This is a genomic window from Micromonospora coerulea, from assembly GCF_016598485.1.
Lineage (GTDB): Bacteria > Actinomycetota > Actinomycetes > Mycobacteriales > Micromonosporaceae > Micromonospora > Micromonospora coerulea.
On sequence record NZ_JAEMUW010000007.1, the window covers coordinates 165,786 to 223,093 of the forward strand.

The 57,308-nt window shown below is 73.9% G+C and carries 52 protein-coding genes and 1 riboswitch (1 of these 53 only partly in view); of the genes, 45 read left to right on the forward strand and 7 right to left on the reverse strand.

The genetic code is table 11. From position 1 onward, the window contains the following. The first annotated feature begins 142 nt into the window (after window positions 1-142). Window positions 143-1,201, forward strand: a complete 1,059-nt coding sequence (locus I8N68_RS12140) for a S1 family peptidase (RefSeq protein ID WP_200210023.1) — start codon at window positions 143-145, stop codon at window positions 1,199-1,201. Window positions 1,202-1,450: 249 nt separating this feature from the next. Here the strand turns inward: I8N68_RS12140 and I8N68_RS12150 are convergent, their stop codons facing one another. Then, window positions 1,451-2,185, reverse strand: coding sequence for a DUF998 domain-containing protein (locus I8N68_RS12150; protein ID WP_200210024.1), 735 nt, complete (start codon window positions 2,183-2,185; stop codon window positions 1,451-1,453). A gap of 154 nt (window positions 2,186-2,339) precedes the next feature. On the opposite strand from I8N68_RS12150, the gene aspS reads away from it, so the two are divergent. From aspS to I8N68_RS12170, 4 genes are all read left to right on the forward strand, one after another. Continuing rightward, window positions 2,340-4,145 (forward strand): aspartate--tRNA ligase, encoded by a 1,806-nt coding sequence (aspS, locus tag I8N68_RS12155; RefSeq protein WP_200210025.1) that lies wholly within the window; start codon window positions 2,340-2,342, stop codon window positions 4,143-4,145. Between the two features lie 90 nt (window positions 4,146-4,235). After that, on the forward strand, window positions 4,236-5,048 hold the full coding sequence (locus tag I8N68_RS12160) for a sugar nucleotide-binding protein (protein ID WP_200210026.1): 813 nt from the start codon (window positions 4,236-4,238) through the stop codon (window positions 5,046-5,048). A gap of 97 nt (window positions 5,049-5,145) precedes the next feature. Next, a complete protein-coding gene (locus tag I8N68_RS12165; RefSeq protein WP_200210027.1) occupies window positions 5,146-5,748 on the forward strand; it encodes an ArsR/SmtB family transcription factor in 603 nt (200 codons plus the stop codon). Next, window positions 5,745-7,139: an MFS transporter gene (locus I8N68_RS12170; protein WP_200210028.1), complete on the forward strand. Its 1,395-nt coding sequence runs from the start codon at window positions 5,745-5,747 to the stop codon at window positions 7,137-7,139. Before I8N68_RS12165 ends, I8N68_RS12170 begins: the two co-directional genes overlap by 4 nt. A gap of 65 nt (window positions 7,140-7,204) precedes the next feature. Here I8N68_RS12170 and I8N68_RS12175 read toward each other — a convergent pair whose 3' ends face one another. Further along, complete coding sequence (locus I8N68_RS12175) at window positions 7,205-7,945, reverse strand: GNAT family N-acetyltransferase (protein WP_200210029.1); 741 nt, start codon at window positions 7,943-7,945, stop codon at window positions 7,205-7,207. Between the two features lie 132 nt (window positions 7,946-8,077). On the opposite strand from I8N68_RS12175, the gene I8N68_RS12180 reads away from it, so the two are divergent. The 11 genes from I8N68_RS12180 (at window position 8,078) to I8N68_RS12230 (ending at window position 21,207) form a co-directional block, all read left to right on the forward strand. Next, complete coding sequence (locus I8N68_RS12180; protein WP_200210109.1) at window positions 8,078-8,290, forward strand: hypothetical protein; 213 nt, start codon at window positions 8,078-8,080, stop codon at window positions 8,288-8,290. A 75-nt stretch (window positions 8,291-8,365) separates the two neighbouring features. After that, window positions 8,366-9,871 (forward strand): replication-associated recombination protein A, encoded by a 1,506-nt coding sequence (locus I8N68_RS12185; RefSeq protein WP_200210030.1) that lies wholly within the window; start codon window positions 8,366-8,368, stop codon window positions 9,869-9,871. 2,708 nt (window positions 9,872-12,579) lie between these two features. Further along, entirely contained in the window at window positions 12,580-13,191 is a 612-nt protein-coding gene (locus tag I8N68_RS12190) for a hypothetical protein (RefSeq protein WP_200210110.1), read from the forward strand. A 153-nt stretch (window positions 13,192-13,344) separates the two neighbouring features. Beyond that, complete coding sequence (locus I8N68_RS12195; RefSeq protein ID WP_109802369.1) at window positions 13,345-13,806, forward strand: DUF948 domain-containing protein; 462 nt, start codon at window positions 13,345-13,347, stop codon at window positions 13,804-13,806. Window positions 13,807-13,836: 30 nt separating this feature from the next. After that, window positions 13,837-14,142, forward strand: a complete 306-nt coding sequence (locus I8N68_RS12200; protein WP_200210031.1) for a hypothetical protein — start codon at window positions 13,837-13,839, stop codon at window positions 14,140-14,142. Next, a complete protein-coding gene (alaS, locus tag I8N68_RS12205) occupies window positions 14,139-16,817 on the forward strand; it encodes an alanine--tRNA ligase (RefSeq protein WP_200210032.1) in 2,679 nt (892 codons plus the stop codon). The genes I8N68_RS12200 and alaS overlap by 4 nt, the downstream gene beginning before the upstream one ends. A 69-nt stretch (window positions 16,818-16,886) precedes the next feature. Continuing rightward, window positions 16,887-17,348 carry a Holliday junction resolvase RuvX gene (ruvX, locus tag I8N68_RS12210; protein ID WP_200210033.1) on the forward strand — a complete coding sequence of 154 codons (462 nt, stop codon included), beginning with the start codon at window positions 16,887-16,889 and terminating at the stop codon, window positions 17,346-17,348. Next, window positions 17,345-18,562, forward strand: coding sequence for an endolytic transglycosylase MltG (gene mltG / locus I8N68_RS12215; protein WP_200210034.1), 1,218 nt, complete (start codon window positions 17,345-17,347; stop codon window positions 18,560-18,562). The genes ruvX and mltG overlap by 4 nt, the downstream gene beginning before the upstream one ends. After that, window positions 18,559-19,368, forward strand: coding sequence for a shikimate dehydrogenase (locus tag I8N68_RS12220; RefSeq protein ID WP_200210035.1), 810 nt, complete (start codon window positions 18,559-18,561; stop codon window positions 19,366-19,368). The genes mltG and I8N68_RS12220 overlap by 4 nt, the downstream gene beginning before the upstream one ends. Before the next feature lie 157 nt (window positions 19,369-19,525). Further along, entirely contained in the window at window positions 19,526-20,704 is a 1,179-nt protein-coding gene (gene aroC, locus I8N68_RS12225) for a chorismate synthase (protein WP_200210036.1), read from the forward strand. Beyond that, entirely contained in the window at window positions 20,704-21,207 is a 504-nt protein-coding gene (locus I8N68_RS12230) for a shikimate kinase (protein ID WP_200210037.1), read from the forward strand. Before aroC ends, I8N68_RS12230 begins: the two co-directional genes overlap by 1 nt. On the opposite strand, the gene I8N68_RS12235 is transcribed toward I8N68_RS12230, so the two are convergent. Both I8N68_RS12235 and I8N68_RS12240 read right to left on the reverse strand, forming a co-directional pair. Then, window positions 21,197-21,970 carry a cytochrome c oxidase assembly protein gene (locus I8N68_RS12235; RefSeq protein WP_200210038.1) on the reverse strand — a complete coding sequence of 258 codons (774 nt, stop codon included), beginning with the start codon at window positions 21,968-21,970 and terminating at the stop codon, window positions 21,197-21,199. The two genes, I8N68_RS12230 and I8N68_RS12235, sit on opposite strands and share 11 nt — an antisense overlap. Then, a complete protein-coding gene (locus tag I8N68_RS12240) occupies window positions 21,964-22,491 on the reverse strand; it encodes a DUF2243 domain-containing protein (protein WP_200210040.1) in 528 nt (175 codons plus the stop codon). Before I8N68_RS12240 ends, I8N68_RS12235 begins: the two co-directional genes overlap by 7 nt. A gap of 137 nt (window positions 22,492-22,628) precedes the next feature. On the opposite strand from I8N68_RS12240, the gene aroB reads away from it, so the two are divergent. From aroB to nusB, 4 genes are all read left to right on the forward strand, one after another. Next, window positions 22,629-23,705, forward strand: coding sequence for a 3-dehydroquinate synthase (gene aroB, locus I8N68_RS12245; protein ID WP_200210041.1), 1,077 nt, complete (start codon window positions 22,629-22,631; stop codon window positions 23,703-23,705). Continuing rightward, entirely contained in the window at window positions 23,702-24,142 is a 441-nt protein-coding gene (gene aroQ / locus I8N68_RS12250; protein WP_200210042.1) for a type II 3-dehydroquinate dehydratase, read from the forward strand. The genes aroB and aroQ overlap by 4 nt, the downstream gene beginning before the upstream one ends. A gap of 379 nt (window positions 24,143-24,521) precedes the next feature. Next, on the forward strand, window positions 24,522-25,079 hold the full coding sequence (efp, locus tag I8N68_RS12255; RefSeq protein WP_200210043.1) for an elongation factor P: 558 nt from the start codon (window positions 24,522-24,524) through the stop codon (window positions 25,077-25,079). Window positions 25,080-25,102: 23 nt separating this feature from the next. After that, window positions 25,103-25,513: a transcription antitermination factor NusB gene (nusB, locus tag I8N68_RS12260; protein ID WP_200210111.1), complete on the forward strand. Its 411-nt coding sequence runs from the start codon at window positions 25,103-25,105 to the stop codon at window positions 25,511-25,513. A 75-nt stretch (window positions 25,514-25,588) separates the two neighbouring features. Here the strand turns inward: nusB and bldD are convergent, their stop codons facing one another. Then, window positions 25,589-26,077, reverse strand: a complete 489-nt coding sequence (bldD, locus tag I8N68_RS12265) for a transcriptional regulator BldD (RefSeq protein WP_013285505.1) — start codon at window positions 26,075-26,077, stop codon at window positions 25,589-25,591. 286 nt (window positions 26,078-26,363) lie between these two features. On the opposite strand from bldD, the gene pyrR reads away from it, so the two are divergent. The 20 genes from pyrR (at window position 26,364) to I8N68_RS12365 (ending at window position 51,155) form a co-directional block, all read left to right on the forward strand. Further along, a complete protein-coding gene (gene pyrR / locus I8N68_RS12270) occupies window positions 26,364-26,948 on the forward strand; it encodes a bifunctional pyr operon transcriptional regulator/uracil phosphoribosyltransferase PyrR (RefSeq protein WP_200210044.1) in 585 nt (194 codons plus the stop codon). Continuing rightward, entirely contained in the window at window positions 26,945-27,871 is a 927-nt protein-coding gene (locus I8N68_RS12275; protein ID WP_200210045.1) for an aspartate carbamoyltransferase catalytic subunit, read from the forward strand. The genes pyrR and I8N68_RS12275 overlap by 4 nt, the downstream gene beginning before the upstream one ends. Continuing rightward, window positions 27,868-29,145, forward strand: coding sequence for a dihydroorotase (locus I8N68_RS12280; protein ID WP_200210046.1), 1,278 nt, complete (start codon window positions 27,868-27,870; stop codon window positions 29,143-29,145). The genes I8N68_RS12275 and I8N68_RS12280 overlap by 4 nt, the downstream gene beginning before the upstream one ends. Window positions 29,146-29,203: 58 nt before the next feature. Next, window positions 29,204-30,397, forward strand: coding sequence for a glutamine-hydrolyzing carbamoyl-phosphate synthase small subunit (gene carA / locus I8N68_RS12285; protein WP_200210047.1), 1,194 nt, complete (start codon window positions 29,204-29,206; stop codon window positions 30,395-30,397). After that, window positions 30,390-33,767, forward strand: a complete 3,378-nt coding sequence (gene carB / locus I8N68_RS12290) for a carbamoyl-phosphate synthase large subunit (RefSeq protein ID WP_200210048.1) — start codon at window positions 30,390-30,392, stop codon at window positions 33,765-33,767. Before carA ends, carB begins: the two co-directional genes overlap by 8 nt. Before the next feature lie 40 nt (window positions 33,768-33,807). Further along, window positions 33,808-34,848 (forward strand): quinone-dependent dihydroorotate dehydrogenase, encoded by a 1,041-nt coding sequence (locus I8N68_RS12295; protein WP_200210049.1) that lies wholly within the window; start codon window positions 33,808-33,810, stop codon window positions 34,846-34,848. A 226-nt stretch (window positions 34,849-35,074) separates the two neighbouring features. After that, entirely contained in the window at window positions 35,075-36,349 is a 1,275-nt protein-coding gene (locus I8N68_RS12300) for an adenosylmethionine--8-amino-7-oxononanoate transaminase (RefSeq protein ID WP_200210050.1), read from the forward strand. Window positions 36,350-36,484: 135 nt separating this feature from the next. After that, window positions 36,485-37,324, forward strand: coding sequence for an orotidine-5'-phosphate decarboxylase (pyrF, locus tag I8N68_RS12305; protein ID WP_200210051.1), 840 nt, complete (start codon window positions 36,485-36,487; stop codon window positions 37,322-37,324). 175 nt (window positions 37,325-37,499) lie between these two features. Beyond that, on the forward strand, window positions 37,500-37,817 hold the full coding sequence (gene mihF, locus I8N68_RS12310) for an integration host factor, actinobacterial type (protein ID WP_013285515.1): 318 nt from the start codon (window positions 37,500-37,502) through the stop codon (window positions 37,815-37,817). 25 nt (window positions 37,818-37,842) lie between these two features. After that, complete coding sequence (locus tag I8N68_RS12315; protein ID WP_200210052.1) at window positions 37,843-38,376, forward strand: nucleoside/nucleotide kinase family protein; 534 nt, start codon at window positions 37,843-37,845, stop codon at window positions 38,374-38,376. Window positions 38,377-38,421: 45 nt separating this feature from the next. Further along, window positions 38,422-38,685, forward strand: coding sequence for a DNA-directed RNA polymerase subunit omega (gene rpoZ / locus I8N68_RS12320; RefSeq protein WP_007075826.1), 264 nt, complete (start codon window positions 38,422-38,424; stop codon window positions 38,683-38,685). 14 nt (window positions 38,686-38,699) lie between these two features. Further along, window positions 38,700-39,908, forward strand: coding sequence for a bifunctional phosphopantothenoylcysteine decarboxylase/phosphopantothenate--cysteine ligase CoaBC (gene coaBC, locus I8N68_RS12325; RefSeq protein ID WP_200210053.1), 1,209 nt, complete (start codon window positions 38,700-38,702; stop codon window positions 39,906-39,908). Between the two features lie 84 nt (window positions 39,909-39,992). Next, window positions 39,993-41,198 (forward strand): methionine adenosyltransferase, encoded by a 1,206-nt coding sequence (gene metK, locus I8N68_RS12330; RefSeq protein ID WP_200210054.1) that lies wholly within the window; start codon window positions 39,993-39,995, stop codon window positions 41,196-41,198. 59 nt (window positions 41,199-41,257) lie between these two features. Then, window positions 41,258-43,405, forward strand: coding sequence for a primosomal protein N' (locus I8N68_RS12335; protein WP_200210055.1), 2,148 nt, complete (start codon window positions 41,258-41,260; stop codon window positions 43,403-43,405). 312 nt (window positions 43,406-43,717) lie between these two features. After that, complete coding sequence (locus I8N68_RS12340) at window positions 43,718-44,701, forward strand: AAA family ATPase (RefSeq protein WP_200210056.1); 984 nt, start codon at window positions 43,718-43,720, stop codon at window positions 44,699-44,701. A 135-nt stretch (window positions 44,702-44,836) separates the two neighbouring features. Beyond that, window positions 44,837-46,078 (forward strand): cytochrome P450, encoded by a 1,242-nt coding sequence (locus I8N68_RS12345; protein WP_234039534.1) that lies wholly within the window; start codon window positions 44,837-44,839, stop codon window positions 46,076-46,078. A gap of 45 nt (window positions 46,079-46,123) precedes the next feature. After that, window positions 46,124-46,681, forward strand: a complete 558-nt coding sequence (gene def / locus I8N68_RS12350; protein ID WP_109802755.1) for a peptide deformylase — start codon at window positions 46,124-46,126, stop codon at window positions 46,679-46,681. A 5-nt stretch (window positions 46,682-46,686) separates the two neighbouring features. After that, window positions 46,687-47,613, forward strand: a complete 927-nt coding sequence (fmt, locus tag I8N68_RS12355; RefSeq protein WP_200210112.1) for a methionyl-tRNA formyltransferase — start codon at window positions 46,687-46,689, stop codon at window positions 47,611-47,613. Next, window positions 47,610-49,250 (forward strand): RsmB/NOP family class I SAM-dependent RNA methyltransferase, encoded by a 1,641-nt coding sequence (locus I8N68_RS12360; RefSeq protein ID WP_372433706.1) that lies wholly within the window; start codon window positions 47,610-47,612, stop codon window positions 49,248-49,250. The genes fmt and I8N68_RS12360 overlap by 4 nt, the downstream gene beginning before the upstream one ends. A 159-nt stretch (window positions 49,251-49,409) precedes the next feature. Next, a complete protein-coding gene (locus tag I8N68_RS12365) occupies window positions 49,410-51,155 on the forward strand; it encodes a M28 family peptidase (protein ID WP_200210058.1) in 1,746 nt (581 codons plus the stop codon). Between the two features lie 41 nt (window positions 51,156-51,196). Here the strand turns inward: I8N68_RS12365 and I8N68_RS12370 are convergent, their stop codons facing one another. Next, on the reverse strand, window positions 51,197-52,087 hold the full coding sequence (locus I8N68_RS12370) for a septum formation family protein (protein WP_200210059.1): 891 nt from the start codon (window positions 52,085-52,087) through the stop codon (window positions 51,197-51,199). A gap of 85 nt (window positions 52,088-52,172) precedes the next feature. After that, window positions 52,173-53,060: a septum formation family protein gene (locus tag I8N68_RS12375; RefSeq protein ID WP_200210060.1), complete on the reverse strand. Its 888-nt coding sequence runs from the start codon at window positions 53,058-53,060 to the stop codon at window positions 52,173-52,175. A gap of 259 nt (window positions 53,061-53,319) precedes the next feature. Between I8N68_RS12375 and rpe the strand changes: the two genes are divergently transcribed. The 5 genes from rpe to pnuC form a co-directional block, all read left to right on the forward strand. Further along, window positions 53,320-54,000: a ribulose-phosphate 3-epimerase gene (rpe, locus tag I8N68_RS12380; RefSeq protein WP_200210061.1), complete on the forward strand. Its 681-nt coding sequence runs from the start codon at window positions 53,320-53,322 to the stop codon at window positions 53,998-54,000. Window position 54,001: 1 nt separating this feature from the next. Then, a complete protein-coding gene (locus tag I8N68_RS12385) occupies window positions 54,002-54,958 on the forward strand; it encodes a GGDEF domain-containing response regulator (RefSeq protein WP_307812801.1) in 957 nt (318 codons plus the stop codon). A gap of 83 nt (window positions 54,959-55,041) precedes the next feature. Continuing rightward, window positions 55,042-55,214, forward strand: a riboswitch (FMN riboswitch). 170 nt (window positions 55,215-55,384) lie between these two features. Next, on the forward strand, window positions 55,385-56,446 hold the full coding sequence (gene ribD / locus I8N68_RS12390) for a bifunctional diaminohydroxyphosphoribosylaminopyrimidine deaminase/5-amino-6-(5-phosphoribosylamino)uracil reductase RibD (RefSeq protein WP_200210062.1): 1,062 nt from the start codon (window positions 55,385-55,387) through the stop codon (window positions 56,444-56,446). A 1-nt stretch (window position 56,447) separates the two neighbouring features. Next, window positions 56,448-57,059: a riboflavin synthase gene (locus I8N68_RS12395; protein ID WP_200210063.1), complete on the forward strand. Its 612-nt coding sequence runs from the start codon at window positions 56,448-56,450 to the stop codon at window positions 57,057-57,059. After that, window positions 57,059-57,308, forward strand: partial view of a nicotinamide riboside transporter PnuC gene (gene pnuC / locus I8N68_RS12400; RefSeq protein WP_200210064.1) — the 5' portion only. The gene runs 446 nt beyond the window's last position; the window shows 250 of its 696 coding nt (coding positions 1-250); it begins with the start codon at window positions 57,059-57,061; its stop codon lies off the right edge, out of view. The genes I8N68_RS12395 and pnuC overlap by 1 nt, the downstream gene beginning before the upstream one ends.

Below are 57,308 nucleotides of genomic sequence, written 5' to 3' on the forward strand. Positions count from 1 at the left end.
ATTCGGGCAAACCGAGGTCTTGTCTATGATCTTAAATATGTGAATACTTCAACCGAGCCCGGCCGGTTCCCCCAGCTAGGCCGGGTTGGTCCAGGGCCCTCGCCACGAGTTGGGCCCCCCACCCCCATCCGGGAGGCTGTTCATGCGACCCACGAGGTCATCGCTCCGCCGCGCCGTCACCGTCGCCGTCGCCGGAACCCTGGTAGCCGGCTCGCTGCTCGGCGCGCCCGCCCAGGCGGCACCCTCCTCGTCCGCTTCCCCCGACGCCGCGGCCAACCTGGCCGCCCAGCTCGGCGACCGCGCCGCCGGCACGTACGCCGACGCCAGCGGCAAGATGGTCGTCGCCGTCACCGACGCCGCCGCCGCCCGCACCGTCCGCGCCGCCGGCGCCACCCCCAAGCTCGTCACCCGCGGCGCCGCCACGCTGCAGGCCGCCACCGCCGAGCTGGAGCGGTCCGCCAAGATCCCGGGCACCGCCTGGTGGACCGACCCGGCCACCAACCAGGTGGTGGTCTCGGTCGACCGCACGGTGACCGGCGCCAAGTTGGACAGGGTCGAGGCCGCCGCCGCCCGCACCGGTGGTGCCGTCCGGATCGAGGCCGAGGCCGGCGTGCTGAGCACCCGGATCAACGGCGGCCAGGCGATCTACGCCGGCGGCGGCGGGCGTTGCTCGCTCGGCTTCAACGTGCGCAACAGCGCCGGCACGTACTACTTCCTGACCGCCGGGCACTGCACCAACATCTCGTCGAGCTGGTACACCAACTCCAGCCAGACCACCTACATCGGTCCGCGTGCGGGCACCAGCTTCCCGGGCAACGACTACGGCATCGTCCGGTACAGCAACACCAGCCTGACGCACCCCGGCAGCGTCTACCTCTACAACGGCAGCTCGCAGGACATCACCGGCGCCGGCAACGCGTTCGTCGGCCAGTCGGTCCGGCGCAGCGGCAGCACCACCGGTGTGCGCAGCGGCTCCGTACAGGCGCTCAACGCCACCGTCAACTACGCCGAGGGCTCGGTCTACGGCCTGATCCGCACCAGCGTGTGCGCCGAGCCGGGCGACAGCGGCGGCTCCCTCTTCGCCGGCAGCACCGCGCTGGGCCTCACCTCCGGCGGCAGCGGCAACTGCACCACCGGCGGCACCACGTACTTCCAGCCGGTCACGGAGGCGCTGAGCGTCTACGGCGTCAGCGTCTACTGAGCCACCCCATGCGGGCGGGCCGCCGGGCGACCGGCGGCCCGTTCCGTGCCGCTTCCCCGCGATCAGCGGACCGGGCGGCCCGGCCCGGGGTGCCTTCCGCCCGGTGGGCGCCCCCGTGACGGCCGGTCCCGACGGCGGACCGGGGCGGTGCGCTGGGGCTGTTCTGGGCCGGGGAGCGGGCGCACGGCATCGTCGAGGTCTACCAGGTGCCCTCCTGGGAGGAGCACCTGCGCCAGCACGGCGGCCGGCTCACGGGAGCCGACCAGGCCGCCGAGGAGCGGGCCCGCGAGCCGGTCGACGCTGCTCCGCAGGTGCGGCAACTGCTGCCCGCCGACGCGGACTGACGGGCGGGCCGGGGCCGGCGGACCGCGCGAGCTGCGCCCGCCGGGCGGAGAGCACCGCCAGTAGCGGCCAGAGCGCGACCGCCACCGCCGTCACCCGCTCGGCCAGCCCGGTCCGGGACCCTCCGGTGACCTCGTACGCGAACCAGCCGAACAGACTCAGCAGCAACGCGGTGACGCTGAGCGCCACCGGTCGGCGGAACGCCCAGGGCGGCTCCGGCCGGGCAGGGTGCCCGGCGTCCGGGCCACGCGGCAGCCACAGCGCCGAACAGGCCGGCCAGAGCGTCAGGGCGAGCACGGCCACCGTCGCCACGGTGCCGTGGCCGAGGGAGCCGCCGACCTTCGGCCGCGGGAAGGCGACCAGCGCGATGGTGGCCACTCCGCCGACGGCCAGCAGGAAGCGGCTGGGCAACCCGGCCGCGTGCAGCACGGCGGCGGTCGCCAGGTAGCAGCAGCCGAGCAGCACCAGACAGCCGACCATGATCCAGGCGTCGGTGGCGCCCTGACCGGCCAGCTCGCTGATGGTGTCCCGGATCGGGTCGTACCCGGTGGCCTGCCGGGCGCCCGCGACCGTCGCGCCGGCCACCAGCAGCACCGGTGCCGCCGCCGCCATGACCACGGCCCAGGTCGGTACGGCACGCATCGGGTCACGGTAACCGGCCGGGCGGTCCGTCCGTCGTGGTTCGCCCGTCGGCCCGGCGACGAATCGCACCCGCGTGCCGGGTGCCCGGAGAAAGGGCGGCCGCCCCTGACAGAATGACCGGTGAGGACTGTTCCACGATGAGGAGTTGCCAGCCGTGATCCGTACCCACAATGCCGGAAGCCTGCGCGCCGCGGACGCCGGCTCGACGGTGACGCTCGCCGGTTGGGTGGCCCGCCGACGCGACCACGGCGGGGTCATCTTCGTCGACCTGCGTGACGGCTCCGGCGTGGTCCAGGTGGTCTTCCGCGAGGAGGACGCGCACGCGCTGCGCAACGAGTTCTGCGTGAAGGTCACCGGCGAGGTGACCCGCCGGCCCGCCGGCAACGAGAACCCGGAGCTGCCCACCGGCGAGGTCGAGGTGACCGCCAGCGAGCTGGAGGTGCTCTCCGAGGCCGCCCCGCTGCCGCTGCCGGTGGACGACCAGATCGAGGCCGGCGACGACATCCGGCTCCGGTACCGCTACCTCGACCTGCGCCGCGGTGGCCCGGCGAAGGCGATGCGGCTGCGCTCGCGGGCCAACCAGCTCGCCCGCACCGTGCTGCACGAGCGGGACTTCCTGGAGATCGAGACGCCGACGCTGACCCGGTCCACCCCGGAGGGCGCCCGCGACTTCCTGGTCCCGGTCCGCCTCCAGCCGGGCAGCTGGTACGCGCTGCCGCAGTCACCGCAGCTGTTCAAGCAGCTGCTCATGGTTGGCGGCATGGAGCGGTACTACCAGATCGCCCGCTGCTACCGCGACGAGGACTTCCGCGCCGACCGGCAGCCGGAGTTCACCCAGCTCGACATCGAGATGTCCTTCGTCACCGAGGACGACGTGATCGACCTCGGCGAGGCGATCGTGTCGGCGCTGTGGAAGGACCTGGCCGGGCACGAGATCTCCCGGCCGATCCCGCGGATCACCTGGCACGACGCCATGGCCCGGTACGGCTCCGACAAGCCGGACCTGCGCTACGGAGTCGAGCTGACCGAGCTGACCGACTACCTCCGTGGCACCGAGTTCCGGGTCTTCGCCGGGGCGATCGACGCCGGCGGGTACGTCGGCGCGGTCGTCATGCCGGGCGGTGCCAGCCAGAGCCGCAAGGAGCTGGACGGCTGGCAGGACTGGGCCAAGGCGCGCGGCGCGCGCGGCCTGGCGTACGTGGTGCTCGACGCGGAGACCGGCGAGGCGCGCGGCCCGGTGGCGAAGAACCTCTCCGCCGCGCACCTGGGCGGGCTGGCCGACGCGGTCGGCGCCAAGCCGGGCGACGCGGTCTTCTTCGCCGCCAGCGTCAACACGCGGGAGGCGCAGGAGCTGCTGGGCGCGGCCCGGATCGAGATCGCCAAGCGGGCCGGCCTGATCGACGAGAGCGCCTGGGCGTTCTGCTGGGTGGTCGACGCGCCCATGTTCGAGAAGACCGACGAGGGCGGCTGGACGGCCGTGCACCATCCGTTCACCTCGCCGAACGCCGAGTGGGTCGACAGCTTCGAGGAGGCCCCCGACCGGGCCCTGGCGTACGCGTACGACATCGTCTGCAACGGCAACGAGATCGGCGGCGGCTCCATCCGTATCCACCGCGGCGACGTGCAGCAGCGGGTCTTCGACCTGCTCGGCATCACCCCTGAGGAGGCGCAGGACAAGTTCGGCTTCCTGCTGGAGGCGTTCAAGTACGGGGCCCCGCCGCACGGCGGCATCGCGTTCGGCTGGGACCGGGTCTGCATGCTGCTCGCCGGCGCGGACTCGATCCGCGAGGTGATCGCCTTCCCGAAGACCCGCGGTGGCTTCGACCCGCTGACCGGCGCGCCGACGCCGATCACCGCGCAGCAGCGCACCGAGGCGGGCATCGACGCCAAGCCGAAGGCGCCGACCGGAGTGCACGCCGGCACCGCCGGCCCGGTGGCTCCGGTCGCCGACCCCACCTGAGCCGTCCCCACCTGAGCCGTCCCCACCTGATCGAGCGGTCCGCGGCATGATGTCGCGGACCGCTCAACCTTCTCAGGAACGGGGACCGGGATGACACTGCTCGTGGTGGGGGCCAGCGGCTTCCTCGGCACGGAACTCTGCCGCCAGGCGGTCGCCGCGGGGGAGCGGGTGGTCGGGACGTACCACTCGGCCGCCGTCGCGGTGCCGGGCGTCGAGGCGCGCCGTCTCGACGTCACCGACCGGTCCGCCGTGCGCGCGCTGGTCACGGCCGTACGCCCCGACGCCGTCGTCGCCACCCCCTACCGGTACGCCGACTGGGTGGTCACCGCCGACGGGGCGGCCCATATCGCGGTCGCCGCCGCCGAGGTGGGCGCCCGGCTGGTGCACCTGTCCAGCGACGCGCTGCACGCCGGCCGTGGCACGCCCTACCTGGACGATGAGCCGCCCAGCCCGGTCTTCCTGTACGGGGCGGCGAAGGCGGCGGCGGAGACCGCGGTGCGGGCGATCGACCCGGCGGCGGTGCTGGTGCGGACCTCGCTGATCGTGGGGGAGGGGAGCAAGCAGATCCAACTCTGCCGCGACGCGCTCGCCGGCCGGGCCACCCTGTTCACCGACGAGCTCCGTTGCCCGGTCGATGTGGTCGACGTGGCCGCCGCCGTCCTCGAACTGGTGCCCTCCGATTACGCCGGCCCGCTCAACGTGGCCGGCCCGGACGCGGTCAGTCGCGCCGAGCTGGGTCTGCTGGTGGCTCGCCGAGAGGGGATCGACCCGGCCGGGATGAAGACCACCACGAGCGCGGCCTCCGGCCTGCTCCGCCCCACCGAGGTACGCCTCGACTCCGCCCGCGCCGCCGGCCTGCTGCGGACCCGGCTGCGCGGCGTCCGCGAACTGCTCGCCCCCTGAGGGCGGGGCACGCGCGGCCGATCCCCGCCGACGATCTGCGCACACCTTTTATGCAGAACTATTGTGCAGAAAAGGTGTGCACAAGTATTGTGCATCCATGGAAAGTGAGGAGAAGCCGGGGCGCCCGGCGCCGCGCGAGGTCCGGTTGGACCACCGGCAGGTGCGGGTGCTGGCGCACCCCATGCGGATGCGGCTGCTCGGCGCGCTGCGGGTGAACGGCCCCGCCACCGCCACCGCCCTGGCCGCCCTGCTCGACACCAACACCGGCGCGACCAGCTACCACCTGCGCCAGCTCGCCGAGGCCGGGCTGGTCACCGAGGACCCGGATCGCGGCACCGGGCGGCAGCGCTGGTGGCGTGCCGCGCACGACGTCACCAACTGGGAACCCACCGACTTCGACGACGACCCGGACGCCCGCGCCGCGATCGAGTGGATCGAGGGCGACCAGGTGCGCCTCTTCGTCGAGCACGCCGAGCGGTGGCTCGCCGTCCGGCACCGCTGGTCACCCGCCTGGCGCGACGCGTTCGGCATGGGCGACATCTTCATCAGCCTTCCGCCGGCCCGGCTCGAGGCGCTCAAGGCGGAGGTGTGGGAGATCCTCGACCGGTACAACCGGGAAGCCGACTCGGCCGAGCCCGGCGCCGAGCAGGTGCAGGTCTTCCTCGCCGCGTACCCGCTGCTGTTCGGGAGGAAGCAATGACCAACCTGTCCGTACGCCAGGTCCGCTTCCGCTACCTCACCCTCTACGGGCTGCGCTGGCTGCCCACCGGCCTGATGATCCCCGTGATGATCCTGCTGATGCAGGAACGCGGCCTGTCGCTCACCCAGATCGGCCTGGTCGGCACCGCCCAGGGTCTGATCGTGCTCGCGCTGGAACTGCCGACCGGTGGGCTCGCCGACGCACTCGGCCGCAAGCCGGTGCTCGTGGCCGCCTGGGTGGTCTGCCTGGCATCGCTGACCATCTTCGCGGTGGCCGACTCGTTCTGGCTCTTCTTCCTGTCCTGGGCGCTGCAGGGCTTCTACCGCGCGCTGGACAGCGGCCCACTGGAGTCCTGGTACGTCGACGCCACCCTCGCCGCCGACCCGAACGCCGAGTACGAGCCCGGCCTCGGCTACGCCGGCACCGTCATCGGCGTCGCCATCGGCGCCGGTGCGCTGCTCAGCGGCGGCCTGGTCGCGCTGGGTCCGGTCGGCCCGATCAGCGCGCTGACCCTGCCCGTGCTGGTGGCCATCGCCCTCCAGACGATCGCCCTGGTCGTCCTGCTGCGTCTGCTGGTCGAGACCCGGTCGGCCAGGGGCGCCGGCGCGCTGCGGGCCTCGATGGTCGAGGCGCCCCGGATGGTCGGGCAGGCGGTCGGACTGCTGCGCCGCTCCCGGGTGCTGCTCGCCCTGGTCTGCGTCGAGCTGTTCTGGGGCTTCGGGATGGTGACCTTCGAGTCGCTGCTGCCGGTCCGCCTCGCCGAGGTGGTCGGGGACGCCGACCGGGCGGCGGCGCTGCTCGGCCCGGCCAGCTCGGTGGCCTGGCTCGCCAACGCGGCGGGTGCCGCGCTGACCCCGCTGCTGCTGCGCTGGCTCGGCGCCGCGCCCGCCGCCGCGTTGCTGCGGATCCTGCAGGGCGTGACGGTGGTCGGGATGGGTGTCTTCGCCGGCCCGGTCGGGGTGCTCATCGCCTACCTGGCCTGCTACACCGTGCACGGCGCGTCGAACCCGCTGCACATGGGGCTGCTGCACCGCCAGGTCGACGGGCCGTACCGGACCAGCGTGCTCTCGCTGAACTCGATGATGGCCCAGCCGGCCGGGGCCCTCGGCATGGTCGTCCTGACCACGCTGGCGGACCGCAGCAGCGTCAGCACCGCCATGTTCGTCGGCGCGGTGGTGCTCGCCCTGGCCGCCCCGCTCTACCTGCCGGCCTGGCGCGCCGGACGGGCCGCGACCGCCGACGGGAGCGGGACCCCGCCGGTCGGCCCGGGCGCGCCGGTCGCCGAGCCCGAGCTCGCCCCGGGGCTGGCCGATGCGGCGGCACCGGCCACCGGAGCCGTCTCGCCCGAGGCCGTTCCGACCGCCGACGTGACCGCCACCCGGAGCCGCTGACCCGATGCCGCCACGACCCGGCCCCGCCGGTCTCCGCCCGGTGGGTCGGGTCGCCGGGGATGCGGTCAGCCGAGGTGGACCGAGCTGCGGTGCTCGGTGCCGGTGTAGCCGAGCCGGCGGTAGAGCCGGATCGCCGCGAGGTTGTCGGTGTAGACGCCGAGCGCGACGTGGTCGTACCGGGCGAAGAGGGCGCGGGTCATCCCGGCGGTCAGCGCCGCCCCGAGACCCCGCCCCCGCCGGTCGGTCGCCACCGTAAGGCCGGCCAGGAAGCCGATGTCGCCACGGCTGCGGTCCGCCCCGCAGGCGACCAGGCGGTCGCCGTCGCGGATGCCGTACCAGTCGACGATGCGCGGGTCATCGGGCCGGGAGGTGGTGGTCGGGAACGACTCCTCGATCAGCTCAGCCAGGGCCGGGTGGTCGGCCTCGGTGAGGCGTACCACCCGCTCCTCCTCCGGCCGGGGCGGCGGGGGCGTGGTGGTCCAGAGGAAGTCCCACTCGTCGAGCCGGGCGATGGTCAGCCGCCCGGCCAGCTCCTCTGCCGTGGTGCGGGGCAGGTGCAGCCACTGGCCCGGCCGCAGCACCCCGTCCGCCACGAGACCGGCGAAGACGTCCACCGCCGGAGCGGTCGGCCCCAGTGCCCCACCCGCCGGGCCCTGCTCCGGGGGGAGGAGCCACCCCACCGCCCCGTCCCGGCGCCAGCCCCGCGGCTGGTGGTCCCGCCAGAGCGCGTGCCGGGCGTACGGGTGGTGTCCGGTGGCGGCCAGGAGTGCGTCCCGTCCCACCAGGACCTGGTCGGCAGTGATCATGCGGCCAGCCTAGAACGCCGACCGGGGCGTCGACGGAGCCCGGGGGTGGACCGGTCCACGGTGGAGATTGGCGAAGAGACCGATTGGGTACATCACGTGCCGACCTACTGGGACCCCCACCGGAGGAACGACATGCTCGCCATTCTCGCGGCCATCGTGTTCGGCTTCGCGCTGCTGCTCGATTTCCTGAACAGCAACCTCGGCGCCCCCGACCTGTTCAACAACTGGACCCTGGCCCTCATCGGTTTCCTGCTGCTCTCGCTCTACCTGGCCGGGGTCGGCTCCGGCACGCGCGGCGCTGGCGGCGGCCGCTGGTACCGGGGTCGCCGCCCCGGTCGCGGCTGACCGGATCCGATCACCACTGGCCGGGCCGGCGGCGCGATTCCAGCGCCGTCAGCCCGGCCCGGTACTGTCTTCGTGATGGAATCCGACGCCCTTTTCACCCTCGGCGAACCCGCCGGGGCGCCCAGCGCCCCCGTGGGTTCCGGTGGCGTCGACGGGTTCACCGCCGCCGGCGCGGATTCCCCGCTGCCGGTTCGGATGCGGCCGGCCAGCATCGATGAGCTGGTCGGCCAGGATCATCTGCTCGCACCGGGCGCGCCACTGCGGCAACTGGTCGGCGGCGCGGCGCCCATGTCGGTGATCCTGTGGGGGCCGCCGGGCAGCGGCAAGACCACCATCGCCCACCTCGTCGCCCGGGCCACCGACCGCCGCTTCGTCGCGATGTCCGCGCTCTCCGCCGGGGTCAAGGACGTCCGGGCCGTGATCGAGGCCGCCCGGCGGCAGCGCCGCGCGGGTGGCCCGCAGACCGTGCTCTTCATCGACGAGGTGCACCGGTTCAGCAAGACCCAGCAGGACTCGCTGCTCGCCGCGGTGGAGGACCGCACGGTCACCCTGCTCGCGGCGACCACGGAAAACCCGTACTTCTCGGTCATCTCGCCGCTGCTGTCGCGGTGCGTGCTGCTCACCCTCCAGCCGCTGGACGATGACGCCGTCCGTGGCCTGCTGCGCCGCGCGGTCGCCGACGAGCGGGGCCTGGGCGGCGCGCTCACCCTGGCCACCGACGCCGAGGACCATCTCGTCCGGCTGGCCGGCGGCGACGTCCGCAAGGCGCTGACCGCGCTGGAGGCGGCGGCCGCCACCGCCACGGCGCTCGGCACCGGCCGGATCGACCTGGCCACCGCCGAGCAGGCGGTCGACGTGGCCGCCGTCCGGTACGACCGCGACGGTGACGCCCACTACGACGTGACCAGCGCGTTCATCAAGAGCATGCGCGGCTCGGACGTGGACGCCGCGCTGCACTGGCTGGCCCGGATGCTGGTCGCCGGCGAGGACGCCCGGTTCATCGCCCGCCGCCTGGTGATCTTCGCCAGTGAGGACGTCGGGATGGCCGATCCGACCGCGCTGAGCGTCGCCACCGCGGCCGCCCACGCGGTGGAGTACGTCGGCCTGCCGGAGGCGCAGCTCAACCTCGCGCAGGCGGTGATCCACCTGGCCACCGCCCCCAAGTCGAACTCGGCCACCACCGCCATCGGCGCGGCCATCGCCGACGTGCGGGCCGGTCGCGGCGGCGGGGTCCCGCGGGCGTTGCGCGACGCGCACTACTCGGGCGCACGCGGCCTCGGGCACGGCGCCGGCTACCGCTACCCGCACGACGACCAGCGCGGAGTGGTCACCCAGCAGTACGCTCCGGACGATCTCGTCGGGACCGACTACTACCGGCCCAGCGGGCACGGCGCCGAACGGTCGGTGGCCACCCGGCTGCCGTTGCTGCGCCGGATCGTCCGCGGGCTGCCCGCACCGCTGGCCCGGGCCGAGCAGGCCGCGCCCGCCGCCACCGGGAACGACCCCCAGCGAGCGGGCGCGGAGCAGGTCGACGGGGCGGATGAGGGCGGCAGCGACGCCGTCGAGGAGGGTCAGCAGTGATGGCGCGTGGTCCGGAGCGGCCGGAGGACGGCCCCGACGAGCGGCGGGACCCCCGTGCCAAGGGCCGCCGGTGGGGGCGGGGCAGGGCCGACGCCGAGCCCGAGGACGCGGCCGGCGGCGAGGAGTTCGGCTGGATCGACGACCTGCGGACGGCCAAGCAGCAGCGCACGGAGCTCGGACCGGAGGGCGGCGCCCCCGGGCAGCCACCGGCGGGCGCGGTCCCACCGCGCGGTCCGGTGCCACCCACCGGCCCGGGCCCGCGATCGGCGCCCCCGTCGCCGGAGGCGCCCCGGGGTGCCCGGCCGGATGCCGTTCCCTCGCCGGGCGCGGGCCGGCCCGGCGTCGACGGCCCGCCGGTACGGCGCAACCCGACCGCGGCCGGCGCGGCCGCACCCCCGGTCCGTCGGGGCGTCCCGGATCCCGCCGCCGGTCGGCCCCGCCCGGTCGACGGCCCGTGGCCCGGTTCGCCCGAGCCGGCCCCGCCGCTCCGTCGGCCGACGGAGCCGTCCCGGCCCCCGCGCCGCGACGGGGACGCCTCCACCGGCGCCGTCCCACCGACCCCCGGCGCCTCGCACGGTCCGGCCGGCGCCCCGGCCGGTCGGGTGAACCCGGCTCCGGCCGCCGGCGGTCCGGGCCGGGGCGGGCAGCCGTCCGTGCCGGGTTGGCCGGCACCCGGGCCGGGTGTGCCCCCGGACAGCTCCCGAGCCACCCCGCCGCCCGGCGCCGCCGGCCGGCGCGGCCCGGCGGGCCCTGGCGCCCCGACGTCCGCCCCGCCCACCGCTGGCGGCGGTCGCCGCGCGGTCCCCGACGGTGCCGAGCCCCCGGTGCGTCCGGCCGCTGGCGGCGGTCGCCGCGCGGTCCCCGAAGGCGCCGACCCCGCGGTCCGTCCGGTCTCCGGTGCCGGCCGGCGGGGGATGCCCGAGGGCCCGGAGTCGGCGGTGCGTCCGGTCTCCGGTGCCGGTCGTCGTGCGGCGCCCGACGGCGCCGATCCCGGCCTCCGCCCGGTCTCCGGCGCGGGTCGTCGCGCCGCCGAGCCCGGCCGTCGGGGTGCCCCGGCCGCCGGGCCGGCGAATCCCGCCGGCGCGCCCTATCCGACCGTCGACCCGGCCACCGGCGCCGGCACCGGCGAGCCCGAGGGCCGTCGCCGTCGTGGCCCGGCCCAGCCGGGTCCCGTGGATGCCGCCGGCGGTCCGGCGACGGACGCCCCGGCCGGCCCCGGGGTGCCCCGCTCGGGTGGCCGGCGCCGCGCCGGTGAACCCGATCAGCCGATCGTGCCGCGCAGCGGCAACGCCCCGTCGCTGCCGGGGGACGTGCCGTCACCCCGGGTCGCCCGCTCCGCGCCGGGCACCGACCCGGGCCGACCGACCGACCGGCGGCGGCCCCGCCCCGAGTCGGACGGTCCGGCCGCGTCTGGTCGTCGCGCGGCCCCCGAGCTGCCGCTTCCCGGTGGCCGCCCGGCCGAACCGGAGGCCACCGGTCCGCTCGCCGGCCCCCGCGGCCCCATCGACGCCCCGGGTGGCCGTCGGGCCGCCCCCGACGGCGGTGCCGTGCCGGGCGGCCGTCGTACCGGTCCGGGCGGTCCGGATCCGGCGGCGGGTCGTCGGGCCACCCCCGAGGCCGTCGAGCCGCCCACCGGTCGGCGCGGTGGTGCACCCGCCCCCGGTGGTCGACGCGCCGCGGCGGAGGACCCGCCGTCGTCGACCGGACGCCGCGGGGCGTCGGACGGCGCGGCCGCCCCGGCCGGGCGTCATGCCCCGGTCGACGGGCCGGCCACCCCCGATCCCCGCCATGCGGAGCGGGACGGCGGCGACGGCCCGCGTGGCGACCGCCCCGAGCGGCCCGCGGACTGGCTGCGCCAGGCCGGCCGCGGTCACCACAGCGACCCGGCGATGCCGGAGGTCGACCGGGCGACCCCGACCGGGTCCGCCACCGAGGAGCCGACCGGCGGCCGGCGGGTCGCCCGCGCCGACCGCGCCGCGACCGGCCGGGCCGGTGCCGCCGCCGTTCCGCCGGCGCCGAACACCCCGGCCGATCAGCCCACCGGCGCCCGCGGGACGGTCCGCCCCGGCGGTGCCCCCGCCCCGACCGGCCGGCCCACGGCTCCGTCCGCCAGCGCGGACGCCGGCCGTCCCGGCCCCTCCGGCCGGGCCGTCCCGCCTGCGACCGCCGGCAATGCCCGGCCGGCCGGACCGGCGCGGGGCGCGGCCCGACCCGGCACCGCCCCCGACGGTTCCGTCCCGCCGACGTCCCCGGCCGACCGGCCCGGGTCGCCCTTCGGTGGCGTCGAGCCCGGTCCGCACCCGTCGGGCGGACAGCCGGCGGTCGCCCGGGCGACCGCTCCGGCGGCCCGGCCCACCGGACCGGACGAGTCGCCGGCCGGCCGTCCGCTCCCCTCTGGACGCGCCGAGTCGCGGGGCGCGGCGGCGGTACCCCCGCCGGGTCACCCCGAGTCGCGGGGCGCGGCGGCCGTACCTCCGCCGGGTCGCCCGGACTCGCGGGGTGCGGCGACCGTACCGCCGCCGGGACGGCCCGGGGACGCGCCCGTGGTGGCGCGGGCCGCCGCGGTCGTACCCATGGGGGAGCCCGGCGGAGCGCGGCCGGACCCGGCGGGGCCGGCGCTGCGGCCGGCCGGTTCGGAGCCGGCGGACGCCGACGGGGGCACCGCCGCCGGTGGCCTGCGCGGCGCCCGGTCCGAGCTGCGTCGGCAGATGCGCGAGCGGCGCCGGCTGCGGATGGGGGTGCTCGCCCTGGTCAGCCTGGTGCTGCTCGGTGCGGTGCCGCTCTTCTTCGGCCTCCGCACGCTCAGCCGGGACCCGGTCTTCGACTCCCTCGACGCGCTCGACGTGCCGAGCTGGGCGACGGTGAAGACCGTCGACAACGTGAGCGGCAGTCGGTGGTGCCTGCAGGACTGCCGGCTCCGGGAGCGGACGGTGGAGTCGCAGCGCCCGCCGAAGGAGACCGTCCAGGTCTACCAGCAGGCGCTGGTCCAGGACGGCTGGCGGCGCTGGAAGGTCGGCCGCTGCCCGGAGCAGCCGGCGAAGGGCAGCTACACCTGCTGGCGGCGCGACGAGCTCACCCTCGACCTCTGGGTACGCGATCCCACCTGCGCCCTGCCGCCGGTCGACGGGCGACCCGCGCCGTCTGGCGCGCCCTCGCCCGCAGCGGAGAAGTGCGCCGGCTCGTTGGTGTCGGTGAAGGTGCGCAACGCGATCGACGACGAGCGGACCCGACCACAGCCGAGCACTGACCCGTCACTCACCGGTGAGGATCCGTTCCCCAGGCTCACCGACGATCCACTGGGCGAGCTGACACCGTCCTGAGCCGCTTTCCATCACGGACGGTAGGGTCTGGGGCTGGCGGGCCCGCCCGTGCCCGTCGACCGGTGGTGGGTCGGCGCGGTGGCGGAGTGGGTAGGACGGTCGCGCGTTCCGGGACGTCGGGTCCCGGCACGCCTGCTTGAGGAGGACATGCGCGTGGATGGTGGACAGATCGCTGCGCTGATCGCGGCCGGCGCGTTCCTGATGCTGGTACTCGTGCTGGCGGTGCCGATCCTGCGGCTGCGGCACACCGTGGACGCGACGACCCGCATGATCAACGACCTGAACGAGCGCACGACGCCGCTGCTCGGTGACGTCAACACCACCGTGAAGAACGTCAACGTCGCCCTGGAGCAGGTGCAGACCTCGCTGGACGGGGTCAACCTCCAGCTCGCCAAGGTGGACACCATGACCACCCACGCGCAGAACGTCACCGCCAACGTGGCGAACCTGGCCACCGTGGTCTCCGCCGCCGCGGCGAACCCTCTGGTGAAGGTGGCCGCGTTCGGCTACGGAGTGCGCCGGGCCGCCTCGGCCCGCCGGCACGCGGAGACCGAGCGCGAGGTGCGCGACACCATCAAGCAGCAGCGCCGGGCCGCCAAGCGCGGCAACCGCTGACCGGCCGGCGCTGACCAGGAGGATGAGAGCATGAGGCGGTTGTTCTGGCTGGGCATCGGGCTGGCCGTGGGCGTGGTGGTGGTGCGTAAGGCAACCCGCGCCGCGCAGGCGTACACGCCGGCCGGCATCGCCAGCGGCCTGTCCGAATCCGCTGGCGGCCTCGTCGAGTCGCTGCGTAGCTTCGTGGAGGACGTCCGGATCGGGATGGCCGAGCGCGAGCAGGAGATCCACGAGGCGTTCGCCCGGGGCGAGACGTTCGACGATCAGTTCGCCGAGCTGCGGGAGGACCCGCGCGTCGGCGACCGAGAGATTTTCCCGGAGGAGCACCAGCGATGAAGACGGCGGAGATCAAGCGGCGGTACCTCGCGCACTTCCAGGCGAACGGCCATGCCGTGGTGCCGTCCGCTCCGCTGCCCGCCATCAGCGACCCGAACCTGCTGTTCGTCAACGCCGGCATGGTGCAGTTCGTCCCCTACTTCCTGGGCCAGCAGACCCCGCCGTACAGCCGCGCGGTCAGCGTCCAGAAGTGCATCCGTACGCCGGACATCGACGAGGTCGGCAAGACCAGCCGGCACGGCACGTTCTTCCAGATGAACGGCAACTTCTCCTTCGGCGACTACTTCAAGGACGGCGCCATTCCGCTGGCCTGGGACCTGGTCACCAAGCCGGTCGAGGCGGGCGGCTTCGGGCTGGACCCGGAGCGGATCTGGCCGACCGTCTACTTCGACGACGACGAGGCGTTCCAGCTCTGGCGGTCGGTGGGCGTCCCCGCCGAGCGGATCGTCCGCCGGGGCAAGGCGGACAACTTCTGGTCGATGGGCATTCCCGGCCCGGCCGGCCCGTGCTCCGAGCTGTTCTACGACCGCGGCCCCGAGTACGGCCGCGCGGGCGGCCCGGCGGTCGACGAGGACCGCTACATGGAGTTCTGGAACCTCGTCTTCATGCAGTACGACATCGCCGACGTCCGGGGCAAGGAGGAGTTCCGGATCGTCGGTGACCTGCCGGCGAAGAACATCGACACCGGCATGGGCCTGGAGCGGATGGCCTCCATCCTCCAGGGCGTCGACAACCTCTACGAGATCGACGAGGTCCGGCCGATCCTGGACCGGGCCGCGGAGCTGACCGGCAAGCGGTACGGCGCGCACTCCGGCCACGTGGCCAGCGAGTCGCACCCGGACGACGTCCGGCTGCGGGTCATCGCCGACCACGTGCGCACCGCGCTGATGCTGATCGGTGACGGGGTGACCCCGTCGAACGAGGGCCGTGGCTACGTGCTGCGCCGGATCATGCGCCGGGCGATCCGCGCGGTCCGCCTGCTCGGCTACCAGGACCGGGCGCTGCCCGAGCTGCTGCCGGTGGCCCGGGACTGCATGACCCCGTCGTACCCGGAGCTGTCCGCGGAGTTCGGCCGGATCTCCCAGTACGCGTACGCGGAGGAGGAGGCGTTCCTCGCCACGCTGCGGGCGGGCACCACGATCCTGGACACCGCGATCGCGGAGACCAAGTCGGCGGGCCAGCCGGCGATCTCCGGGGACAAGGCGTTCCAGCTGCACGACACGTACGGCTTCCCGATCGACCTCACCCTGGAGATCGCGGCCGAGCAGGGGCTTCAGGTCGACGCCGAGGGCTTCCGTCGGCTGATGGCCGACCAGCGGAGCCGGGCGAAGGCGGACGCGCGGGCGCGCAAGACCGGCCACACCGATGTGTCGGCGTACCGGTCGGTGCTCGACGGGGGCGGTCCGGTGGAGTTCACCGGGTACACCGAGCTCAACCGGGAGTCCCGGGTCCGGGCGCTGCTCAGCGGCGGCGCGACCATCGGCGCGGCGGTCGAGGGCGACACGATCGAGCTGGTGCTGGACACCACCCCGTTCTACGCGGAGGGCGGCGGTCAGCAGCCCGACCAGGGTCTGATCACGGTCGGCGGCGGCCAGCTCGAGGTCTTCGACGTGCAGCAGCCGGTGCCCGGCCTCATCGTGCACCGGGCCAAGGTGATCCGGGGTGAGGTGCGCGCCGGGGAGACCGGGTACGCCGAGATCGACGTCTCCCGGCGGCGGGCGATCTCCCGTTCGCACACCGCCACCCACCTGGTGCACCAGACCATGCGGAACTTCCTCGGCGAGTCGGCGACCCAGGCGGGTTCGCTGAACGCGCCGGGCCGGCTGCGGTTCGACTTCAACACCCCGACCGGGGTGTCGCCGAGCGTGCTGCACGACGTGGAGCAGCAGGTCAACGAGGTGCTGCTGGCGGACCTGGAGGTGCACGCCTTCATCACCTCCCAGGAGGAGGCCCGCCGGATCGGCGCGATGGCGCTGTTCGGCGAGAAGTACGGCGAGCGGGTCCGGGTCGTCGAGGTCGGCGACTACGCCCGGGAGTTGTGCGGCGGCACGCACGTGGCCCGGTCGGCGCAGCTCGGCCTGGTGAAGATCCTCTCCGAGGCGTCCGTCGGTTCCGGGGTGCGCCGGATCGAGGCCCTGGTGGGTATGGACGCCTTCGGCTTCCTGGCCCGCGAGCACCTGCTGGTGTCCCGGTTGGCCGAGCTGTTCCGGGTGCCCGGCGACCAGGTCGCCGACCGGGTGGAGCAGACCGTCACCCAGCTCCGGGACGCGGAGAAGGAGCTGGAGAAGCTGCGCGGGCAGCTCGTCCTCGGCGGGGCGGCGGCGCTCGCCGCGCAGGCGAAGGACGTGCGCGGGGTGGCGTACGTCGGCACCGAGGCGCCGGAGGGCGCGGCCGGCAACGACGTGCGGACCCTGGCCCAGGAGATCCGGGGTCGGATCGACCCGGCCCGGCCGGCCGTGGTCGCGGTGGCGGCCCGGGCAGGAGGCAAGTCGTCCCTGGTGGTGGCGGTGAACCCGGCCGCCCGGGGGCGGGGCCTGTCCGCCAAGGACCTGGTCAAGGCGGCCTTCTCCGGTCGGGGTGGCGGCAGTGACGACGTCGCCCAGGGCGGTGGCCTGCCCGCGGCGGAGGCGCCGAATCTGCTGGCCACGGTGGAGAAGGCGATCGCTGAAGCGTGATGGCGCACCGACTGCGGCCAGGGCGGACCATCTCGGTCCGCCCTGGCCCGTACCGTGGGGTGCCCGATAATGGCTGAGCTGTCCCGCGGGGTCCGGTTGGGCGTGGACGTCGGACAGGTCCGGGTCGGGGTCTCCCGCTCGGACCCGCACGGCGTTCTGGCCACCCCGCTGGTCACCCTCGCCCGGGACCTGACGGCCGCCGACGACGCGGTGCCCGCCGACATGGCCGCGCTGGTCGACCTCATCGCGGAGCACGAGGCCGTGGAGGTGGTCGTCGGCCTTCCGATCAATCTTGCCGGCAAACGCGGCCCCGCGGCGACGAACGTGTCGGCGTACGCTGCCCGTCTGGCCGATGTAATAGCGCCGGTTCCGGTGACGCTGACGGACGAGAGGATGTCGACCGTCGTGGCTAGTCGTAGGCTGGCCGAACGTGGCGTCCGGGGAAAGCGCCAACGGGCGGTGGTCGACCAGGCCGCCGCGGTGGAGATTCTGCAGAGCTGGCTGGACGCGCAGCGGAGGCGGACGCAATGATCGACGATCTGGATCTGGTGTTCGACGAGTCGGAGAGGGGGGAGAAGGGCCGGCACCGGCGCGGTGCCGTGGCCAAGCGCAACGGCAAGTCGGGCGGCCGGGGCAAGACGATCTTCGCCCTGCTGATGGCCCTGGTGCTGCTCGGCGGCATCGGCGGCGGTGCGTACGTCGGCTTCGATCGGATCCGCAACCACTTCGTCACTCCCGACTACGACGGCCCCGGTTCGGGCGAGGCGATGATCGAGGTGAAGAACGGCGACACCCTCACCGACATCGGCAACTCCCTCTACGACGCCGGCGTGGTGAAGAGCACCAAGGCCTTCATCGAGGCCGCGGAGGCCAACTCCCGCAGCAAGAACATCCAGGTCGGCCGGTACAAGGTCCGCAAGCAGATGAAGGCGGCCGACGCGGTCACCCTGCTGCTCGACCCGAAGAGCCGGATCGTCAACGGGGTGACCATCCCCGAGGGCACGATCAGCCTGGCGATCTACGACATTCTCTCCAAGCAGACCAAGATCCCGGTGGCCGACTTCAAGGCCGCCGCGAAGGACCCGGTCAAGCTGGGCGTGCCGGCCTACTGGTTCAACCGCGGTGACGGCAAGAAGGGCCCGAAGAGCATCGAGGGCTTCCTCTTCCCGGCGACCTACGAGATCCCGCCGAAGGCGACCGCCACGCAGATCCTGTCGATGATGGTGGAGCAGTTCCTCACCGTCACCGAGAAGCTCGACTTCGTGCAGAAGGCGCAGCAGGAGCGGAAGGTCTCCCCGTACGAGGTGCTGATCACCGCCTCCATCGCGCAGGCCGAGTCGGTCAATCACGTGGACTTCCCGAAGGTGTCCCGGGTCATCTACAACCGGGTCTACACCGACAAGTACCACTGCAAGTGCCTGGAGATCGACAGCGCGATCAACTACTGGAAGCGCCTGCAGGGCAAGGCCCCGAAGGACTCCGACGTCCTCACGCAGGCCGAGCTCAACGACCCGAAGAACCCGTACCGCACGCACGGTGCCGACGGGCTGACCATCACCCCGATCAGCAACCCCGGTGAGGACGCCCTCAAGGGCGCGCTGGAGCCGCCGCCGGGCGACTGGGTCTACTTCATGACCGTGGACCAGAAGGGCACGATGGGCTACGGCTCCAACGACGCCGACTTCCGGAAGCTGCAGAAGCAGATGTGCGACAACGGCATCCTGAGCGGGACGAACTGCGGGTGAGGGTCGCCGTCGTCGGCAAGCCGATCGCGCACTCGCTCTCCCCGGTGATCCATGAGGCGGGGTACGCGGCGGCCGGGTTGACCGGGTGGTCGTACACCCGGATCGAGTGCGGGGCCGAGGAGTTGCCCGGGTTGGTCGCCGGGCTCGGCCCGGAGTGGGCCGGGCTGTCGGTGACCATGCCGGGCAAGGAGGCGGCGCTCGCGCTGGCCGACCAGGTCTCGCCGGTCGCCGCCGCCGTCGGCGCCGCCAACACGCTGGTACGCCGCCCCGACGGCACCTGGTACGCCGACAACACCGACGTCACCGGCATCGTCGACGTGCTGACCGCCGCCGGGGTGGCCACCGGTGCGGAGGTCACCGTGCTGGGCGCGGGCGGCACTGCCCGCGCGGCCATCGCGGCCGCGGCCCGGCTCGGCGCGGCCCAGGTGACCGTGGTGGCCCGTCGTCCGGAGGCCGTGCACGAGCTGCGCCCGGTGGCCCGCGCGGTGGGCGTGCCGCTGACCGGCGCGGACTGGGACGGGGCGCCGAGTCACGCCCGGGCCGACGTGGTGATCTCCACCGTGCCGAAGGGCGTCGCCGACCCGCTCGCCGAGAACTTCGACTGGCGCCCCGGGACGGTCTTCTTCGACGCCCTCTACGACCCCTGGCCCACCCCGCTGGCCGCCGCCGCGCTGGCCGCCGGCTGCCGGGTGGTCTCCGGGCTGGACCTGCTGCTGGCCCAGGCGGTCGGCCAGTTCGCACGGTTCACCGGCGTCGCCGCGCCGGTCGACGCGATGCGCGCCGCGCTCACGGCGGCGCGCGCCTGAGCCGGCCCCGCCCGACCGGACCGGTCCGGACCGCGCCGCGGGTCGGCCGGGCCTCACCAACGACGCCCACGGCCGTCCGCCGGACGGGCGCGTCCGCAGGGCGGGACGCGGCGGACACCGCGTCGGCGCGGCCACCGGGCGTGACAGACTGACCGCTGTGTTGCGCTGGCTGACTGCAGGTGAATCGCACGGACCCGCCCTCGTCGCGATGCTCGAAGGGGTGCCCGCCGGGATCGAGGTGACCACCCGGGAGATCTCCGACGAGCTCGCCCGGCGGCGGCTCGGCTACGGCCGGGGCGCCCGGATGTCGTTCGAGCGGGACGAGGTCGAGATCATCGGCGGGCTCCGGCACGGGGTCACCCTCGGCAGCCCGGTGGCGATCCGGGTGGGCAACTCGGAGTGGCCGAAGTGGCGCACCGTGATGGCCGCCGACCCGGTCGACCCGGAGGAACTGGCCGCGCAGGCCCGCAACGCGCCGCTCACCCGGCCCCGCCCCGGGCACGCCGACCTGGCCGGCATGCAGAAGTACGGCCACACCGACGCCCGGCCCATCCTGGAGCGGGCCAGCGCCCGGGAGACCGCCGCCCGGGTCGCCGTCGGCACCGTCGCCAAGGCCCTGGTGAAGCAGGCGCTCGGCATCGAGATCGTCTCCCACGTGGTGGAGCTGGGCCCGGTCGCCGCCAAGCCGGGGCTGCGTCCCGCCCCCGCCGACGCCGAGCGGATCGACGCCGACCCGCTGCGCTGCCTCGACGCGGAGGCGAGCGCCCGGATGGTCGCCGAGGTCGACGCCGCGAAGAAGGCCGCCGACACCCTCGGCGGCGTGGTCGAGGTGCTGGCGTACGGGGTGCCGCCGGGCCTGGGCAGCCACGTGCAGTGGGACCGCAAGCTCGACGCCCGGCTGGCCACCGCGCTGATGTCCATTCAGGCGATCAAGGGCGTGGAGATCGGCGACGGCTGGCAGCAGGCCCGCTCGCGAGGCTCCGAGGCGCACGACGAGATCATCCCCACCGCCACCGGGGTGCGCCGGGTCACCGACCGGGCCGGCGGCCTGGAGGGCGGCATCACCACCGGCGAACCGCTGCGGGTGAAGGCGGCGATGAAGCCGATCTCCTCGCTGAACCGGGCGTTGTCCACCGTCGACGTCACCACCGGCGAGCCGGCCACCGCGATCAACCAGCGCTCCGACGTCTGCGCGGTACCCGCCGCGGCGGTGGTCGCCGAGGCGATGGTGGCCCTGGTGCTGGCCGAGGCCGCGGTGGAGAAGTTCGGCGGCGACTCGGTCGCCGAGATGCGCCGCAACCTGACCGGCTACCTGGACGCCCTGGTGATCCGCTGATGGCCCCGGTGTGCGTGCTGGTCGGGGCGCCCGGCTCCGGCAAGACCACCATCGGGCAGGCGCTCGCCGCCACGCTGGGCGTCGAGTTCCGGGACACCGACGCCGACATCGAGCAGCTGGCCGGCAAGCCGATCTCGGAGATCTTCGTCGACGAGGGGGAGGCGCACTTCCGTACCCTCGAACGGGCGGCCGTGGCCGCGGCGCTGGCCGCGCACGGCGGGGTGCTCGCCCTCGGCGGCGGCGCGATCCTGGCCGAGGAGAACCGCGCCGCGCTGGTCGGGCACACCGTCGTGCACCTGTCGGTGGAGCTGCCCGACGCGGTGAAGCGGGTCGGGCTGGGCGCGGGCCGGCCGCTGCTGGCGCTCAACCCGCGGGCCACCCTCAAGCACCTGATGGAGCAGCGCCGCCCGCTCTACGCCGAGGTGGCCACCGCCACCGTGATCACCGACGGGCGGACCCCGCAGGAGATCGCCGCCGAGGTCGCTGGCCTGCTCAAGCCCTGACGGCCGGCCGGGCCGGGAGCCGGTCGGGGCGCCAGGCGACCAGGAGGGCCAGGGCGAGCAGGATCTCGGCGAGGTCCCCGCCGTAGTACATGACGGTGGCCGCGGCGCGTAGCTCGTCGCCGGTCGCCGGGACGTCGACGAGCAGGCCGGCGTACAGGAGTTGGGCGATCGTGGCGTGGGCGGCCACGGCGACGCCGAGCACGAGCAGGCGCACCGGGACGCGGGGGCGGTGCGGACCCGGGTCCGGGCCGGCGATCGACCAGCTGAAGAGGTAGCCGGCGAGCACGAAGTGCAGGTCCACCAGCCCGTGCAGGGCGGGACTGTCCAGGCTGGCCCGGTAGAGCGGGGTCAGGTACAGCAGCCAGAGGCCGCCGGCGGTGAGCGCCAGGCCGGCGACCGGATGACCGGCCATCCGGGCCACCGGGTGGCGCAGCAGCCGGACCGCTGCCCGGCCGGTGCGCCGGTCCAGCGTGCGCAGCGCGAGGGTGCCCGGCGCGCCCAGCATCAGGGCCAGCGGCGCCAGCATGCCGAGCAGCAGGTGCTGCCACATGTGCCCAGGCAGGTCGTCGCCGGGCCAGGCCAGCCCGGCGGCGAGCAGCGCCGCGCCGAGACCGAAGCTCGCCGTCCGCCGGTGACTCCAGCCCGGCCGGCCCGGGTCGCGCTGGCGCAGGGCCGCGGCCAGATAGAGCCAGAACATCCCCAGCGGTACGAGGGCGACGGGCGGGACGGCACCGGCGGCGTGCCCGGCGTGGGCGGTCAGCACCGCCGTTCGGCGGCGCAGACGTCGACCACCCCGGCGCGCCGCCGCACCAGCCACCCGACCGCGACGAAGACCGCCCCGAGGGCGAGGAAGCCGAGGTCCCAGACCGTCTGGTACGGCCCGGGCCGGACGTGGTGGATGCCGAGCACCTGGTGGTCGACGATCCCCTCGACCAGGTTGAACAGCCCCCAGCCGACCAGCGCCCAGCCCCAGAGCGCGGGAGAGCGCCACAGCCGGCCCCGGGACCGGGTGACCCGCCCGTAGAGCATCGCCAGCCCGCCCAGCACCGCCAGCCAGGTCACCACGTGGAACAGCCCGTCCCAGAGGGTGTTCATCCGCAGCCCCGGGACGGTGTCCACCGGGTACGCCCGGATCCCGATGCGGTCGGTGTCGGTGCTGCTGAGCATGTGGTGCCACTGGAGGACCTGGTGCAGCAGGATGCCGTCGACGAAGCCACCCAGGCCCACCCCGAGGATCGTCGCCGGGACCCGGATGTCCGCTTCGTCGATGGTCGGTCGGGTCATCGCCAGCACCTCCGCCGTCGGTGGTCGGCCCCTGGCGGGTGCCCCGGACCTCGCCGGTAAAACGCCGGCGGCGCCGCGCCGGTCACGCAGTGGACACTCGCCGCCCGGACCCGGCCCGCTCGACTAGGCTGCCGGCGATGGACGACGTGACCCGGATCCCGGTCGGCGGCGAGCGGCCGTACGACGTGCTGGTGGGACGCAACCTGCTCGACCCGCCGCCGCGGCTCCTGCCCGGCGCGGACCGGGTCGCGGTGCTGCACGCACCCCCGCTCAAGGAGCTCGCCGAGACGCTCGGGGAACGGGTCCGCGCGGTCGGGGTCGACCCGCTGCTGGTCGAGGTGCCGGACGCCGAGGCGGGCAAGCGGATCGAGGTGGCCGCCGAGTGCTGGGAGCGGCTCGGCGCCGCCGGCTTCACCCGTACCGACGCGGTGGTGGGCGTCGGCGGCGGCGCGGTGACCGACCTCGCCGGCTTCGTCGCCGCCTGCTGGCTGCGCGGCGTGCGTTGGGTGCCGGTCGCGACCTCGCTGCTGGGCATGGTCGACGCCGCGGTCGGCGGCAAGACCGGGGTCAACACCGCCGCCGGCAAGAACCTGGTCGGCGCGTTCCACCCGCCGGCCGGGGTGATCTGCGACCTCGCCACCCTGGACAGCCTGCCGGCCGCGGACCTGGCCGCCGGCCTGGCCGAGGTGGTCAAGTGCGGGTTCATCGCGGACCCGGTGATCCTCGACCTGATCGAGGGCGACCCGGCCGCGGCCACCGACCCGACGTCACCGGTGGCCCGCGAGCTGATCGAGCGGGCGATCCGGGTGAAGGCCGAGGTGGTCTCCGGTGACCTGCGCGAGTCGGGGGTACGGGAGGTGCTGAACTACGGGCACACCCTGGCCCACGCGATCGAGAAGGTCGAGGGGTACCGCTGGCGGCACGGGCACGCGGTCGCGGTGGGTCTGGTCTACGCCGGCGCCCTGGCCCGGCTGGCCGGCCGGCTGGACGCGGCCACCGCCGAGCGGCACCGTGCCGCGGTGGCCGCCCTCGGCCTGCCGACCAGCTATCCGGCCGACGCCTGGCCCGACCTGCTCGCCGCGATGCGGGTCGACAAGAAGGCCCGGGGCAGCAGGCTGCGCTTCGTGGTGCTGGACGGGTTGGCCCGCCCGGCGATCCTGGAGGGCCCCGACGACGAGCTGCTGCGTGCCGCCTACCGGGAGATCGCCTCGTGAGGGTGTACGTGCTCAACGGACCCAATCTGGGCCGGCTCGGCACCCGGCAGGTCGACGTGTACGGGGTGACCAGCTACGCCGACCTGGTGGACATGTGCGTGGACACCGGCCGGCAGTTGGGGCTGGACGTGGTGGTCCGGCAGACCGACGCCGAGCACGAGCTGCTCGGGTGGCTGCACGAAGCGGCCGACGAGGGCGCTGCGGTGGTGCTCAACCCGGCGGCCTGGTCGCACTACTCGATCGCGGTGCGGGACGCCTGCGCGATGGTGCGCGGGCCACTGGTGGAGGTGCACATCTCCAACATCCACGCCCGGGAGGAGTTCCGGCACCACTCGGTGGTCTCTGCGGTCGCGACCGGGGTGATCTGCGGGCTGGGCGTCGACGGGTACCGCCTCGCCCTGCACCACCTCGCCACCCGGCTGGCGGCGAAAGACTGACGCCCGCCGAGCGGCAGCTCGGTCGCGGTCGCCTTCCGTGGCATCCCGCCGTGCTCACGGTGCGTGAGAGCTATCTCCCACGATGGCGGGCTCCGCTCCACCCGCCGCATCACCGTCTTGAGCTGCCCTTCCTTGCCCGATGCGCGGTCGCCCGGGTCGGCCGGACAGTTACGCAGCGTGACCGTTGCCTCCGCTGCCGAGCAAAGGAGGAGCGGGGGAACGGGCGGGTGGTCCACGCCGGCACCCGGGTGATCCTCGGGCCGGGCGGGCCGGCGGCGCGACATTGGCGGGACAGCGGCTGGGCAGCGGCGGCGCTGTCGGTTCGACACTGCTAGTAGACTTGCCAGGTCTGTCCGCCAATTGATGATCAAGGCAGGAAATGGCCACCACCAACGACCTCAAGAACGGCCTCGTACTCAACCTCGACGGGGAGCTCTGGGCCGTCGTCGAGTTCCAGCACGTCAAGCCCGGTAAGGGCGGTGCCTTCGTGCGCACCACGCTGAAGAACGTGCTGTCCGGCAAGGTCGTCGACAAGACCTTCAACGCGGGCACCAAGGTCGAGACCGCCACCGTCGACAAGCGCACCATGCAGTACCTCTACGCCGACGGTGAGGACTACGTCTTCATGGATCTGGAGACGTTCGACCAGATCACCGTCCCCGGCGGCACCGTCGGGGAGGCCGCCAACTACCTCCTCCCGGAGGCCGAGGCGACCGTCGCCACCCACGAGAGCGTCCCGCTCTACATCGAGCTGCCGACCTCCGTCGTGCTCGAGGTGACCTACACCGAGCCGGGCCTGCAGGGCGACCGGTCGACCGGCGGCAACAAGCCGGCCACCGTCGAGACCGGCGCGACCGTGCCGGTGCCGCTCTTCATCACCACCGGCGAGAAGATCAAGGTCGACACCCGCGACGGCCGTTACCTCGGCCGCGCCTGATGGCCGAGGGTCCGAAGCAGCAGATGCCGGCGCGCCGCAAGGCGCGCAAGCGGGCGCTGGACGTGCTCTTCGAGGCCGACCTGCGGGACCGGCCCCCGGTCGAGGTGCTCGCCGGCTACCTCGAGCGGATCGAGAAGCCCCGGCCCGACCACGTGGGCTACGCCATCAGCCTGGTCGAGGGGGTCGCCGCGCACCTGGACCGGATCGACGAGCTGATCGCCAGCTACGCCGAGGGCTGGACCCTGGAGCGGATGCCGGTGGTGGACCGCAACCTCGCTCGGATCGCGGTCTACGAGTTGCTCTACCTCGACGACATCGACGACGCGGTGGCGATCAGCGAGGCCGTCGAGTTGGCCCGGCAGATGTCGACCGACGACTCGCCGCGCTTCCTCAACGGGGTGCTCGGCCGGATCGCCGAGTACGCCAGCCGCTGACGCGGCATCCCGCGCCACGTACGACAGAAGGGCCCGTGCCGGTCGGCACGGGCCCTTCTCGCTGTCGCGGATGGATCAGGACGCGAAGAACGCCCGCGGGTCGGCGACCAGCACGCCGTGCTCGGTGAGGCGCTCGATCAGGCCCGACGGCGAGGCGTCGTAGACGATCGCCAGCGCGCGCAGGTCGTCGGCGCGGATGGAGAGCACCCGGCCGTTGTAGTCACCGCGCTGCTGCTGGATGGCCCGGGCGTACCGGGCGACGTAGGCGAGGTCCTCGGAGGCCTCGTCGTACAGCCGCTCCAGGTCCAGGACGATCTTGCTGGTGGGCTCGTGCCGCACCCCGCTGCCGTCAGGCAGCAGCTCCGAGACGGGAACGCGGTAGAAGTCGGCCAGCTCCGCCAGGCGGGACACGGTGACGGCCCGGTCGCCGCGCTCGTAAGAGCCGACCACCACGGCCTTCCACCGCCCGTTCGACTTCTCCTCCACACCCTGCAGGGACAGGCCCTGCTGCTGGCGGATGGAGCGCAGGCGGGCGCCCAGCGACTTGGCGTATTCAGAGGGCATTCGGACACTCCCAGTGCTGCTCGGGGTTCTCCCAGCTATCGCTACGGAGCGTGACGGTACGGGGATTGCGACACCTGGTCAAGTGGTCGTGACATTACCGTTGGCGGGCACGGGGGGAGTTATCCCCATTTCACCACCCTGATCCGGGGGTCAGTGCCGCCCGCGATCGGCCCCGTGACCGCTGGTAACGTGGCGTGAAGCCCCGGTCCGGGTCGCGCGCGGCCCGACCGGATCTGTCAGACGTCCTTTAACGACCCGTCCCGTGAGGCGGGGAAGGAGGTCCGCCGTGGCCTACCCACCGGCTGCCCAGTCGTCGCCGCCGCGACAACCCTCGGTGAAGGTGATCCTCGCCGCCGCCGACGTGTCGCGGGTGGTCGACCGCATCGCCCACCAGATCCTGGAGAAGACCCAGGGCGCCGCCGACACCGTGCTGCTCGGCATCCCCACCCGGGGCGTGCCCCTGGCCCGGCGGCTCGCCGGCCGGATCAGCACCTTCGAGGACGTGGCCGTCCCCGTCGGTGTGCTCGACATCACCCTCTACCGCGACGACCTGCGCCGGCACGCCACCCGCGCGGTCGGCCCGACCGAACTTCCGCCCGGCGGGATCGACGGCAAGCGGGTGATCCTCGTCGACGACGTGCTCTTCTCCGGCCGCACCGTGCGGGCCGCCCTGGACGCGCTCAGCGACGTCGGCCGCCCGGCCTCCGTGCAACTCGCCGTGCTGGTCGACCGCGGCCACCGCGAGCTGCCGATCCGCGCCGACTACGTCGGCAAGAACATCCCGACCGCGCTCGCCGAGAGCGTCAAGGTCACCCTCGCCGAGACCGACGGCACGGACGAGGTCAAGCTGTACGGGGGAGCCACCTCATGATCCGGCACCTGCTCTCCGGCGCCGACCTGGACGCCGACACCGCCACCCAGATCCTGGACACCGCCGCCGAGATGGCCACCGTCGCCGGCCGCGAGGTCAAGAAGCTTCCCGCGCTGCGCGGCCGGACGGTGGTGAACCTCTTCTACGAGGACTCCACCCGGACCCGGATCTCCTTCGAGGCGGCCGCCAAGCGGCTTAGCGCCGACGTGATCAACTTTTCGGCCAAGGGCTCCAGCGTCACCAAGGGTGAGAGCCTGAAGGACACGGCGCTCACCCTCCAGGCGATGGGGGCCGACGCGGTGGTCGTCCGGCACCCCGCCTCCGGCGCGCCGCACCGGCTGGCCAACTGGGTGGACGGGTCGGTGGTCAACGCCGGCGACGGCACCCACGAACACCCCACCCAGGCGCTGCTCGACGCGTACACGATGCGCTCCCGGCTGGGCCGGCTCGCCGGTCTGCACGTGGCGATCGTCGGTGACGTGCTGCACTCCCGGGTGGCTCGCTCCAACGTGCTGCTGCTCTCCACCCTCGGCGCCAAGGTCACCCTGGTCGGCCCGCCGACGCTCATCCCGGTGAACATCTCCGCCGCGCTCGCGCCCGGCACCGACGTCTCGTACGACCTCGACGCCGTGCTACCCGACGTGGACGTGGTGATGATGCTGCGGGTGCAGCGGGAACGGATGGGCGACTCCTACTTCCCCTCCGCCCGCGAGTACGCCCGCCGCTACGGCCTCGACGGCCCGCGCATGCGCCGGCTGCCCGCGCACGCGATCGTCATGCACCCCGGCCCGATGAACCGGGGCATGGAGATCACCCCCGAGGTCGCCGACTCGCCCCGCTCCACGATCGTCGAACAGGTCGCCAACGGGGTCTCCGTGCGGATGGCCGTCCTCTACCTGCTGCTCGGAGGGAACAACCGGTGACCGCGTACCTGATCAAGAACGTCAGCGTGGTCGGTGCCGCGCCGACCGACCTGCTGATCCGCGACGGCGTCGTCGCCGAGGCCGGCGCGGGCCTGACCGCGCCGGACGCCACGGTGCTCGACGGCACCGGGCTGGTGGCTCTGCCCGGTCTGGTCGACCTGCACACCCACCTGCGCGAGCCGGGTCGGGAGGACGCCGAGACCGTGGAGTCCGGCTCCCGGGCGGCGGCGCTCGGCGGGTACACCGCGGTCTGCGCGATGGCCAACACGTCGCCGGTCGCCGACACCGCCGGGGTGGTCGAGCAGGTCTGGCGGCTCGGCCGGGAGGCCGGGCTGGTCGACGTGCAGCCCATCGGTGCGGTCACCGTCGGCCTGGCCGGCGAGCGGCTGGCCGAGCTGGGCGCGATGGCCGACTCGGCGGCCCGGGTACGGATCTTCTCCGACGACGGGCACTGCGTCGCCGACCCGAAGCTGATGCGCCGGGCCCTGGAGTACGTCAAGGCGTTCGACGGAGTGATCGCCCAGCACGCCGAGGAACCCCGGCTCACCGAGGGCGCCCAGATGCACGAGGGTGAGGTCTCCACCCGGCTCGGGCTCACCGGTTGGCCCGCGGTCGCCGAGGAGGCGATCATCGCCCGGGACGTGCTGCTCGCCGAGCACGTCGGCAGCCGGCTGCACATCTGCCACGTCTCCACCGCCGGCAGCGTCGAGGTGCTGCGGCACGCCAAGGCCCGTGGCGTGAAGGTGACCGCCGAGGTCACGCCCCACCACCTGCTGCTGACCGATGAGAAGGCCGAGACGTACGACCCGGTCTACAAGGTCAACCCGCCGCTGCGCACCGCCGCCGACATCGCCGCGCTGCGCGCCGCCCTCGCCGAGGGCGTGATCGACATCGTCGCCACCGACCACGCCCCGCACGCCGTGGAGGACAAGGAGTGCGAGTGGGCGTACGCCCGGCCGGGCATGCTCGGCCTGGAGACGGCGCTGTCGATCGCCCTGGACGTGCTCGGCCCGCAGTGGGACCTGATCGCCGAGCGGATGTCCCGCGCCCCGGCCCGGATCGCCGGACTGGAGGGGCACGGCCTCGACCCGGCCCCCGGTGTGCCGGCCAACCTGACCCTGGTCGACCCGGCCGCCCACCGCACCATCGAGCCGGCGGAGCTGGCCAGTCGTAGTCGCAACACCCCGTACGCCCGCATGACGCTGCCGGGTCGCATCGTGGCGACCTTCCTGCGCGGCGAGCCGACGGTCCTGGACGGAAAGGCTGTCAAGTGATCCGAGCGAGGAACGCAGCGGAGCGGAGTCCCGCAGTCCGGATCGAAGGGAACGCAGCATGACGAAGCGCAGGCCCGCGATCCTCGTGCTCGAGGACGGGCGCACGTTCCACGGCGAGGCGTACGGCAGCGTCGGGGAGACCTTCGGCGAGGCGGTCTTCAACACCGGCATGACCGGCTACCAGGAGACCCTGACCGACCCGTCCTACCATCGCCAGGTGGTGGTGCAGACCGCCCCGCACATCGGCAACACCGGCGTCAACACCGAGGACGACGAGTCGTCCCGGATCTGGGTCGCCGGGTACGTGGTCCGCGACCCGGCCCGGATCGGCTCCAGCTGGCGGGCCACCGGCGGGCTGGAGGACCGGCTCGCCACCGATGGCGTGGTCGGCATCAGCGGCATCGACACCCGGGCGCTCACCCGGCACCTGCGCGAGCGGGGCGCCATGCGGGTCGGCATCTCCAGCGTCGACGACGACCCGCGCGCCCTGCTGGCCCGGGTCCGCCAGGCACCGGAGATGGTCGGCGCGGACCTCTCCGCCGAGGTGACCACCGCCAAGCCGTACGTGGTGGCTGCCGAGGGGGAGCACCGGTTCACCGTCGCCGCGCTGGACTTGGGCATCAAGCGCAACGTGCCGCGCCGGCTGGCCGCCCGCGGGGTCACCACCCACGTGCTGCCCGCCGGCTCCAGCATCGACGACCTGCTGGCCACCGGCGCCGACGCGGTCTTCTTCTCGCCCGGCCCGGGCGACCCGGCCACCGCCGACGGCCCCGTCGCGCTCGCCAGAGAGGTGCTGCGCCGGCAGGTGCCGCTGTTCGGCATCTGCTTCGGCAGCCAGATCCTTGGCCGGGCGCTCGGCTTCGGCACCTACAAGCTCGGCTACGGCCACCGGGGCATCAACCAACCGGTGCTCGACCGGGCCACCGGCAAGGTCGAGGTGACCAGCCACAACCACGGCTTCGCCGTCCAGGTGCCCGGCGCGGGGCACGGCGCGGTCGTCCCCGACCAGGTGATCGAGACCGAATTCGGCGGCGTCCAGGTCAGCCACGTCTGCCTCAATGACAACGTGGTCGAGGGGCTGCGGGCCAGGGACGTGCCCGCCTTCACCGTCCAGTACCACCCGGAGGCGGCGGCCGGCCCGCACGACGCGGACTACCTCTTCGACCGCTTCGCCGAGCTGATCGAGGGCCGTGGCCTCGACCAGCAGCACAGTGAAGGCCGGACCCAGAGCAAGGGGCGCACGAATGCCTAAGCGGACCGATCTCAAGCACATCCTGGTGATCGGCTCCGGGCCGATCGTCATCGGACAGGCCTGCGAGTTCGACTACTCCGGCACCCAGGCATGCCGGGTGCTGCGCAGCGAGGGGATCCGGGTCAGCCTGGTCAACTCCAACCCGGCGACGATCATGACCGACCCGGAGTTCGCCGACGCCACGTACGTCGAGCCGATCACCCCGGAGTTCGTCGAGCTGGTCATCGCCAAGGAGCGCCCCGACGCGCTGCTGGCCACCCTCGGCGGGCAGACCGCGCTGAACACCGCGGTCGCCCTGCACGAGGCGGGCGTGCTGGAGAAGTACGGCGTGGAGCTGATCGGCGCGAACATCGAGGCGATCAACCGCGGCGAGGACCGGCAGCTGTTCAAGGACATCGTGGCCAAGGCCGGCGTACGCCTCGGTCTGGACGACCCGACCGGCCTGGTGCCCCGGTCACGGGTCTGCCACTCGATGGCCGAGGTCGAGGCCACCGCCGCCGAGCTGGGCCTGCCGGTGGTGATCCGGCCGTCGTTCACCATGGGCGGCCTGGGTTCCGGCATGGCGCACACCGCCGATGACCTGGCCCGGATCGCCGGCGCCGGCCTGGCCGCCAGCCCGGTGCACGAGGTGCTGATCGAGGAGAGCGTGCTCGGCTGGAAGGAGTACGAGCTCGAACTGATGCGCGACCGCCACGACAACGTGGTGGTGGTCTGCTCGATCGAGAACGTCGACCCGATGGGCGTGCACACCGGTGACAGCGTCACCGTGGCCCCGGCCATGACGCTGACCGACCGGGAGTACCAGCGGCTGCGCGACCTCGGCATCGCGGTGCTGCGCGAGGTCGGGGTGGACACCGGCGGCTGCAACATCCAGTTCGCGGTCAACCCGGCCGACGGCCGGATCGTCGTGATCGAGATGAACCCCCGGGTGTCCCGCTCCTCGGCGCTGGCGTCGAAGGCGACCGGCTTCCCGATCGCCAAGATCGCCGCGAAGCTGGCCATCGGCTACACCCTGGACGAGATCCCCAACGACATCACCCTGAAGACCCCGGCGGCGTTCGAGCCGACCCTGGACTACGTGGTGGTGAAGATTCCCCGGTTCGCGTTCGAGAAGTTCCCCGGCGCGGACCCGGAGCTGACCACCACCATGAAGTCGGTCGGCGAGGCGATGAGCCTGGGCCGCAACTTCACCGAGGCGCTGAACAAGGCGATGCGCTCGATGGAGACCAAGGCAGGCGGATTCTGGACTGTTCCTGATTCGGTCGTCGCTGCCGCGACGGGCGCCGACCCGGCCGGCGCGACGAAGGAGAACACCCTCGTCGCGTTGCAGATGCCGCACGACGGCCGGCTCTACACCGTCGAGCGGGCGCTGCGGCTCGGCGCCTCCATCGCCGAGGTGGCCGCCGCCTCCGGCGGGATGGACCCGTGGTTCCTGGACCAGATCGCCGCGCTGGTGGAGCTGCGCGCGGAGATCGTGGACGCCCCGGTGCTCGACGCCGACCTGCTGCGCCGGGCCAAGCGGGCCGGCCTGTCCGACCGGCAGCTCGCCGCGCTCCGACCCGAGCTGGCCGCCGAGGACGGCGTCCGCACCCTGCGGCACCGGCTCGACGTGCGCCCGGTCTACAAGACGGTGGACACCTGCGCCGCCGAGTTCGAGGCGACCACGCCGTACCACTACTCCACCTACGACTCCGAGACCGAGGTCATGCCCTCGGACCGGCCGAAGGTGCTCATCCTGGGCTCCGGGCCGAACCGGATCGGCCAGGGCATCGAGTTCGACTACTCCTGCGTGCACGCCGTCATGGCGCTGCGCGAGGTCGGCTACGAGACCGTGATGGTCAACTGCAACCCGGAGACCGTCTCCACCGACTACGACACCGCCGACCGGCTCTACTTCGAGCCGCTGACCTTCGAGGACGTGCTGGAGGTCTGGCACGCCGAGGACTCCTCCGGCAAGGCCGCCGGCGGCCCGGGCGTGGTCGGGGTGATCGTGCAGCTCGGCGGGCAGACCCCGCTGGCGCTGGCCCAGCGGCTCAAGGACGCCGGGGTCCCGGTGGTCGGCACCTCCCCGGAGTCAATCCACCTGGCCGAGGAGCGTGGCGCGTTCGGCGCGGTGCTCGCCCGGGCCGGGCTGCGCGCCCCGGCGCACGGCATGGCCACCTCGTACGACGAGGCCAAGGCGATCGCCGACGAGATCGGCTACCCGGTGCTGGTCCGCCCGTCGTACGTGCTCGGCGGCCGGGGTATGGAGATCGTCTACGACGATGCCACCCTGCGCGACTACATCGGCCGGGCCACCGACATCTCCCCGGACCACCCGGTGCTGGTCGACCGGTTCCTCGACGACGCCATCGAGATCGACGTGGACGCGCTGGTCGACGCCGACGGCGAGGTCTACCTCGGCGGGGTGATGGAGCACATCGAGGAGGCCGGCATCCACTCCGGCGACTCGTCCTGCGCGCTGCCGCCGATCACCCTGGCCGGCTCGCACCTGGTCCAGGTGCGCCGCTACACCGAGGCGATCGCCCGCGGCGTGGGGGTGCAGGGCCTGCTCAACGTGCAGTACGCCCTCAAGGACGACATGCTCTACGTGCTGGAGGCGAATCCCCGCGCGTCGCGGACCGTGCCGTTCGTCTCCAAGGCCACCGCGGTGCCACTGGCCAAGGCGGCGGCCCGGATCGCGCTCGGCGCCACCATCGCCGAGCTGCGCGCCGAGGGGCTGCTCCCTGCGACCGGGGACGGCGGCACCATGCCGGCCGACGCGCCGATCGCGGTGAAGGAGGCGGTGCTGCCGTTCAAGCGGTTCCGCACCCCGTCCGGCAAGGGCATCGACTCGTTGCTCGGCCCGGAGATGAAGTCCACCGGCGAGGTGATGGGCATCGACACCAACTTCGGGCACGCCTTCGCGAAGTCGCAGTCCGCCGCGTATGGCTCGCTGCCCACCGCCGGGAAGATCTTCGTCTCGGTGGCCAACCGGGACAAGCGCGGCATGATCTTCCCGATCAAGCGGCTGGCCGACCTGGGCTTCGAGATCGTGGCCACCACCGGCACGGCGGAGGTGCTGCGCCGGCACGGCATCGCCTGCGAGCAGATCCGCAAGCACTACGAGGCGGGCGAGGGCGAGGACGCGGTCTCGATGATCCTCGGCGGCGATGTCGCGCTGGTGGTGAACACCCCGCAGGGTTCGGGCGCGAGCGCCCGCTCCGACGGCTACGAGATCCGCAGCGCCGCCGTCACGGCGGACATCCCCTGCATCACCACGGTCCCCGGTGCGGCGGCCGCGGTCATGGGCATCGAGGCGCGCATCCGTGGCGACATGCGGGTCCGCCCCCTCCAGGAGCTCCACGCCGCCCTGCGGGCCGCCCAGTGACCGCCCGCTGTCCGCTGTCGGCCGGTCGGGGAGGGGTGGCGTGATCTTCGAGAAGGTCGTGCGGCCGGGGCTGTTCCGGGTGGGGGGTGGGGACGCCGAGGCGGCGCACGAGTGGACGTTGCGGCGGCTCGCCGCCGTCTCGCGGCGGCCGGCGGCGCTGGGAGCGCTGCGGGCCCGCTACTTCCGGCCGGCGCCGCGAACGGTGTTCGGGGTGGACTTCCCGAACCCGGTCGGGCTGGCCGCGGGGATGGACAAGGACGGGGTCGCGCTGCCGGCCTGGCCGGCGCTCGGCTTCGGCTTCGTCGAGGTCGGCACGGTCACCGCGCACGCCCAGCCGGGCAATCCCCGGCCGCGGCTGTTCCGGCTGCGCGACAGCGAGGCCGTGGTGAACCGGATGGGCTTCAACAACGCCGGCGCCACCGCGCTGGCCGACCGGCTGGCGGCGCTGCCCCGCCCGATCGGCGTACCGCTGGGCATCTCGCTCGGCAAGTCCAAGGTCACTCCGCTGGACGAGGCGGTCGAGGACTACCTCGCCTCCTACCGGGCGCTGCGCGGGCACGGCGACTACTTCGCGGTCAACGTCTCCTCGCCGAACACCCCGGGCCTGCGCTCGCTGCAGGACAAGGCCCACCTGGACGCGCTGCTCGCGGCGCTGGTGGGGGAGAAGCCGGTGCTGGTGAAGATCGCCCCCGACCTCACCGAGCCGGCGATCGCCGAGCTGCTGGAGGTCTGCCTCGCCCGGGGCGCCGCCGGCGTGATCGCCACCAACACCACCCTCGCCCGGGACGGGCTGGCCCCGGCCGACCGGGAGCGCGGCGCGGAGACCGGCGGCCTCTCCGGTCGTCCGCTGACCGGACGCGCCCGCGCGGTGGTCGCCTTCGTGCACCGGGAGACCGGCGGCCGGCTGCCGGTGATCGGTGTCGGCGGCATCCTGGACCCGGACGACGCGGCCCGGATGTTCGACGCCGGAGCGAGCCTCGTCCAGCTCTACACCGGGTTCATCTACCGTGGCCCCGCCCTGGTCCGCGCGGCCACCCGGGCGGCGGCCGGCACGGCGGCGGTGCCGACCGGCCTCCGGTGAACCAGCGGCGGGCGATGGTTCCTCGACAGTTCCATTGCTCTGCCGCAGCCGGCGCCACAATCCGCCGTCCGGTATCCGGACAACCTGGGTTGCCGTCGCTCCAGCAGAGCGAAGGGTCGCGGGAACCCCGTCCGGCCCCTCCGGTGTCCGGCCCGGCGCGCCCGTGCCGCCCACGCCGGTGGACCGGGGTGCGCAGCAGTCCACCCGAGGACACGAAGGAGACCCGATGACGCCCGAGGAGATCCTGGCCGCCGACCGCGCCCACGTCTGGCACCCGTACGCGGCGCTGCCGCCGGCCAGCCCGCCCTACGTGGTGGAGAGCGCGGCGGGCGTACGACTGCGGCTGGCCGACGGCCGGGAACTGGTCGACGGGATGTCGTCGTGGTGGGCCGCCATCCACGGCTACCGGCACCCGGTGCTGGACGCGGCGGTCACCGACCAGCTCGGCCGGATGAGCCACGTGATGTTCGGCGGGCTCACCCACGAGCCCGCGGTGCGGCTGGCGACCACTCTGGTCGAGCTGGCCCCGGACGGTCTGGAACACGTCTTCCTGGCCGACTCCGGGTCGGTCAGCGTCGAGGTGGCGGTGAAGATGTGCCTGCAGTACCAGCGGGCCACCGGCCGGCCGGAACGCCGCCGGCTGGGCACCTGGCGGGGCGGCTACCACGGCGACACGTTCCACCCGATGAGCGTCTGCGACCCCGACGGCGGCATGCACCACCTCTGGGGGGACGTGCTGCCCCGGCAGGTCTTCGCCCCGGTGCCCCCGGGCGGCTTCGACGGCCCGCCGGACCCGGCGTACGAGCGGGCCCTGGTCGACGCGGTGGAGCGGCACGCCGACGAGCTGGCGGCGGTGATCGTGGAGCCGGTGGTCCAGGGCGCCGGCGGGATGCGCTTCCACCACCCGCACTACCTGCGGGTACTGCGCGAGGTGACCCGGGCGCACGGCATCCTGCTGATCTTCGACGAGATCGCCACCGGCTTCGGCCGGACCGGCACGATGTTCGCCGCCGAGCACGCCGGGGTCACCCCGGACGTGCTCTGCGTCGGCAAGGCGCTCACCGGCGGCTATCTGACCCTGGCGGCCGCGCTCTGCACGCCCGAGATCGCCCGGGGCATCTCCGCCGGCGGGGTGCTGGCGCACGGCCCGACGTTCATGGGCAATCCCCTCGCCTGCGCGGTCGCCAACGCCTCGCTGGGCCTGCTGCGGTCCGGGGACTGGGCCGGGCGGGTGGCGGCGATCGAGGAGGGGCTGCGGGTCGGCCTGGAGCCGCTGCGCGGCGCGCCCGGGGTGGCCGACGTCCGGGTGCTGGGCGCGATCGGCGTGGTCCAGCTCGACCACGAGGTCGACCTGGCCCGGGCGACCGCGGCCGCGGTGGCGCAGGGCGTGTGGCTGCGCCCGTTCCGCGACCTGATCTACACCATGCCGCCGTACGTCACGGACGACGCCGACGTGGCGCGGATCGTCGGCGGCGTCGAGGCGGCGGTCAAGGCCGGCTGAGGTGGCCCGGGGGAGCGGGCCGACGGTCCGCTCCGCCGCCCGGCCGCCGCGGCGGCCGGCGGACGACGAGCGGCGGCGTCCACCGCCGTACGACCACCGCGGCGACACGCCGCGCGAGGGAAAGGGAGAGTCGCGATGGAGAGCTTCGGCGCCCGCCTGCACCGGGCCGTGGCCGAACGGGGGCCGCTCTGCGTGGGCATCGACCCGCACCCGGGACTGCTGGCCCGGTGGGGACTGTCCGACGACGCCGACGGGCTGGAGCGGTTCGCCCGGACCGCGGCCGAGGCGCTCGGTGACCGGATTGCGGTGGTCAAGCCCCAGTCGGCCTTCTTCGAGCGGTTCGGCGCCCGGGGTGTCGGAATTCTTGAGTCAACTATCCGACAGTTACGGGATGCCGGCTCGCTCGTTCTCCTCGACGTCAAGCGCGGCGACATCGGCTCGACGGTCAGCGCGTACGCCTCGGCCTACCTCGATCCATCCAGCCCGTTGTATGTCGACGCCGTCACGGCCAGCCCCTATCTCGGGGTCGGATCGCTCGCCCCGATGTTCGAACTGGCCGCCGCACACGGCGGCGGCGTCTTCGTCCTGGCGCTCACCTCGAACCCCGAGGGCGCCGCGGTGCAGCGCGCCGTCACGGCGGACGGCCGGACCGTCGCGCAGACCGTGATCGACGAGATTTCCCAGCTCAACAGGGGTGCGGAGCCGCTCGGCAGCTTCGGGCTGGTGGTCGGCGCGACGATCGGTGACACCGGTCACGACCTGTCCGCGGTGAACGGTCCGCTGCTCGCGCCCGGGCTCGGCGCCCAGGGCGGCACGGCGGCCGGGCTGCGCACCGTCTTCGGCTCGAGCCTGCCGTCGGTGCTGCCCTCGTACTCCCGCGAGGTCCTGCAGGCTGGACCCGACCTGGCCGCACTGCGGGACGCCGCGGACCGGGCGCTGGCCGATTGCCGGGCCGCCCTGACCACCGCTGACTGACTGACGGCTCGGTCACTTTGCGCTGATCCTCGCGCGCCCACGTTGCCGAAACCGCCGTTGACCGCTAGTTTTCCCCGCGCTGGGAACCACGGACCCCTTTGGTTGCCAGCGACACCACGTTTCACAGATGCGGCGGTGCGCCCCGCCCGTCGCGATAGGGACCTGAGGAGAACTGGTGCCGCTCCCGTCACTGACCCCCGAACAGCGCGCTGCCGCGCTGGAGAAGGCCGCGGAGATCCGCAAGGCCCGTGCTGAGCTGAAGGAGCAGCTCAAGCAGGGCAAGACCACCCTCGCCACCGTCCTCGAGCGGGCTGAGTCCGACGACGTCGTGGGCAAGCTGAAGGTTTCGGCCGTGCTCCAGGCGATGCCGGGCATCGGCAAGATCCGGGCCACCCAGATCATGGAGAAGCTCAAGATCGCCGACAGCCGCCGCCTGCGCGGCCTGGGCGAGCAGCAGCGCAAGGCTCTGCTTGGTGAGTTCGCCGCCAACTGAACGCCGCACCGTGTAGAAACAAGCGGTGAGCACGGATGACGAGGCGCGCCCGGCGGCTCGGCTCACTGTCCTGACCGGACCTTCGGGTGCCGGCCGGGAGAGTGTCGTCGAGCTGGTCCGGGCGCGTTTCCCGTCCGTCTGGGTGCCGGTGCCTGCCACCACCCGGCCGCCCCGCGCCGGCGAGGTGGACGGGGTGGACCGGCTCTTCCTGGCCGCGGCGGAGTTCGACCGGATGATCGCCGCCGACGAGCTGCTGGAGTGGAGCCGGATCGGGCCGTACCGGCGGGGCGTGCCGCGCGCCGGGATCCGCGACCGGCTGGTCGCCGGCCGGCCGGTGCTGCTGCCGCTGGACCTGCCCGGCGCGCTGGCCGTCCGGGCCCTCGCGCCGGACGCGCAGCTGGTGCTCCTGGCCCCGCCCGGCTACCGGCCGGACCCGGCCGTCGCGGCGGCCTTTCCGCACGCCGTGACGCATGACCTCGCCGAGCGCGCGGCCGATGAGCTGGTAGGCTTGCTCGGTTCTTCTTTCCTGGCTCCGGCTCAACCGCGCCCGAGCGGTTGAGAGACCACCGCTTCCGGGCGGTGCACAAGACGCAGAGGTTAATTCGTGGGATCCATCGCCAACCCCGAAGGCATCACCAACCCGCCGATCGACGAGCTCCTCGAGAAGACGACCTCGAAGTACGCGCTGGTGATCTTCGCCGCCAAGCGCGCGCGCCAGGTCAACGCCTACTACAGCCAGCTCGGTGAGGGCCTGCTGGAGTACGTCGGCCCGCTGGTGGAGACCACCCCGCAGGAGAAGCCGCTCTCGATCGCCATGCGCGAGATCAACGCGGGCCTGCTCACCGCCGAGCCGACCGACCAGCCGTAAGCCCGCCCGCGCCGATGTCCGCCGAGATCGTCCTCGGGGTCGGCGGTGGTATCGCCGCCTACAAGGCGTGTGAGCTGCTCCGGCTGTTCACCGAGTCGGGTCATCGGGTCCGGGTCGTGCCGACCGCGTCGGCGCTCCGCTTCGTCGGGGCGCCGACCTGGGCCGCGCTCTCCGGCCGGCCGGTCGCCGACGACGTCTGGTCCGACGTGCACGAGGTGCCGCACGTCCGCCTCGGCCAGCACGCCGACCTGGTGGTGGTGGTGCCGACCACGGCCGACCTGCTCGCCAAGGCCGCCCACGGTCTCGCCGACGACCTGCTCACCAACACCCTGCTGACCGCCCGCTGCCCGGTCCTGCTCGCCCCGGCGATGCACACCGAGATGTGGGAGCACCCCGCCACCGTCGCCAACGTCGCGACCCTGCGGTCCCGGGGCGTCCGGGTGATCGAGCCGGCCGTCGGCCGACTCACCGGCGCCGACACCGGCAAGGGCCGGCTGCCCGACCCGGCGGAGATCTTCGCCGTGGCCCGGCGCACCCTCGCCCGGGGCGGTGCCGCCCCCGCCGACCTGGCCGGCCGGCACGTGGTGGTCACCGCCGGCGGCACCCGCGAGCCGCTCGATCCGGTCCGCTTCCTCGGCAACCGTTCCTCCGGCAAGCAGGGGTACGCCTTCGCCCGCGCGGCGGTCGCCCGGGGCGCCCGGGTGACCCTGGTCTCGGCCAACGTCTCGCTCGCCGACCCGGCCGGCGTCGACCTGGTCCGGGTGGGCACCACCGAGGAGCTGCGCACGGCGACCCTGGAGGCGGCGGCCGCCGCGGACGCCGTGGTGATGGCCGCCGCTCCCGCCGATTTCCGCCCCGCGACGTACGCGCCTGGCAAAATCAAGAAGACGGACGACGGCAGCGCGCCGACGATCGAGCTGGTCACCAACCCGGACATCGCCGCCGAGCTGGGCCGACGGCGTCGACCCGAACAGGTGCTGGTGGTGTTCGCCGCCGAGACCGGCGACGCCGAGGCCAACGGGCGGGCCAAGCTGGCCCGCAAGCGGGCGGACCTCATCGTGATCAACGAGGTCGGCCCGGACAAGGTCTTCGGCGCCGAGACCAACGCGGCGACCGTCATCGGCGCGGACGGCTCGGTGGCCCGGCTGCCCGAGCGGTCGAAGGAGGACCTGGCCGACGACGTCTGGGATCTCGTCGTGGCCCGACTGCCCCGTCGGTCCTGAACACTGGTCACCTCCGCATTGCCTGAGTCACCCTCGAGGGACGGTGACTAAACTGCCGCGGAGCGACCGTTCAAGAGTTTTCACATGCTTAGGAGTGCCGTGACACGTCTCTTCACGTCCGAATCGGTCACGGAAGGCCACCCGGACAAGATCGCCGACCAGATCAGTGACGGCATCCTGGACGCCCTGCTCACCAAGGACCCGCACAGCCGGGTCGCGGTCGAGACCCTGATCACCACGGGCCAGGTGCACGTGGCGGGCGAGGTCACCACCAAGGCGTACGTCGACATCCCCACCATCGTCCGGGACACCATCCTGGCGATCGGGTACGACTCGTCGAAGAAGGGCTTCGACGGCGCCTCCTGCGGCGTCAGCGTCTCCATCGGCGCCCAGTCTCAGGACATCGCGCAGGGCGTCGACAACGCCTTCGAGCTGCGTACCGGCTCGTCGGAGAGCGCGCTGGACGCCCAGGGCGCCGGCGACCAGGGCATGATGTTCGGCTTCGCCTGCTCGGAGACGCCCGAGCTGATGCCGCTGCCGATCGCGCTGGCGCACCGGCTGGCCCGCCGCCTCGCCGCGGTCCGCAAGGACGGGACCATCCCGTACCTGCGGCCGGACGGCAAGACCCAGGTCACCATCGAGTACGACGGGCTGCGCCCCGTCCGGCTGGACACGGTGGTGGTCTCCAGCCAGCACGCTGCGGACATCTCGCTGGAGTCGCTGCTCACCCCGGACGTGCGCGAGCATGTCATCGCCCCCGAGCTGGAGAGCCTCGGCCTGGACACCGAGGGCTACCGGCTGCTGGTGAACCCGACCGGGCGGTTCGAGATCGGTGGCCCGATGGGCGACGCCGGCCTCACCGGCCGGAAGATCATCGTCGACACCTACGGCGGGTACGCCCGGCACGGTGGCGGCGCCTTCTCCGGCAAGGACCCGTCCAAGGTGGACCGCTCCGCGGCGTACGCGATGCGCTGGGTGGCGAAGAACGTGGTCGCCGCCGGCCTGGCCGAGCGCTGCGAGGCGCAGGTCGCGTACGCGATCGGCAAGGCCCACCCGGTGAGCCTGTTCATCGAGACGTTCGGCACCGAGACCGTCCCGGTCGCCTCGATCGAGAAGGCCGTCGCCGAGGTCTTCGACCTGCGGCCCGCCGCGATCATCCGGGACCTCAACCTGCTCCGCCCGATCTACCAGCAGACCGCCGCCTACGGCCACTTCGGCCGTGAGCTGCCGGACCTGACCTGGGAGAGCACCGACCGGGCCGCCGACCTCAAGTCGGCCGCGGGAGCCTGACCGCCACCACGCGCAGCGACCGGCGACCCGCACCGGGGTCGCCGGTCGCCCGTGTCTGCGTGGACGTGCCGCTGGCCCACCTGGACCGCCCCTTCGACTACCTGGTGCCGGCCGAGCTGGACGCCGACGCGGTCCCCGGGGTGCGGGTCAAGGTGCGCTTCGCCGGCCAGCTCGTCGACGGCTGGCTGCTGGAACGGGCCGAGCGGTCCGATCACCCCCGGCTGGCGTACCTGGAGAAGGTCGTCTCGCCGGTGCCGGTGCTCGCGCCGGAGATCGCCCGGCTGGCCCGGGCGGTGGCCGATCGGTACGCCGGCAGCCTTGCCGACGTGCTGCGCCTCGCCGTACCGCCCCGGCACGCCCGCGCCGAGAAGGAGTTCGCCGGCGCCGCGCCGCCCCCGACCGACCGGGCCCCGGCCGACCCGGCCCCCGACACGGCTTCGACCGGAGGCACCACCGACACCGCCCCGGCCACTGCCGCCAACCACGCCGGAGTCGCTGCGGACGCCGCCCTGGCCGGCCCGAACGTGGCCACCGCTCCGACCGGCCCGGCCGCCGGCACCGGCGCCGCCGGCGACACCAGCGCCGGTCCGGCCGATGTGACCGCCGTCCCCGCCGGCACCGCCCCGACCGGGGCCGCCGTCGAGGCGGTACCGGTCGACCCGCGCGGGTGGCGGGACTACCCGGCCGGAACGGCGTTCCTGCACGCGCTCACGGCCGGCCGCGCCCCCCGTGCGGTCTGGTCCGCCCTGGCCGGCGAGGACTGGGCCGCCCGGTACGCCGACGCCGTCGCCGCCACCGTCGCCGGCGGCCGTGGGGCGGTCGTGGTGGTCGCCGACGCCCGGGACCTGGACCGGCTCGACGCCGCGCTGACCGCGACCCTCGGCCCCGACCGGCACGTCTGCCTCTCCGCCGCGCTCGGCCCGGCCCGCCGCTACCGCGCCTTCCTCGCGGCCCGGCGCGGCGCGGTGCCCGTGGTGATCGGGACCCGGGCGGCGATGTTCGCCCCGGTGGACCGGCTCGGCCTGGTGGCGATCTGGGACGACGGGGACGACCTGCACGCCGACCCCCGGGCGCCGTACCCGCACGCCCGGGAGGTGCTGCTCACCCGGGCCCAGCTCGCCGGGGTGGCCGCCCTGGTCGGCGGGTACGCCCGGACCGCCGAGGCGCAACTGCTGGTGGAGACCGGCTGGGCCCGGGAGGTGGCCGCCGACCGGGCGACCGTGCGGGCGCGTACCCCGGCCATCGCGCCGACCGGCGACGACCCCCAACTGGCCCGCGACCCCGGCGCGGCCACGGCGCGGCTGCCCAGCCTGGCCTGGACCACCGCCCGGGACACCCTGCGCGCCGACGCACCGGTGCTGGTGCAGGTGCCCCGCCGCGGCTACCTGCCCTCGGTCGCCTGCGCCGACTGCCGGACCCCGGCCCGCTGTCCGCACTGCGCCGGTCCGCTCGCGCTGCCCTCCGCCGCCGGGACGCCGGCCTGCCGCTGGTGCGGCCGGGTCGCCGCCGCCTACGCGTGCCCGGAGTGCGGCGGGCGGCGGTTGCGGGCGTCGGTCACCGGCGCCCGGCGCACCGCCGAGGAGCTGGGCCGCGCCTTTCCGGGGGTGCCGGTGCGCACCTCCGGCCGGGAGGAGGTGCTCACCACCGTGCCCGGCGGCGCCGGCCTGATGATCGCCACACCGGGTGCCGAGCCGGCCGCCGAGGGCGGCTACGGTGCGGTGCTGCTGCTCGACTCGTGGGCGCTGCTGACCCGGGCCGACCTGCGGGCCGGCGAGGAGGCGCTGCGGCGCTGGCTGGCCGCGGCGGCGCTGGCCCGCCCGGGGCCCGCCGGTGGCCGGGTGGTGGTGGTCGCCGACGGCGCCCTGGCGCCGGTGCAGGCGCTGCTGCGCTGGGACGCGGCCTGGTTCGCGGCCCGGGAGCTCGCCGAGCGGCGGGAGCTGGGCTTCCCGCCGGCGGTGAAGATGGCCAGCGTGACCGGCCCCGCCGAGGCGGTGGCCGACCTGCTCGCCGGGGCCCGGCTGCCCGACGGCGCCGAGGTGCTCGGTCCGGTCCCCGCCGACGAGGGGCGCGAGCGGATGCTGGTGCGGGTGCCCCGGGCCCGGGCGGCCGCCCTGGCGGAGGCGCTGCACACGGCCGCCGGGCAGCGCAGCGCCCGCAAGGCCGCCGACCCGGTCCGCCTCCAGGTCGACCCGCTGAGCCTCTTCTGAACCCGCCCGCGCCACCCCGTGCGAGGGGGCCGCGGTCCCGGCGGAGGGGCCACGGTCCCGGAAGCGTGGCGATTCCGGCGAAACGGGCGCGCTTCCGGGCGGGTAGTTGGATCTTGTGAGAGCGTTGCGGACGAGGTGGCGGGGGGTGCGGCGGCATGCCGGGCGGACACCGTGTGCGGCAAAGCGGTGGCGCGTGCGTGATAGCATCGCCCGTCATGCCCGGGCGCACGGATGGCGCGACGAAGGCGGGAGCGCGTCGATCCGACGCCAAATCGATGATCTCAATCAGCGGTGATCAGGGGTGGACCAGTCGTGACCGTTCGTCAATCGATCGTCTTCAACGGTGACCTCGGCAGCGGCAAGAGCACGGTCTCCGTCGAGATCGCCAAGCGGCTGGGGCTGCGCCGGGTCAGCGTCGGCGACCTCTACCGGCAGATGGCGCAGGAGCGGCAGATGACCGCGCTCCAGCTCAACCTGCACGCCGAGCTGGACCAGGCGGTCGACGGCTACGTCGACCAGCTCCAGCGGGACATCGCGGCCTCCGGCGAGTCGCTGGTGATGGACTCCCGGCTGGCCTGGCACTTCTTCACCGACGCGCTCAAGGTGCACATGATCACCGAGCCGACCGAGGCGGCCCGCCGGGTGCTGGCCCGCCCGTCCGGTCCGGCGGAGAGCTACGCCTCGCTCGAGGAGGCCCGGGCCAAGCTGCGGGAGCGCAGCGAGAGTGAGCGGGGCCGGTTCATCGTCCGGTACGGCGTCGACAAGGCCCGGCTGCGCAACTACGACCTCGTCTGCGACACCACCCGGGCCGACCCGGAGCAGGTGATCGCGCACATCATCGACGCGTACGAGGGCCGGTTCGGCGCGGCCGTGCTCGCCGACGCCCCGCCGCTGCTGCTGCTCGACCCGGCCCGGATCTACCCGACCGAGGACATCGTCACCCTGCGCGGGCTCTGGGACTCCGAGTTCGTCGGCGAGGTCGCCGGCGCGGGCGACGAGGCCCTCGAACCGCTGCGGATCGGCTACACCGGCGAGTACTTCTTCGTCGTCGACGGGCACCGCCGGCTCAGCGCCGCCATCCAGAGCGGCTTCCCCCTCGTCCCGGCCCAGCTGGTCGCCGAGGTGGAGGAGCCGGTGGTCGGCGGGATGAGCGCGGTCGACTACTTCGCCGCCCAGGTCCGCCCCAGCATGATCCACGACTGGGAGGCCGCCCACGGCATCGCGCTGCCGCTGCCCGAGCACGCCCTGCTCGGCGGGGACGCGGTGCTGGCCGGGGAGCCGGGCACCGGCGTCTGAGCCGCCCGACGCCGCCGGGCGGGGAAGCCGGCGCGCGACGGCGGGATCGCCGGATCGCGACGACGGGCGCATGATGAAGGTCGCCGATCTCCCGGGAGGCTGACCGTGGATCCTGCCGACGCCCTCGCGCTGCTGATGTCCCCGCAGGGGCGGGTGAACCCCTACCCCACCTACGAGCGATTGCGGGCGCACGGCCCGGTCGTGCAGGCCGGGCCGATCTTCTACGCGGTCACCGGCTACGCCGAGATCGACGAGATCCTCCGCGACCCCCGGTTCGGGGTGATGGACGACGACCTGCGCGACCAGTTCCTGCCCGGCTGGCGGGAGAGCCCGGCGGTCGCCTCGATCTCCCGCTCCATGCTGCGCACCAACCCGCCGGACCACAGCCGGATGCGGCGGCTCGCGGCGGGAGCCTTCACCCCGCGCCGGATCGCCGCGATGCGGGACGTGGTGGTGGCCCAGGCCGACGAGCTGGTCGACCGGATGCGGGAGCGCGACCACGCGGGTGAGCCGGTGGACTTCATGGCCGACTTCGCGTACCCGCTGCCGGTCGGGGTGATCTGCGCCCTGCTCGGCGTGCCGGCGGCGGACCGACCCCTGTTCCGGCGCTGGGCAGCGGACCTGACCGGGGTGCTGGAGCCGGAGATCACCCCGGCGGAGCTGGCGGACGCCGACCGGGGCGCCGCCGAGCTGCGGGGCTACTTCACCGAGCTGATCGAGGCCCGCCGCCGCGCCCCGGCCGACGACCTGACCACCGCGCTGGTGCAGGTGCACGACTCCGACGGCGAACGGCTCTCCGGGGACGAGTTGCTGTCCAACCTCGTGATCCTGCTGGTGGCCGGCTTCGAGACCACCACCAGCCTCCTCGGCAACGGCCTCGTCGTGCTGCTCGACCACGACCGGGCGGCGAAGGCGCTGCGCGAGGACCCCGAGCTCGCCCCCGGCTACGTCGACGAGCTGCTGCGGTACGACTCGCCGGTCCAGCTCACCTCGCGGATGAGCACCGCCCCGGCGAGCTACGGCGGCCTCGACCTGCCCGCCGGCAGCTGGCTGATGCTGATGCTGGGCGCCGCGAACCGGGACCCCCGGCGGTACCCGGAGCCGGCGCGGTTCGACCCGTGGCGGCCGCAGATCCACCCGCTCTCCTTCGGCGCCGGCCCGCACTACTGTCTCGGCGCGGGGCTGGCCCGGCTGGAGGCGCAGGTCGCCTTCCCGCTGCTGCTGCGCCGGCTGCCCGGGCTGGCCCTGGCCGGCGAGCCGGAGCGGCGGGTCCGGCTGACCCTGCGCGGGTACGCCACCCTGCCGGTGACCGTGGGTGAGGAGTCCCCGCTCACCGATCGCGGTACGCCGGCCGGGGCGGCTCCGGACACTCCGTAGACTGGTACGGCAGAGTTCGTCCCGCCGTCGAAGGAGCCACCCCGCGTGACCGTTCAGCCCATCCGTCTGTTCGGGGATCCGGTGCTGCGCACGCCGGCCGATCCGGTGGTCGACTTCGACGCCGAGCTGCGCAAGCTCGTCGCCGACCTGACCGACACGATGCGCGAGCAGAGCGGCGCCGGACTGGCCGCGCCCCAACTCGGTGTGGGCCTGCGGGTGTTCACCTTCGACGTCGATGACGTGCTCGGCCACCTGGTCAACCCGGTGCTGGAGTTCCCCGACGAGGAGGAGCAGGACGGCCCGGAGGGCTGCCTGTCCATCCCCGGCCTCTACTTCGACACCAAGCGCCGGCAGAACGTGATCGCCAAGGGGTTCAGCGCCTTCGGTGACCCGGTGCAGATCGTGGGCAGCGGCCTGATGGCCCGCTGCGTGCAGCACGAGACCGACCACCTGGACGGGGTGCTCTTCGTCGACCGGCTGGATCCCGAAGGGCGCAAGGAGGCCATGAAGGCGATCCGCCAGGCCGAGTGGTACGACCAGGCCGCTCCGCCGGTGGTCAAGCTCAGCCCGCACCTGAGCAATCCGTTCGGTCTGGGTCGGTGAGCCGCGTGCGCCTGATCTTCGCCGGCACCCCGGCCGTCGCCGTTCCCGCCCTGGACGCCATCGCCGCGTCCGGCCACGAATTGCTGGCCGTGGTCACCCGTCCCAACGCGCCCGCCGGTCGTGGCCGGGGCCTGGTCCGCTCGCCCGTCGGCGCCTGGGCCGACGCGCACGGCGTCGAGGTGCTCACCCCGGCCAAGCCCCGCGAGCCCGAGTTCCTGGACCGGCTGCGCGAGCTGGCCCCGGACTGCGTGCCGGTGGTCGCGTACGGCGCGCTCGTGCCGCCGGTCGCGCTGGAGATCCCCCGGCACGGCTGGATCAACCTGCACTTCTCGCTGCTGCCCGCCTGGCGGGGCGCGGCGCCGGTGCAGCACGCCGTGCTGCACGGCGACGAGCTGACCGGGGCCAGCGTCTTCCAGCTCGAGCAGGGGCTGGACACGGGCCCGGTGTACGGCACGGTGACCGACGAGATCCGCCCCACCGACACCTCCGGTGACCTGCTGGAGCGGCTGGCCCACTCCGGCGCCGGTCTGCTGGTGGCGGTCCTCGACGCGATCGGGGCCGGCACCGCGCGGGCTGAGCCGCAGCCGGCCGACGGGGTGTCCCTCGCCCCGAAGCTGACCGTGGAGGACGCCCAGGTGCGCTGGAGCGACCCGGCCTTCGCCGTCGACCGCCGCATCCGCGCCTGCACCCCGGCGCCCGGTCCGTGGACGACGTTCCGCGGCGACCGGGTGAAGCTCGGTCCGGTCACCCCGGTGGCGAACGGTCCCGGGCTCAAGCCTGGCGAGCTGCTGGCGGAGAAGGCCCGGGTGCTGGTCGGCACGGCCACCGTGCCGGTGCAGCTCGGCGAGGTCCGGGCGGCCGGCAAGAAGCCCATGTCGGCGAGCGACTGGGCGCGCGGCGCCCGGGTCGCCGCCGGGGAGGAGCTCGCGTGACCGGGCCGTCCGAGCCTCGGGGTGAGCGCTCCTCCGACGAGGGCCGACGCGGCCCGTCCAGCGCGGGCGGGCGGTGGTCCGGCGGTGAGCGGGGCGGCCGCGGCGACGGCCCGCGATCCGGCGAGGGCCACCGCGGCGGCGGGGACCGCGGCCGCTTCACCGGGGGTGAGCGCGCCGAGCGGTACCCGCGGGGCGAGCGGGCCGGCCCGCGCGGGGACGGCCCGCGCGGTGGCCGGTTCGACGCGGACCGCCGTGGTGGCGCTCGGCGGCCGGCTCGGCCCGCCGTGGACCTGCCGCGGCAGGTCGCGTACCAGGCGATCGCGGCGGTGCACCGGGACGACGCCTACGCCAACCTGGTGCTGCCGGCGATGCTGCGCGAGGAGGGGCTGGTCGGTCGGGACGCCGCCTTCGCCACCGAGCTGACCTACGGCACGCTGCGCCAGACCGGCACCCTGGACGCGATCATCAGCGACGCCGCCGACCGGGACGTGCAGCGGATCGACCCGCCGGTGCGCGACGCGCTGCGGCTCGGGGCGTACCAGTTGCTGCACACCCGGGTGCCGGCGCACGCGGCGGTCTCCTCCACCGTCGACCTGGTGCGCTCGGTGGGCCCGGGCGCCACCGGCTTCGCCAACGCGGTGCTCCGCGAGATCACCACCCGGGACCACGACGCCTGGGTGGCGAAGCTCGCCCCGGCGACGGAGACCGACCCGGTGGGGCACCTGGCGTTGGCGTACAGCCACCCGCAGTGGATCGTCCGGGCGTTCGCCGAGGCGCTCGGCGGCGATCTCGGCGAGACCGAGCGGCTGCTGATCGAGGACAACGAGCGGCCACCGGTGCACCTGTGCGCCCGGCCGGGCCTGGCGGACCCGGTGGAGCTGGCCGACGAGGTCGGCGGCGCCCCGGGCGCCTTCTCGCCGTACGCGGTCTACCTCTCCGGCGGCGCGCCGGGTGACCTGCGGGCGGTGATCGAGGGGCGGGCGCACGTCCAGGATGAGGGCTCCCAGCTGGTGGCGAACGCCCTGGCGGTGGCGCCGTTGGACGGCCCGGACGGCCGCTGGCTGGACCTCTGCGCGGGACCGGGCGGCAAGGCCGGCCTGCTCGGCGCCCTGGCGGCGCAGCGCGGCGCCCGGCTCACCGCGGTCGAGGTGGCCGAGCACCGGGCCCGGCTGGTCGAACAGGCCACCCGGGGCCTGCCGGTGACTGTGCTCGCCACCGACGGGCGGACGGTCGGCGGGGACCCGGAGCTGCCCGAGGGGCACTTCGACCGGGTACTGGTGGATGCCCCCTGCACCGGGTTGGGCTCGCTGCGCCGGCGCCCGGAGTCCCGCTGGCGCCGCCAGCCCTCGGACCTGCCGCCGCTGACCCGGTTGCAGCGGGAGCTGCTCACCGCGGCGCTGCGCGCGGTGCGCCCGGGCGGCCTGGTCGCCTACGTCACCTGCTCCCCGCACACGGTGGAGACGCACGTGACGGTGACCGAGGCGGCCCGCCGGTGCGGCCTGCCGGTGGACTTCGTGGACGCCCGGCCGCTGCTGCCGGCCGGCATGCCGGGCCTGGGTGACGGGCCGACGGTGCAGCTCTGGCCGCACCGGCACGGCACGGATGCGATGTTCCTGGCGGTGCTGCGCCGGGGCTGAGCCCGCGAGGCACCACATCGAGCTGCTCATCGCTGGACGCGAAGGCGCCGGGTGCGCCCCCCGGTCCGCGCCGGGCGGGTGACACCCCGTTGACTATTACATTGATACATGTAACTGCTTCGACGAATCGCTCCCCGCCCACCCCCACGAGGAGTTCCGATGAGACGTCGTACCCCCGTCGCGGGCCTCGCGCTTGCCGTCCTGGCCGGCATGACGGCGACGCTGGCCGCGACCGCGGCCGGCGCGGCTCCCGCCGCCGCGCCCGTGACCGCGGCCGCCCCCGCCCTGCTCGCCGCCGCGCCGGACATCGCGGTGACCAACATCCAGGCCCACCTGACCCAGCTCAACACGATCGCCACCAACAACGGCGGTACCCGGCGGGCCGGCTCCGCCGGCTACACCGCCTCGGTCGGCTACGTGAAGGGCAAGCTCCAGGCCGCCGGCTACACGGTCACCGAGCAGTACTGCTCGAACTGCACCTACCCCGGCAACAACCTGATCGCCGAATGGCCGCAGGGCCCCGCCGACCAGGTGGTCATGTTCGGCGCGCACCTGGACAGCGTCTCCGCCGGCCCGGGCATCAACGACAACGGCTCCGGCTCGGCCGCCCTGCTGGAGAACGCCCTGGTGCTGGCCCAGCAGAACCCGAGCATGACCAAGCGGGTCCGGTTCGCCTGGTGGAACGGCGAGGAGCAGGGCCTGCAGGGCTCGAAGTTCTACGTCAACTCGCTCACCGCCGCCCAGAAGGGCTACCTCAAGGGCTACTACAACTTCGACATGGTCGCCTCGCCCAACGGTGGCTACTTCATCAACCGGGTCACCTCCACCACGGCGGCGCCGCTGAAGGCGTACTGGGACTCGCTCAGCCTCCAGCCTGAGGAGAACGTCGAGGGCCAGGGCCGCTCGGACGACTACTCGTTCCAGAACGCCGGCATCCCCACCTCCGGGTACGCCGCCGGGGCCAGCGCCACCAAGACCTCCGCGCAGGCGAGCAAGTGGGGCGGCACCGCGGGCGCGGCGTACGACGGCTGCTACCACCGCTCCTGCGACACCACCAGCAACATCAATGCGACCGTGCTCAACCGCAGCGCCGACGGCGTCGCGTACGCGATCTGGCAGCTCGCGGTCGGCGGCACCCCGACCAACGACTTCTCCGTGGCGGTGAGCCCCACCTCGGGCAGTGTGGCCCGGGGCGCCTCGACCACGGCGACCGTCAGCACCACGACGACCAGCGGCAGCGCCCAGCCGGTCAGCCTGTCCGCCACCGGCGCGCCGAGCGGGGTCACGGTGTCGTTCAGCCCGTCGTCGGTGACCTCCGGCGGCTCTGCCACCATGACGGCCAGCGCCTCCTCGACCGCCACCACCGGCACCTTCACCATCACGGTCACCGGCACCGGGACGGCCACGCGCAGCGCCACCTACAGCCTCACCGTGACCGGCACCGGCGGCTGCGCCGGCGGCCAGCTGATCGGCAACAGCAGCTTCGAGTCGGGCAGCACGCCGTGGACGGCCAGCTCGGGCGTGATCACCAACTCGACCAGCCAGGCGGCCCGGACCGGCTCCTACAAGGCGTGGCTGGACGGGTACGGCAGCACCCATACCGACACGCTGTCCCAGCCGGTGTCGATCCCGGCCGGATGCAGCAGCTACACCCTGTCGTTCTGGCTGCACATCGACACCGCCGAGACCACCACCTCGACGGCGTACGACAGGCTGACCGTCCAGGTCGGCACGACGACGCTGGCGACGTACTCGAACCTCCACGCTGCCAGCGGCTACGCGCAGCGCACGTTCAACCTGGCCGGGTACGCCGGCCAGACCGTGACGCTGAAGTTCACCGGCGTCGAGGACTCGTCGTTGCAGACCAGCTTCGTGGTCGACGACGTGACGCTGCAGGCCAGCTAGGCGGGACCGGTGAGCGGGGCGGGCGACCGGCCCGCCCCGCCTCACTGGATCGGCAGGCCCTTGGTCCCGGCGCCCTTCAACGACCGGGTCGACGTGCGGTCGTCGAGCCACAGGAAGCACTGCACGCCGTGGTTGCCGTTCTGCCACTCCTCCTCGAAGGGGTGGTAGATGATCGTGCCGGCGCGGTACTGCAGGTCGCTGTTGTTCGGCACCTTGACGTACTTGGCGATCAGTGCCCGGCACGCCTTGTGCGCCCGCAGTGAGGTGCGCCCAAACTCGGCGTAGCTGATGTCCGGCGCCTGCCACACGCCGACGAACTCGGCGTGGTGCTTGGCGGTGCAGGCGACCGGCCGCATCTGGTCGATGTCGTCCTTGACGAGCTTCGGATTGAAGCAGCCGTAGGCGAGTGGGGAGCCCGGGGCCAGCGCGCCACGCAGCGAGCTCTGGCGCGGGATGAGGCTGCTGTCGTCGAGGCTGGCCACCTCGGAGGCGTCGCAGCGGAACCAGCGGGCGCCGCCCGTCCAGGCCAGCGCCGACGGAAAGATGACGGAGACCAGCAGCCGGCCGGAACGCCAGTCGGCCCCCACCGCCTTGCTGACCTGCTTGTCGCACTCGGCGCGGGCCGTCCGCGCGCCGGTGGAGCCGGCCCGCGGGGGTGCGCCCCGCTCGGCGCCCGGCCCGGTCAGCGTCCCGACGTGCAGGGTCTCCGACCGGTGCGACGCGGTGCAGTCGACCGGGTTGTAGCCGCTGAGGTATCCCACGTCCGGCACGGTGGTGTGACACGCCCCGGCAACCGGCACGAAGCCCTTCGCCGGCCCGAGGGCCGGCCAGTCGTCGGCCAGGTTCCGGTCCACCCCGGCAGGCGCACCGCAGCCAGCCAACGCCAGCGCCGCCGTCGTCACGACGACCGCCGTCCTCCACCACCGCCGCATCGCCGACCTCCCCGTCGTGACGAACTGGCGTCGACCGGCGCGAGCCGCCGGTACGCCACGGCGCAGCAGCATACGGCACGCGGGCTCAGATGACGGGTAGTCCCTGCGGGCCGACGCCGCGCATCGAGCGGGTCAGCCTCCGGTCGTCGCTCCACAGGAAACAGCGCACCCCCCGGTCGCCCTCCTCCCACTCCCGTTGCGACGGCGGGTAGAAGATCGAGCCGGCCCGGTACGGCAGGTCGCTGTTGTTCGGCACGCTGGCGAACACGGCGATCAGCGCCATGCACCGCCGGTGCACCTGCTGGCTCGCCCGGGTGAACTGCGCCCAGCTCATGTCGTGTTCCACGTAGACGCCGACGAACTCGGCCCGGTGCGGTTCGGTGCAGAGCACCGGGGCCATGTAGTTCAGGTTGTCGTCGATCAGCTTGGGGTCGAAGCAGCGGTGGACGAGGGGGTTGTCGCCGACCATCGCGCCGCGCAGGCTGCCCACCCGGTTGACCGGCCGGGTGTTGTCGATGCTGTCGGTCTCGGCCAGGTCGCAGCGGTACCAGCGGGCTCCGGCGAGCCAGGCGGTCACCGAGGGCAGCGCGATGTTCATGGTGAGCCGGGCGGAGTGCCAGTCCCCGCCGATCACCTCCCGGGCCCGCTGGTCGCACTCGGCCCGGGCGCTCCGCAGTGCGGCGGAGCCCGGCTCCGGACGGGCGCCGGCCGCGGCCGCCCCGGTGAACGTGCCGACGTGCACGGCCTCGGCCAGATGGCTGCGCCCGCAGGCCACCGTCTCGTAGGTGCGGGCCTGCACGACCGCGGTGATCCGGGGCAGGCAGGCGTCCGTGGCGGGCATGAACAACTGGGCCGCCGGCAGGGTGGGCCAGTCGTCGACCAGGTCGCCGTCGGCCCGGTGCGGCGTGACGCAGCCGCCGAGGACCGCCGTCGCCGTGCCGGCCAGCGCCAGCGCCACGAGCCACCGTCGCATCCTCCGCCCCTTCCGGGAGATGGCAGCCGGTCGCCGCGGCCCGTGCGGCGTTCCCCGCCACCGGGCGTGCAGCTTATGTGACCGTCCCCGTTGGAGTGTTGCGGTGTTTCCGTCGATCGGCCAGTCAGGTTTGGCTTTTCGGCCCGGTTTTCGGGTCCGGAACGGCCGATTCTGCACCAGGGGTCACGGCGGGCTCACAGTGGGTCCCGGTTGCTGCCGCGCTGCGGACGGCGGGTGACGCCGTTCGTACACTGGCCCCGTGACCGTACCGCCGCTGATCGTCGCGCCCAGCATCCTCGCCGCCGATTTCGCCCGCCTCGCCGACGAGGTCCGCGCCATTGAGCATGCCGCCGACTGGTTGCACGTGGACGTCATGGACAACCACTTCGTGCCGAACCTGACCATCGGGCTGCCGGTGGTGCAGAGCCTGCGCGCCTCGACGGAGCTTCCGTTCGACGTGCACCTCATGATCACCGACCCGCGCCGGTGGGCCCCCGGGTACGCCGACGCCGGGGCGTACAACGTGACGTTCCACGCCGAGGCGTGCGACGACCCGGTGGCGTTGGCGAAGGACCTGCGCTCGGCCGGGGCGAAGGCGGGGCTGGCGATCGACCGGGACACCCCGATCGAGCCGTACCTGGAGCTGCTGCCCAGCTTCGACACCCTGCTGATCATGACGATCAAGGCCGGCTTCGGCGGCCAGCGGTTCATTCCACAGTTGCTGGACAAGGTGCGCACCGCCCGGCGGCACGCCGACAGCGGCCACCTGGAGCTGCGGATCGAGGTCGACGGGGGCATCGCCGCCGACACCATCGAGCAGGCGGCCGCCGCCGGCGCGGACGCCTTCGTCGCCGGCACCGCCGTCTACGGCGCCGACGATCCGGCCGAGGCGGTACGCCGCCTGCGCGCCCTGGCGGAGCGCGCGGCCACCGGGGCCTGAGGTGGAGCCGGCCGGCGAGCGACCCGACGTCATCCTGGTCGTCGACGACGACGAGGACATCGCGCGTTTCGTCGAGTTCAACCTGCGGCTGCACGGCTTCGAGGTGATCCACGCCAGCGACGGCCAGGAGGCGCTCGAGCTGATCGAGCGGCAACGGCCGGACCTGGCCGTGGTGGACCTGATGATGCCCCGCATCGACGGCCTGGAGCTGACCCGCCGGCTGCGCGCCGACCCGATGACCTCCGCGCTGCCGGTGATCATGCTGACCGCCAAGGGGATGACCGGGGACAAGGTGCACGGCCTCAGCGCCGGCGCCGACGACTACCTGGTCAAGCCCTTCGACACCGCCGAGTTGGTGGCCCGGGTCAGCTCCACGCTGCGGCGCAACAAGGAGTTCCGGGAGGTCTCCCCGCTGACCGGGCTGCCCGGCAACAGCCGGATCCGGCGGGAGATCAGCGACCGGGTCCGCAACGGCGTCGACTACGCCGTCGGGTACATCGACATCGACCGGTTCAAGAGCGTCAACGACCGGTACGGCTTCGTCCGTGGCGACGAGTTCATCTCCGCCCTCGCGCGCAGCCTGCACCGGGCGGTGGTCTCGATCGGGCTGCCCCCGGCCTTCCTCGGCCACGTCGGCGGCGACGACTTCGTCATCGTCTGCACCCCCAGCCAGGTCCGTCCGCTGACCAGCCGGGCGGTGGTCGACTTCGAGAAGGCCGCGGACGCCCTCTACGACCCCACCGACCGGGAGCGCGGCTTCGTCGAGCTCAAGGACCGGCGGGGCAACATCCGGCGGGCCGCCCTGGTCACCCTCTCCATCGGCGTCTCCCTCTCCGACTCCGGCAAGCGCTTCACCGACCCGCTGGAGGCGATCGCGGTCGCCTCGGAGATGAAGACGGTCGCGAAGAGCCAGCCCGGGTCGTACGTGGCGGTCGACCGGCGCCGCGGCGTCACCTGAGGCGGCAACCGGACATCTGTGAGGTAGCTCGCCTCGCTGGCGACGAGGCCCGTCCGGCGTGTAAGACTTCCGGTGTACCCACCACGCGCTGGCGGGGCTCGGTGAAATTCCGAACCGGCGGTGATCCACGGTCCGACCGTGGTAAGCCCGCGACCCGGACGGCTTTCGGCCGGACGGTGGACCTGGTGAGAATCCGGGGCCGACGGTGGGGAGCGGTCCGTTCGCTCCCCGAAAGTCCGGATGGGAGACAGCGCGCGGGACGGGGAGGCCCCTGCCGGCCGCTGGCATTCCCCAGCGCCGCGTAGGCTCCCCGGGGTCGGCCCTGCCGTCCCCGGATCTCCGCCGCCGCCTGCCTGCGGCACGCCGTGCCGTCACCTCCCGCCCCCGCCCGCGCGCGACCGGCGACTGAGAGGGCAGGGGCAGGCGATGGCGAGCGTCTCCGTGGACGAGGCGATGCGTCGTGCGATCGCGCTGGCGGCTCGGGGTCTCGGCACCACCAGCCCGAACCCGGTCGTCGGCTGCGTCCTGCTCGACCCGGCCGGCGAGGTCGTCGGTGAGGGCTTCCACGCCTACGCCGGCGGTCCGCACGCCGAGATCGTCGCGCTTGCCCAGGCCGGCAGCCGGGCCCGCGGCGGCACCGCCGTGGTCACCCTGGAGCCCTGCGACCACACCGGTCGCACCGGCCCCTGCAGCCACGCGCTGATCCAGGCCGGCGTGGCCCGGGTGGTGGTCGCGGTGCCGGATCCCAACCCGGTCGCCTCCGGCGGCGCCGCCACCCTGCGGGCCGCGGGGGTCCAGGTCGAGGTCGGGGTACGCGGGCAGGAGGCCGAGGCCGGCAACGTCGCCTGGCTGACCGCGATGCGCCGCGGCTGGCCGTACGTGATCTGGAAGTACGCCGCCACCCTGGACGGGCGCTCCGCCGCCGCCGACGGCACCAGCATGTGGATCACCTCGGAGTCGGCCCGGATCGACGTGCACGGGCTGCGCGGCACCGTCGACGCCGTCATCGCCGGGGTGGGCACCGTGCTCGCCGACGATCCCCGGCTCACCGCCCGCAATCTGCGCGACGGCACCCTGGCCATCCGGCAGCCGCTGCGGGTGGTGGTGGACAGCGCGGGGCGTACCCCGGCACAGGCCCGGGTCCGCGACGGCGCCGCCCGGACCTGGATCGCCACCGCCGCCGAGGTCGGGGCCGGTCCGGACGGCCGGGTCGACCTGCCGGCGCTGCTGGCCGAGCTGCACCACCGCGGCGTACGGGCGGCCCTGCTGGAGGGCGGCCCGCGGCTGGCCGGCGCGTTCCTCGCCGCCGGGCTGGTCGACAAGGTCGTCGGCTACCTGGCGCCGAAGCTGCTCGGCGCCGGCCCGACCGCGCTGCTCGACGCCGGCGTGGGCACCATCGCCGACGCCATCGATCTGGAGCTCACCGACGTTACGCAGGTCGGTCCCGATCTGCGGATCACCGCGCTGCCCCGAAAGAGGGAGGCCTGACATGTTCACCGGCATCGTCGAGGAGCTGGGCGAGGTCGTCCGGACCACCGAGACCGGGGGTGACTCCGCGCTGGTCGCCATCCGCGGCCCGCTCGTCACCTCGGACGCCCGGCACGGCGACTCGATCGCGGTCAACGGGGTCTGTCTGACCGTGGTCGACGTCGACGGCGGCGGCTTCACCGCCGACGTGATGGGGGAGACCCTGCGCCGCTCCGCGCTCGGCGCGCTGCGCCCGGGCGACCCGGTCAACCTGGAGCGGGCCGCCGCGCTCGGCAGCCGACTCGGCGGGCACCTGGTGCAGGGCCACGTCGACGGGGTCGGCGAGCTGATCTCGCGGGAACCGGCCGCGCAGTGGGAGACGGTCCGGTTCCGGCTCCCCGCCGCGCTGTCCCGGTACGTGGTGGAGAAGGGCTCGATCACCATCGACGGGGTCTCGCTGACCGTCGCGGAGGTCGGCGACGACTGGTTCAGCGTCGGGCTGATCCCCACCACGCTGAAGCTGACCACGCTCGGCGCGAAGTGCCCCGGCGACCCGGTCAACCTGGAGGTCGACGTGCTGGCCAAGTACGTCGAGCGGCTGCTCGGCGACCGGCTGCCGGGGGGTGGGCGCTGATGGGCCCGCTGCTGTGGCTGCTCGACGCCCAGGTGCACATCGCCGGGTCGCCGGTGCTGGTCCGGGAGATCGTCGGCAACGTCTTCGGCCTCGCCTCGGCGCTGCTCGGGCTGCGCCGGCTGGTCTGGGCCTGGCCCGTCGGCATGATTGGCAACGCGCTGCTCTTCACCGTCTTCCTGGGCGCTGTCTTCGCCACTCCGCAGGCGCACGACCTCTACGGCCAGGCCGGCCGGCAGGTCTTCTTCTTCG

What these genes read in the sequence shown, in the direction of transcription:
- ribD (WP_200210062.1), top strand. Translation starts at nt 55,385, where the DNA reads ATGGCGAGCGTCTCCGTGGACGAGGCGATGCGTCGTGCGATCGCGCTG.
- coaBC (WP_200210053.1), top strand. Translation starts at nt 38,700, where the DNA reads ATGTCCGCCGAGATCGTCCTCGGGGTCGGCGGTGGTATCGCCGCCTAC.
- alaS (WP_200210032.1), top strand. Translation starts at nt 14,139, where the DNA reads ATGAAGACGGCGGAGATCAAGCGGCGGTACCTCGCGCACTTCCAGGCG.
- I8N68_RS12185 (WP_200210030.1), top strand. Translation starts at nt 8,366, where the DNA reads ATGGAATCCGACGCCCTTTTCACCCTCGGCGAACCCGCCGGGGCGCCC.
- I8N68_RS12345 (WP_234039534.1), top strand. Translation starts at nt 44,837, where the DNA reads ATGTCCCCGCAGGGGCGGGTGAACCCCTACCCCACCTACGAGCGATTG.
- I8N68_RS12275 (WP_200210045.1), top strand. Translation starts at nt 26,945, where the DNA reads ATGATCCGGCACCTGCTCTCCGGCGCCGACCTGGACGCCGACACCGCC.
- ruvX (WP_200210033.1), top strand. Translation starts at nt 16,887, where the DNA reads ATGGCTGAGCTGTCCCGCGGGGTCCGGTTGGGCGTGGACGTCGGACAG.
- I8N68_RS12160 (WP_200210026.1), top strand. Translation starts at nt 4,236, where the DNA reads ATGACACTGCTCGTGGTGGGGGCCAGCGGCTTCCTCGGCACGGAACTC.
- aroB (WP_200210041.1), top strand. Translation starts at nt 22,629, where the DNA reads ATGGACGACGTGACCCGGATCCCGGTCGGCGGCGAGCGGCCGTACGAC.
- nusB (WP_200210111.1), top strand. Translation starts at nt 25,103, where the DNA reads ATGCCGGCGCGCCGCAAGGCGCGCAAGCGGGCGCTGGACGTGCTCTTC.
- I8N68_RS12175 (WP_200210029.1), bottom strand. Translation starts at nt 7,945, where the DNA reads ATGATCACTGCCGACCAGGTCCTGGTGGGACGGGACGCACTCCTGGCC.
- I8N68_RS12170 (WP_200210028.1), top strand. Translation starts at nt 5,745, where the DNA reads ATGACCAACCTGTCCGTACGCCAGGTCCGCTTCCGCTACCTCACCCTC.
- I8N68_RS12300 (WP_200210050.1), top strand. Translation starts at nt 35,075, where the DNA reads ATGACGCCCGAGGAGATCCTGGCCGCCGACCGCGCCCACGTCTGGCAC.
- carB (WP_200210048.1), top strand. Translation starts at nt 30,390, where the DNA reads ATGCCTAAGCGGACCGATCTCAAGCACATCCTGGTGATCGGCTCCGGG.
- I8N68_RS12200 (WP_200210031.1), top strand. Translation starts at nt 13,837, where the DNA reads ATGAGGCGGTTGTTCTGGCTGGGCATCGGGCTGGCCGTGGGCGTGGTG.
- pyrF (WP_200210051.1), top strand. Translation starts at nt 36,485, where the DNA reads ATGGAGAGCTTCGGCGCCCGCCTGCACCGGGCCGTGGCCGAACGGGGG.
- bldD (WP_013285505.1), bottom strand. Translation starts at nt 26,077, where the DNA reads ATGCCCTCTGAATACGCCAAGTCGCTGGGCGCCCGCCTGCGCTCCATC.
- I8N68_RS12370 (WP_200210059.1), bottom strand. Translation starts at nt 52,087, where the DNA reads ATGCGGCGGTGGTGGAGGACGGCGGTCGTCGTGACGACGGCGGCGCTG.
- I8N68_RS12180 (WP_200210109.1), top strand. Translation starts at nt 8,078, where the DNA reads ATGCTCGCCATTCTCGCGGCCATCGTGTTCGGCTTCGCGCTGCTGCTC.
- carA (WP_200210047.1), top strand. Translation starts at nt 29,204, where the DNA reads ATGACGAAGCGCAGGCCCGCGATCCTCGTGCTCGAGGACGGGCGCACG.
- I8N68_RS12230 (WP_200210037.1), top strand. Translation starts at nt 20,704, where the DNA reads ATGGCCCCGGTGTGCGTGCTGGTCGGGGCGCCCGGCTCCGGCAAGACC.
- I8N68_RS12365 (WP_200210058.1), top strand. Translation starts at nt 49,410, where the DNA reads ATGAGACGTCGTACCCCCGTCGCGGGCCTCGCGCTTGCCGTCCTGGCC.
- efp (WP_200210043.1), top strand. Translation starts at nt 24,522, where the DNA reads ATGGCCACCACCAACGACCTCAAGAACGGCCTCGTACTCAACCTCGAC.
- I8N68_RS12375 (WP_200210060.1), bottom strand. Translation starts at nt 53,060, where the DNA reads ATGCGACGGTGGCTCGTGGCGCTGGCGCTGGCCGGCACGGCGACGGCG.
- I8N68_RS12150 (WP_200210024.1), bottom strand. Translation starts at nt 2,185, where the DNA reads ATGCGTGCCGTACCGACCTGGGCCGTGGTCATGGCGGCGGCGGCACCG.
- I8N68_RS12240 (WP_200210040.1), bottom strand. Translation starts at nt 22,491, where the DNA reads ATGACCCGACCGACCATCGACGAAGCGGACATCCGGGTCCCGGCGACG.
- I8N68_RS12165 (WP_200210027.1), top strand. Translation starts at nt 5,146, where the DNA reads ATGGAAAGTGAGGAGAAGCCGGGGCGCCCGGCGCCGCGCGAGGTCCGG.
- I8N68_RS12190 (WP_200210110.1), top strand. Translation starts at nt 12,580, where the DNA reads ATGCGCGAGCGGCGCCGGCTGCGGATGGGGGTGCTCGCCCTGGTCAGC.
- I8N68_RS12140 (WP_200210023.1), top strand. Translation starts at nt 143, where the DNA reads ATGCGACCCACGAGGTCATCGCTCCGCCGCGCCGTCACCGTCGCCGTC.
- mltG (WP_200210034.1), top strand. Translation starts at nt 17,345, where the DNA reads ATGATCGACGATCTGGATCTGGTGTTCGACGAGTCGGAGAGGGGGGAG.
- metK (WP_200210054.1), top strand. Translation starts at nt 39,993, where the DNA reads ATGCTTAGGAGTGCCGTGACACGTCTCTTCACGTCCGAATCGGTCACG.
- I8N68_RS12395 (WP_200210063.1), top strand. Translation starts at nt 56,448, where the DNA reads ATGTTCACCGGCATCGTCGAGGAGCTGGGCGAGGTCGTCCGGACCACC.